We start from the raw sequence: 48,209 nt of genomic DNA on the forward strand, positions 1-48,209 counted from the left end.
CCAGCGACGCCGCTTGGCCGGCCAGCTCGGCTTCGCCTTGCCGCGCCGATTCGAGGCCGGCCGCCAGCTTGCCGCCGGCCCCGGCCGTTTCGGCCGCGCCGCCGTGCAGACTGTCCGCCGCCGCTTGCAGCTGCGCGAGGCCGTCCGAAAGCCCGCCCGTTCCGGCCGATAAACGCTCTGCGCCGGCAGACAGCTCCGATGTGCCGGAAGCCAGCTCCGTTACGCCGCTTTCAAGCTGCAGCGATCCGTCTGCCAGCTTCGCCAGATTTCTTTGCAGCAGCTCGGCGCCGTCCTTCGCCTGTTCGGCTCCGTCATGCAGCTCCGCCGCTCCGCCGCTTGCTTCCCGGAAGCCTTCCGCCGCTTGGCCGAACGAATCGAACACCGATTCGGCATAAGCCTTCGTGACTTCGGCGGACACCTCGTTTTTCAGTTTTTCGATGGCGCTGTCCCCGATTTTCCCCGCCAAATAATTGCTTCCGTCGTTTTTCAAATAGACGAGGGAAGCCGGCTGCGGATTTTCGTCCATTAACGTGGCCGCTTGCTTGGAGAAATTATCCGGCACTTCGACCGCCAAATAATATTCCCCGTTATTCAGTCCGGCTTCCGCGGCTTCCTTGCTGACGAAATCCCATTGAAACTCGTCGTTGTCCTTCAGCCTTTCGACCAAATCGCGGCCGACGCCGATGCTTTTCCCGTCGAGCACCGCCCCCGCATCCTCGTTTACGACCGCCACCGGCAGCTTGCTCAGCTGGCCGTAAGGATCCCAGAAAGCGCCGATCAGCATGCCGCTGTACATAATAGGGATAAGCAAAATGCCGATAAACGAAACAAGCATTTTTTTATTTTTTAGTATAGCCCGCATCTCCGAGCCAAATGACTTTAAAGCCTGCATCTCGCCGTTCCTCCTATCCGTCCTCGCTTAACCGAACTGACCGATTTATTCATTTGGTCACTCCAATCCAAAATAAAAGCCTGCCATCGTAGCCAATGGCACGGCCGTTATTATCTCGCTTCCAGCCCGGAGCGAAACAACTGAGTGAAATATTCCGCAATCCGCTCCCTCGGCAAAGGCTCGAACCTATCGTTCCAGTCCGTCGAAAGCGCCAAATAAAGCTTCAGCATCGAATAGGCGGTGACCATCGTGTTGCCCGGCCGGATCTCGCCCTTGTCCGCAGCGGCCCTCACTTCCCGCTCGATATAATCGACGACGGAATGCTCGAGGCTGTGCAGCCCCTCCTTCGCGACCTGGGTTCCGATATCCCGAACCTCCTGGGAAAGCTTCACGAACAAAGCATGCTGGTCGCGGTACACCAATATGCGGTTCAGCACGTTCGCCAGATTGTCGAAAAACGGCAAATCGCGGTCGATCGCCTCCTCCGCCACGTTTCTAAGCTCCTGCTTGAACGATTCGATGATTGCGCCGAACAGCTCCTCTTTCGTTTCAAAAAAAGTGTATATCGTTCCTTTGCCAACGCCCGCCAGCTTCGCGACGAGCTCCATCGTCGTCGCTTTATAGCCGAACGTGGCGAAAGAGCGGCCGGCGGCTTCAATGATCTGCCGTTTGCGGTCCGTTTCCAGCGATCTCTCCTCCTCATGGAATGACCAGAAATATAATCCGGTCATCTGGTCATATTGACAGTATAACAGCAGCCGCTTGGCAAAGCAACCGGGCGGCCTCCCTGGACTAAAGCCCAATCTTCACAACAAAACGCTCCCCGGTGCGGCGGCTTGCCCGTTACCGGCCCATCTGGCGGCAACGGGCGCGCAACCGCGGCTTTCTACAGCCGGTAATCGGCTCGCAGCACGCGGAGCGTATCGATACTTCGCTCGATCCAGCGTTTGTACCGGTCGTCCGCCCCTTCCAGCGAAGCGGCCAGCTCCTCCGTCTGCTTGTCGAGCGCTTCCGCCAGGGAGGCCGAATAATCCGGCACTTCTCCCCCGAACGGCTCGATGTCCCGAAGAAGAACGGTCGATTTTTCCGTATAGCTTAACGCCCGGCGCTCATGAAACAGCGGAACGTCGGGATCGTACGGATGATGAAGATCGCCTTGCTGCGGATGCCGGACGACCGCCAAAATTTTGACCACGGCGCGCGGTCCGTAAAATTCCGATATTTCGCCTATGTACCTTCCCGTGCGGATATCCGCAAGCACGAGGCTGCCAACGGATAATTGTTGTTTTTCGGGCTCCATACGACTTGTCCCCTTTCCGTCTTTCGATTACAATTTATATTCTAACATCTTTTTCCTCCGCGGAAACGGCTTCGTTCCGTCTTAAGGCTTCCGGCGCCTAAAAAACGTCTTCACACGATAAATGCTTGTATTCGCAGGGCGTCAAGAAGTAATATGGAAATGAGATAACGGTGTGAGCGCTCGGCTGACGCCTCGCTTGAATGGCTAAGATTAGGCTTAACGGAGAAGGATAAGCCATATACATGAGTAACGTACGAAACGAACATAGGCTAACGCCGCAAGCGGCAGCTTGTATCGCCGGTCGGAATTGAGACGGAGAACCTTCTTCTACCGATCCGGCAAGAAAAGTAGGTGATTGAATGCGTAAAAAAAGAGTGATGCTGCTGTCCGAAGGTTTCGGGAGCGGGCATAATCAGGCCGCTTACGCGCTTGCGGCCAGTCTGCGGCGGTTATGTCCCGGCATCTCCACTCGCGTGTTTGAGCTAGGCAAGTTCCTCAACCCGAGAATTGGTCCGTTAATCGTCTCGGCCTATCGCAAGACGGTGAGCAAACAGCCGAAAGTCGTGGGGCTGATGTACCGCAGCAATTATGAGAAGTCACTCAACCGATTCACGCAGCTGGCACTTCACCGAATGTTTTATACCCATACATCGCAGGTTATTTCTCAGCTTAAACCGGACGCCATCATATGCACCCATCCCGTTCCGAACGCGGTCGTAGGCCGCTTGAAGCGGCTTGGATTGAATACGCCGCTCTACACCGTCATTACCGACTACGACGCGCACGGCTCCTGGATCAATCAGGAAGTGAACAAGTTTCTCGTATCGACGACGGTCGTTCGCGACAAGCTCGTTGACCGCGGCGTTGCGCCGTCGCGCATCGAGGTGACGGGCATTCCGGTCCATCCGGACTTCTGGACCCGGGGAGACCGTCAGGAGGGTCTGAGGCATTTCGGCTTGAAGGATATGCCTACCGTTCTTGTAATGGGCGGCGGCTGGGGATTGTTGTATGAAGATGAACTGCTGGAATATATGACGCAATGGCGCGATAAGGTTCAGCTTATTTTTTGCGTCGGCCAGAATGAAAAGGTTCAGGAAGAGATGCAGTCCAATCCGATTTTTAATCATCCGAACATACGGATTATGGGTTTTACCCGGGAGATCAGCAAGCTGATGGATATCGCCGACGTCCTTGTCACGAAGCCGGGGGGCATGACCTGCACGGAAGGCATGAGCAAAGGAATTCCGATGCTGTTCTACCATCCGATTCCGGGGCAGGAGGAAGAGAACTGCGAATATTTCGTCCGGAACGGATTCGGCGAAGTGCTTGATTCGAAGGCGACGATAGACAAATGGTTTACGATGATCCAGGAGCATCAAACGGCGGAGCAGTTCCGCAGCCAGCTTCTGGCGCGACGCAATCAACAATACGATCCGGCAGCATGTACGCAAGCCGTCCTGCGATTTTTGCAGTGACGGTTTTTTTCTGCTTAATTTTCATGTTATTTTTCATGGACCGCAACCTTCGGGTAAGCTTTAGCGTCTAAACAACGAAAGAAGCTGAAATTTAGCATTTTACTTATAACCTGCTAATCTGGGATACTTTTACACATTGTTCCGAATGTTCATTTGGTCTATACTGTCTTGGTTGCCGATCATGATAGAATAACTAGACTTCGGAAAGGAGTTGGTCGTAAGCATGAGCACGGCGATTACTCGCAGAGACAAGATTCCCGAGCTTCAGCTGGTTCGGGCCTTCGCCATTATCGGCGTATTGTCGGTGCATTCGACTTCCTTTGCAACCGTGGAAATGATGAATTACCCGCATGCCAGCTTCCTTTACAATTTTTTTAATATATTCATGAAGTTCGGAACCCCTACTTTTATATTGCTAAGCAGCTTCGTTCTGTTCTATAACTATTACAGCAGACCTTTAGACCGCAGTTTGATAGGCGGGTTTTACAAGAAAAGACTTTTATATATCATTATCCCGTATTTGCTGTTTTCGCTGGTCTATTTCGTCAACTACCGGATCCACAGCAGCACCGCCCTTTCCGCCGGAGAGACGCTGCGTCAGTTATGGCAGGACGTTGCGACCGGAACCGCAAATACGCATCTGTACTTTGTTTTTATAAGCATTCAGTTTTATTTGCTGTTTCCGCTGTTTTTATGGCTGCTGAAACGGTTCCCCGCCCTTGCGGCATGTGCCGTTCCGATCGGGATCGCGATCCAATGGGCGTTCGTGCTGGTGAACAAGTACGGGCTGGCCGAGCCGGTGCCGAATAAAGGCAGCTGGTCGTTATCGTATTTTTCTTATTATTTCATGGGAGCCGCTTTAGGCATTTATTTTCCGAGAATCAAAAACTGGATCGTCATGTCGCGCGAGCATGCAACGCCGGTTAAAATCGCTGCATGGACGCTGCTTTGGGCCGCATGGCTGGCCGCCGGCCTCAGCCACGTTTATATATGGCACCAGACCCGGACGGGAGCCGGAAGCTATAACTCGCTGCTGTACGAAGGGCTTTGGAACCTGCACACGTTTTTGTCCGCCCTGGTGCTCATGCAGCTGGCGTTTGTCATTTACCGTTATGTTTCCGGACCGCTCGCGAGCGTGCTGGGCCATCTCGGCGCCATGTCGTTCGGCATTTACTTGATCCATCCGCTGTTTCTGTATTATTACCGCTTGTTTCATCCGCAAGCCGGTTCGCCGTATATTCATGTCTGGTATTTAGGAGGGTTCGCCGTCGCGCTGATCGCCTCATGGGCCGTCGTAACGTTGACCGCACGGTATGTGCCTTTCAACTGGATTATATTCGGCAGCTTGCCGAAACGCCGTACCGGAGCCGATAAGCCGGCCCATCAAGCCCGGAAGCAGCAAACTCCCAAACAACTCGAGGCATAAGGGGAAGCTATCGTTGAAGATTAGGCATGTTATAACGCTTTTGGCCATGCTGCAGCTTGCGCTGCTGCCCGCGGCGGCGTTCCAGGCGGACGCCGCCGCTTTGGCCCATTACAAGGATAAGGCAATTGTCCTGATGTATCACGACCTGGCTTATGCCGAGAGCAAAACAAGGTCCGCTACCATTACGCCGGCCCGTCTCGGATCGCATCTGAAAACATTGAAGGACAACGGCTACAATGTGATTAGTATCGAGCAATTTTACGATTTTATGCTGAACGGGGGCAAGGTGCCGGAGAACGCGGTCGTTCTGACGTTCGACGACGGCTACGAAAGCTTTTATTCCCTCGCCGCCCCCGTTCTGAAAAAATACGGCATGAAAGCCGCCAATTTCGTCATCGGAAGCTCGACCGACCTGAACGACAAAGAAACGAAGCATATGACGTGGGAGCAGATGAAAAAGCTGAAGAAGGAAGGCTTCAGCTTTTACAGCCATACATACGATTTGCATTATTACGCCCCGCTGAACGAGAAAGGCACCCGGACGGGGCCGGCTTTGATGCACCGAATTTATTCCGCCGCTAGAGGAGGGCAGGAAACGTTAAACGAATATAAGGCGAGAGTCGCATCCGATTTGAATCTGATGGAGAGCAAGCTCGCCGGACAGCTTGGCAACACGTATCAAATGTTGTCTTACCCGTACGGCGAATACAACAACATGTCCAAAAAACTCGCCAAGGAAGCCGGCATCGGCTTATTTTTCACGATTGAACCGGGCATTAACCAAGCCGGCGACGACACCGTCCGCCGAATCAATGCCGGAACGCCCGCCATGAGCGGAGCCAAGCTGCTGGAGACGCTCCGGGCCTACGATCAGCCGCTTTAGCTGACCGGTGCCGCATTGCGCCTGCAGCCGTCGTGCCGCCGCTTGGGGTTTATGAAAACAAAGGGAAGCTTCGACTCACCGCCGAAAGCGACGGGTCGAAGCTTCCCTTTGTTTTGCTACAGCGCGCTGCCGCCGAACAAGAAGCGGTATTCCCAATGCGTGCCTTTAATGCTGCTTATTTTGACTCCGCCGCTTGCGACGGAATACGTGTGCAATATTTTGCCGTCGCCCAAATAAATCCCGTCGTGCGAAATGCGGGCGGTCGATTTGTTGATCCCGGCGTAAGCCGAAGCGGTTGTCCCTTTATAGTCCGTAAAGAACATCAGATCTCCCCGCTTCAGCTTGGTCCAATCCGTTACGGCGTTGCCTTTGCTTTTGACGTATGCCCCTTGCGAAGAGGAATCTGCGGGCAGCTTGATGCCAAGGGCGTCGAGGAACGCCTGGCGGACAAAGTCCGAGCAGTCAAACGTTGACGTGTCGTAACGGCTGGAGCCGTATTCGTACGGCGTACCCAAATATTTCATGCCGGCCGCGATGACGGCTTCGACTTGCTCGCTGGAAGTCGCCGTACCGCTGCCTGAACCGTTGTCGCTGCCGCTTGAGCCGCTTCCGCTCCCCTCGGAGCTTCCGCCGCCGATCGTGCCGTTTACGGTTATGTATTGCGACTGAGAGCTGACGTAACCTGTCGTGCCGCCGCTGTCCTTCACTTGATACCAATAGCTGTTCGGCCGGGACAGGATTTGAACCGTTTCCCCCGCCTTCAAATACCGGATGCGCGAAGCCGAAGTCGACGCCCCGGTCCGGAACGATACCGACTTCAGAATCGTGCCCGCCGCTCCGGACGTTTCGGAAGATTCGGAGCCGGAAGTAATCGTTGTATATTTGGAGGATGCGGACAAATAGCCGGTCGTGCCGTTTTGGTCGGTCGCTTTGTACCACGATGCGTTCACTTTCTCGATAATCGTAACGGTTTCGCCTTTACTCAACATACGAATGACCTTCGACGATGAAGAAGGCTCCGTGCGGAAGTTGACGCCGTAAACGACCTTCGCCGTTTGCGCGGCCGCCTCTGCCGGCACCACGGCCGCAACCGGGCTGGCGAGCAGCGCCGCGGCAAGTCCCAACGTCATGATGCTTCGACTTGTTATGTTTTTCAATCGATGCGCCTCCTTATGCTTGTACCTATGATGGATTCCCACTCATTGTAGAAGCCGTAAGGAATCCCGGGCATCGGACTATGTTCCTATTGGAAACATTTGCATGGCCGATCTTTTCCAGCCTGAATTTGCCGACAAAAAGCAGAAAAAGACGTCCCCGTAACCGGGGACGCCTTGGCGGCGCATTCGCCGTCTGGCAAACATTACTGTCGTATCAAGGATTTGGGGCGGCGATTCCTTCATCTCAATTGCTTATTTCGCTACTATGGTCCTAGATTATGCCCCTTATCCATATTTTCCATCAATTACTATGCCGGCGAATCAACGAACGACAGCCGGGTCTTCGTTGGATAACGGCTCTACATGAACATGCACGCTCATAATGTTATGCTTTCGCTTCATCCGGCGCTCGATATCGTCGCAAATCGTATGGCTTTCGACGAGCGTAAGCTCCGGGTCTACCTGAACGATGACGTCGATCAGCACATGGCTGCCATGCGCGCGCGCTTTAATGTCTTTAATCGCCTTGACGCCTTTCGTTTGCGCAATCGTGCCGCGCAGCGTCGAAAGCTTCCTCTCGTCGAACCCGTCCGTGAGCGCATGGGTCGAGCTGTAAAAGATGTCCCACGCCGTCTTGCAAATAATGAGGCCGACGAACAACGCGGCTACCGGATCCAGCCAAGGCAGGCCAAGCTGGGCTCCGAAAATGCCCGCCGCAGCGCCGACACTGACAAGCGCGTCCGACAGGTTGTCCTTCGCGGCGGCTTGCAGCGCCAAATTGTTAATCCGCTTCGCCAGCCGGCTGTTGAACCAATAGACCCCGACCATGCAAACGGCCGCAAACAATGCGACATAAGCGGTAATTACGTTGGGCGTCTCCTCCGTGCCGGCGAACAGCTTCTGTACGGCCGTAATCAATACTTGAAGGCCTACGGTCGCCATAATGAACGACGCGATCAGGGCGGCGATCGTCTCTGCCCGAAAATGTCCGTACGGATGGTCTTCGTCCGGCGGTTTTTGCGAGATGCGCAGTCCGATCAGCACGGCCACAGATGCGATGATGTCCGTCAAGTTGTTAAAGCCGTCGGCGACAAGGGCGTCGGAAACGAACCAATAGCCCGCTCCAAGCTTCAAAGCGGACAGCGCAAGATAAGCCGAGATGCTGACCCAAGCGCCCTTCTCGCCTTGTTTAATCTCTTCATACTGATTCAGTGTACTTACCTGCCTTCGTCAAAAAAGTATAGCCGTATCATACCGCAGCGCCACCGTGTGGGTCTAGAGAAACAGTGTTGACCAAGTACGAGCTTTTATGCACCTGCGCAACAAATTGGTGACAGGCCATCTTTTACGGAGCAAAGCCCGGACGCTTCGCTTGAACGCGAGTCCGGGCTTTTGTCCCGCTGTGCCGCACGTGATCGGACCTTGCCGGCCGGCTTTCATTTATTCCCGCCAAACGTCTTTGAAATCGATCCAGCCGTGCTGATTGATCGTCACGCCTTTGAACGAAGGATGATAGTTCGTGTAAAACTTCGCGTGCAGCAGGAACGAAATCCTCGCCTCGTCCTTTAAACGGCGTTCAATCTCGCCGTAAAACGCCTGTCGCTCCTGCAATTGTTCAAAGCCAAGCGCAAGGTCGATTTTTTCCGTAATCCAGCTCTGCATCCCGGGATCCTGATACTCCTTGACGAAGCTTCCTTCCTGCACGTAGTTTTCGATCAGGCAAACTTCCTCTTCGGGAAAAACGATGGCATGGAGGATGGCGTCCGCTTCGCCGAGATAACGGTGGATGTTCTCGCTCGTTCCGATCAGCAGCCGCACTTCGATGCCAAACTCGGCGCAGCGCCGCGCAATCCATTCCGCGTCTTTCGCATGCTTGCCGTATGCGGCCAACGCGACCGGCTCTCCGTCGTAGCCCGCTTGTTTCAGAAGCTGGAGCACCTCCTGCCTTCCGCTATCCGTGTGGTCCCTCGGGGAATCCGGATCGAAGAAGAAACCCGACGCCGCACGGTCCCGGTAATCGCCCAGCTCCGCGATCATCGCGTTCCGGTCGATCAGCGCGTCGACCGCACGCCGAAAAGCAAGCGTCCGGTGCGGCCCGTCCTTGTTCATGTTCCAGGTCAACAAGGATGTGCAGCCGTCTTGCGACTCCTTCAGCTCCCAGCCGTTCTCCGGCTTGATTTCCCGTTCTTCCGGCTCGCACAACAGCTGCTGCCAGCTTAAGACGTCCCGATCCCGCCCGAGCAGGCCTTCCTCCGGCATGACGACGATGTCCACGCTGTCCAGATGCGGCCGCCCTTGATAATAATGCGGATTGGCCTGCAGAATGACCCGGTCCTCCGACCAGCTCTCGATCTGGAAGGGGCCCGTTCCGGCCGGACGGCGCCAGTAGTTGTCTTCGGATTGACCGCCCAGGTCGCACGGAAGAACAGACATCGCGACCGAGCATAAAAACCGTAAAAAAAGCCGGTTCGGCTTGTTTAGATATATTTTTACGATACGCGGGGAAATCGCCTCGGCTCGATCCAGCGTACGCACGATCCAGCCGTTTCGCCTTTCTCTCAGCCGTTCCAACGTATATACGACATCGGCGGCATTCAGTTCTTTGCCGTTATGGAAGATGACCCCTTTGCGAAGATGGAACGTCCATTCCATCCCCTCCGCGCCGCACTCCCAATGATGGGCGACGGCCGGTACGATTTTGCCGGTCCTGTCGGATTGAACCAAACGGTCGAACAGCTGCAAAATGAGATGCCCGGACAGCGAAAACATCGCTTCGGCCGGATCGAGCGTAACGATAGGCTGGTAGACCGGGAGACGCAGCACGTCGGTCCCTTCCTTCTGCTCCTTGCCGAAGCCGAATCGGCCGTTCATCCAGTCTACGAATCTTTCGCCCGCTCCCGTATCTCCGCCGTAAGCTCGCAGCAGCTCGTAAGCTTTGTTATATTCGCCCGCTTCGGCGTAGGACTTGGAGGCGCCGAACAACAACTCGCCCTTGTCGGCCAGAAAAACAAGCCTGGACCTGTTCCCCCTGCCCCGACCGGCTTTCCATTCTATAAGTCCTTCTTCCTCCAGCTTGCGCAGCACAAGCTTCGCGTTGCGCTCGGTGCAATAAAGCGCCTCGGCGATTTGCCCGAGCGAAGTTTCGGCCGACGCGCCGGCGCCACCGGCATTCCCGAACCGTTCGTATAATTCCAAATAACGTTCCAGCGCTTGCATGTGTGTCGGACCCGCCTCCCATGCAGAAACTGCTTCATCGTCCTGGAACAAGGACGGTCAGTTTCGGCGTGAAATATAAGACCATTTAAACTTATCAATTGTCAACGGTTAAAAAAAGAGGAAATCCAATAAGCGTATTCTACTCTTTTTACAAATATGCCGCGCCCTCATAATGATCTTAGCAAGGGAATGCAGCAGCTCCTTTGCAAAAGGAGGTCGATTATGATGATGGATAATCATTATACCGTACAGAAACTTCACGAGCTACGGGAGATTGAATTAGAGAAGCGGATTCGCTCGGGAGAATTCGTCGTATCCGAGGCGGAGCTTGACCGGCGGCGGCCTGCCGGCCGTTCGATTCGGGCTGCGGCGCAGGCGATGCTCCGGCTGATGAAGCCGGCGGGACGCCAAGCAAAAGGCCGCCCCGGCCGTTGATGGAACGGCTGGGCGGCCTCGCTATAGAGTCGTCTGCTATTAGTTGACTGCGTACATGCGCTCGCGTAGCGCTTTGATATCTTCGCTTTCCAGATATTCGTCGTACGTCGTCAGACGGTCGATGATGCCGTTAGGCGTAATTTCGATAATGCGGTTCGCGATCGTTTGCACGAACTGATGGTCATGCGACGTGAAGAGCACGGTGCAATCGGTATCGATTAGCCCGTTGTTGAGCGCCGTAATCGATTCGAGATCCAAGTGGTTGGTCGGTTCGTCCATAATAAGGACGTTCGCGCCGCTGAGCATCATTTTGGACAGCATGCAGCGAACTTTTTCGCCGCCGGACAATACGCTTGCTTTCTTGTTGCCGTCGTCGCCGGAGAACAGCATCCGGCCCAGGAACCCGCGGATGAACGTCTCGTCCGGGTCCTTCGAATATTGCCGCAGCCATTCTACGAGCGTCAGGTCGACGCCGTCGAAATAAGCCGAGTTGTCTTTCGGGAAGTACCCTTGGGTAATCGTGACGCCCCATTGGTATTTGCCTGCGTCCGGCTCGAGCTCGCCCATCAGCAGCTGGAACAATACCGTCTTCGGCAGGCCGTTCGGACCGACGAACGCGATTTTGTCGCCTTTATTGATCGTAAGGGTCAAGTTGTCGATAACCTTCTCGCCGTCGATCGATTTCGTCAAGCCTTCGATCAGCAGGATCGATTTGCCGGCCTCGCGCTCGCCTTTAAAGTTGATGAACGGATATTTCCGGTTCGACGGGCGGATGTCGTCGAGCGTAATTTTATCAAGCAGCTTCTTCCGGGAAGTCGCCTGCTTCGACTTGGACTTGTTGGCGCTGAAGCGCTGAATGAACGCCTGCAGCTCCTTGATCTTGTCTTCCTTCTTCTTGTTCGCTTCGCGCTGCAGCTGAAGCGCCAGCTGGCTGGACTCGTACCAGAAGTCGTAGTTGCCGACGTACAATTGAATTTTGCCGAAATCGATGTCCGCGATATGGGTGCAGACCGTATTCAGGAAGTGACGGTCGTGGCTGACGACGATAACCGTGCCTTCGTAATCGGCCAGGAAATCTTCCAGCCATTTGATGGACTCCATGTCCAAATGGTTGGTAGGCTCGTCAAGCAGCAAAATGTTCGGATCGCCGAACAAAGCTTGCGCGAGCAGGACGCGAACCTTCTCGTTGCCGCCGAGCTCGGCCATTTTTTTATCGTGCAGGTCGGGCGTGATTCCTAGTCCGTTAAGCAATTCGGCCGCTTGGGATTCCGCTTCCCACCCGTTCAGTTCGGCGAATTCCGCTTCCAGCTCGCCGGCGCGCATGCCGTCCTCGTCGGTAAAGTCGGCCTTGGCGTACAAGGCGTCCTTCTCCTTCATGACGTCGTACAGATGCTTATGGCCCATAATGACGGTTTCGAGCACTTGGAAATCGTCGTATTCGTAATGGTTCTGCTTCAGCACCGCCATCCGCTCGCCCGGCGTAATATGAACTTCGCCGTTCGTCGGCTCGATTTCGCCGGACAATATTTTCAGAAACGTCGATTTGCCCGCTCCGTTGGCCCCGATCAGGCCGTAACAGTTGCCGGGCGTGAACTTGATATTTACGTCTTCAAAAAGCGCCCGCTTCCCGTAACGAAGCGTGATGCCACTTGTACTGATCATATCGTTATATCCCATCCTTCTTGGCTTGAAATCTTAAGTCTAGCTTGCATCTCGAACCATTATAGCATAGTCTCGCGGCCAAACGGGATGGTATTGTTTATTTTTGCGGATTTCCGCCTCTGGCAACATTTGTCCGGGACACCCCGTGCTTCGACTCGCCGAAGAAACTCGCCAGACAAAAGCAAACGCCCGGCCAACCGCTAAAGGCTTGCCGGGCGTAAGGCTATATCGCCGTTGCCGATGCTTTTCCCCGATCAGTCCCAATGAAGCTTTACTTCGTTGCCGGTGCGGGACGATTCGTAAATCGCGTCGAGAATGCGGTTGTTCGTGTAACCGGTCATCGCCGACGTGATCGGCTCTTTGCCTTCCTTAATACAATCGACGAAATGCTCGCTAAGCAGCACGCGGTCGTTCCGATCGTCGGCGGGGGCGATCTCGGACGTGACGACCTCGTTGTCCTTGTGCGTCACGAACGTGCCGCTGCCGCCGACCATCGAGATGCCGCCCTCCGTTCCCATCAGATGCACGGTCGGCTCCTCGCTGATTGCCGCCGAATGCGCCGCCCAGCTGACGTCCAGCGCGAGAGTGGCCCCGTTGTCCAGCTTGATCAAGGCGGACGCCAAATCCTCTACGTCGAAATAGCCGTCCCAGTTCGGCGTACCCCAATTGCCGATGCCGCGCTTCTGCGGCCCGAATTCCGCATACGTCGAGCCGTAGACGGATACCGGCTTCGGATTGCCCATCAAATACAGCGTCAAATCGAGCATATGAACGCCGATGTCGATAAGCGGGCCGCCTCCGGCCAAGTCTTTGCGGGTAAACCAGGAGCCCCAGCCGGGAATGCCTTTTTTGCGCATGTAGCTTGTTTTGGCATTGTAAATCCGGCCCAGCTCCCCTTGCTCGATCCGCTCTTTGACAGCGCGCGCCAGGCCTCCCCACCGCATCTGATGCGGCAGCATGACGATTTTGCCGGATTTGCGCTGCTCTTCGACGACGGACCATGCCGCCGCGGAATCGATCGCCATCGGCTTCTCGAGCATGACGTGCTTGCCGTGCTTCAACGCTTCGATCGCCAGCTCCGCATGGAACTTGTTCGGAACCGCCACGATCACGGCGTCGATCGTCTTGTCATCGAACAGCTGCTGCGGCGTGGCCGCAACCGAAATGCCGTGCTCTTCCGCACGCTTCCCGGCAAGCTCCGCGCTCATGTCCGTCACGGCAACGACTTCCGCTCCTTGCACTTGCTTAAACGTCTTCATATGCACATCGCCAATGGCGCCTGCGCCGATTACACCGATTCGTACTGGATTCATCTTATGTCTCTCCCGGGCGGGACGCCTATGCCGTCGGCAAAAGCCCCGCATAAATTGTAAACGCTATAACCAGTATACATAAAAAGGCCGCGAACCGTCATTCTGTGAATTTGGCAATGTGTTGTCCGGGTTTGTCATAGGAGGGTCCCGCCTAGTGGTTTAACGCGGCTTTTGCAGCCGGGGAAACGAGGAATCGGCCATTAGCGCCCGCTCCGTTTTTCATGTAAACTAGACTATGAGCTAAACTTCTTATCGAAGTCGTTCGGGGATGCCCGCGCCCTCTTGTCCGCGGACAGACCGTGCCGAATGTGAAATAAGGCCGTTATATGCGAGCCGACGTACCGATTTTTCCCGAGGAGGTCTTAAGAGATGAAGCTATTGAATATTGAACCGACGCCAAGCCCCAACTCGATGAAGCTTAACATAGACGAAGCGCTGCCCCGCGGCGTTCGCCAATCGTTCACGAAGCAAGAAGCGGACAACGCGCCGGAGCCGCTTCGCAGCCTGCTTCGCATCGAAGGCGTGCGGAGCGTGTTCCGCACCGCCGATTTTATTGCGCTGGACCGCGTGTCGAGCGCGGATTGGGCCGTCATTCTGAGCGAAGCCCGGCAGCTGCTTGGCAACGAGACGGAAGCCGGCGGAACGGCGGCCGAGACCGGCGCAGACAGCTTCGGCGAAGCGCATGTGCTCGTGCAGATGTATCGGGGCATTCCGATTCAGGTGCGGGTAAAAGCCGGCGACCGCGAAGTGCGTTCGGCGCTGCCGCAGCCGTTCACGGAAGCCGTAACCGCCGCGGCCGGCTCCACGATGATCCGCGAGCGCAAGCTGGAGGAATTCGGCGTCCGTTACGGCGAGCTGGAGGAAATTGCGGCGGAAGTCGTCAAGGAGCTGGAAGCTTCCTACCCGCCTGAACGGCTGCAGGCGCTTATTGAAGAAGCGAAGGCGCAGGGCGCTAGCGCGGCCGAGCCGGTTCCGCCTTCAAGGCCCGCTCCTCTGTCGGGCGAACAAGTTGCCGAGGCGTTCGAGCTTGACGACTGGAAGCTGCGCTATGCCGCCTTCGACCGCCTGTCGCCGGAGCCGGAACATCTTCCGCTCATTGCCCGCGCGCTGAAGGACGAGAACATGTCGATCCGCCGCCTTGCCGTCGTCTACCTCGGCGACCTGCGCACGCCGGAAGCGATGCCTTATTTGTTCGAAGCGCTGAAGGACCCTTCCGCAGCCGTCCGGAGAACGGCCGGCGACACGCTCTCCGACTGGGGCGATCCGGCGGCGACGGGCCCGATGATCGAAGCGCTTCGCGATCCGAACAAGCTGGTCCGCTGGCGCGCAGCCCGCTTCCTCTACGAGGCCGGCGACGAAACGGCGCTGGAGGCGCTCCGCGTAGCGGCGGAAGATAAAGAATTCGAGATCCGGCTTCAAGCGCAAATGGCGCTGGAGCGGATCGAGCGCGGCGAAGAAGCCGCCGGTTCGGTGTGGCAGCAGATGACCGCCGCGCGCAACCGCGAGAACGGGGAATAATCGCAAGCGGAACGCTAACGAATCGTAATGCTCTTATTTGAGCGAATTGCGAAAATTATCCAAACGAACGAACTCCAGAGGCGTTATTGGGCTGCAATGGGAACGAATAACCGTTCCGAGCCGGAAATAGCGCTTCTGGAGTTCGTTATATTTTCATTCGGTTGTTCGAGGGGCAAATAACGGGTGCCGGGTTCGTCCAAAATGGTCTAACAGGTTTCGAACGGGCCCCTCCGGCTGCTTGCGGATTCATACAAGGCCGGGGCTGGCCAAATCGCAGCTTGGGAACTTCCCGGCTCAAGTCCTCGTCACGGCCGCCAATCATGCAGAGCCGCCTGCTCGCCCGTTCGCGCAAGCGGCTGCGCTCACCCCGCCGTCAGCTCCAGCGTGACGAGCACGGACCCGTCCGTGCCGTACGGCTCGTACGTCGCCTTGTAGCCGGCCGGCCGGCTTAGCCCGTTAACGGCCGCTTTCAGATCCTCGGCGAGCCGCTCCCCCTGCTCGTACCGGAATTGCAAGGCGCCCGCCTTCGCTTGCAGCGCCTGCTCAAGCCTCGCGGTCAACTGCCGTACGCCGTTTACCGTGTACTCCGGCTCCAGCCAGTGAAGGCCGAGCTGCCGCTGCAGCTCCGCGAATACGGCTTGCTGTCCGCTGCCGCCGCTCTTCGCGAGCCGGCGGACCGTGTCCGCATAATCCGTATCGGCCGCCGGATACGCGAGCGTCCAGGAATGGTCCTTTCGAAGCTGCTCGTCGGTCCGCAAATAATACGTGTAGCGGATGCGGCCGTCTTTGGACGCCCCTCCGTCCCTTGCAACCGGATCGTCCCATGTCAGATCGAGATGGTACCACCGGCCGTCGAGCATCACCATGTTCCAGGCATGCTGCTCACCGGTGTTGACCTCCCCTTCGGCGATGCGCGCCGTAATTCCGGCTTCCGTCAGCATGCGGTAGCCGAGCAGCGAATAGCCTTGGCAAACGGCCAATCCTTCCTTCAACGCTTCATAAGCGGTATACCGCTTAAGGCCGGTATCGTAGTCCACGTTCGAAACAACCCAGTCGTGGATCGCTTTCACCCGTTCATGATCGTTCATGCCCGGCTCGATTATCCGACCGAGAATTTGCCGGACCTCGGCCGTCACCGCCTCCGATTGCTCCTTCGTTTCCCGGTAGCGGGCTTCGATATGGATCGTCGAGCGGTCGCCGATGCTGCGGATCGTGTACACATAGGATGCGAGCGAATAACGAACGTAGTCGTCCTGCGCGAGCGCCTCGCGTATGCGGTCCGGCAGTTCCTTCGCCAGCTTGTCGCGGTCCCCTTCGTATACGGCGTCGAAGCGGCTTTCCCGGCTCGCGAAGCCTGCGGCCAAATCCCGAATAAGCCGCTCCTCCGCGCTCATTCCTCTTACGCCGTCCGCCGCCGCTTCCTCGCCTTCCGCCCTCGCGGCCAAAACATGCTCCCTTATTGCGTCCCGCTCGCTCCAAGCGAATGCCGCCGCTATAAGGACGGCAAGAGCCGTCCACCTAATGCCGCCTCGTTTGCGTCTCGGCATTGCGCACCTCCTTTCCTCTGCTTGCGTCTATAAGCCTAGTTATACGTTCATTCATGTCCGATAACGGCCCGATTCAATCCGGAAAGCAAATAAACGCGGACATTTTCGGTATGCCCATGTTTATTCCGAAGGCGCGGCGGGCAGAACAGCTTGCCGAAACGCAAAAAAAACGCGACAGGCGAAAAAAGAGCTCCACCCGATTTCTTCTTCCGAAGCAAGACGGCCTCCTTCGCTTTTGCCGTCAAATCGTGTTAATAAACCGTTCCAGCTCGTTCGCCATCGTGAACAAATTCGCCCGGTTTTCGAATTCCTCGCGCGTTTCCGGAAGCGGCAGGCTTCGATGATAGTCGCGTATTTCGCGCAGCTCGTGGTAGAACCGGTCCGTCGCCGTTCCTTTGCGCAAATTGACGCTAAGCTCTTCGACGAAGTCCCCGATCCGGTTGCTTTGCTCCATCTTGGCCGTGATCCGCGACACCATCGGCAGCATCCGGTCGACGAGCTCGTATTGAAGGCGCTTGTTTTCGAAATACGCGGCGTAGCCGTCGGCTTTGCCGGAGCCTCCGGTTTGGTTCTCCGCATTCAGGGCCGCGAGGCTTCTCCCTTTCGCGATCGTTTCGGACAGCTGCAATACTTCTTTGCCGTCCCATAACGTATAGCCGTTCTTCAAATAAGAGGAGATTTCGTGCAAAATGGCCGCCAGCAGCTGCTCGGAACGTTCCATGTGACGGACAAGCTCCTTATCGATGCTTGGCATGTACCAATTGACCAGCAGCGCAACCCCAAGGCCGATGAGAACGAGCGACAATTCGTTCAGGAAGAAAGCCGCATCCATCTGCTTGTGCAAGAAGACGTGCATCATCATGACGACGCTGCTCGCGATGCCCTCCTGGATTTTAAACTTGACCGTCAAAGGAATAAACAGCAGCAGCACGATAAGAAACGCGTACGGATGATAGCCGAGCAGCTCGAATAAAACCGCCGCGAAAAAAATGCCGATAATGCAGGCGAAAAACCGGCTCACCGCCGCATGCACCGACTTTTTGCGCGACTTCTGAATGCAAAGCAGCGTCAAAATGCCCGCCGCCGTATAGTTTTGAAGCTGGAGCAGCTCGCCGAGCAGCACCGAAATGCTGACGCCGACCGCCGTTTTGATCGTTCGAAATCCGATTTTCATAAATACCGCCCGTCGTATGTAGTGATGTCGTCCCGGTAGTTCTCCATTATAAAGGATCGGTGCGGCCGGTCAATTCCATGTTGATCTTAAATTAAGCTCGTAAGGCGATCGATTCGGCTGTGCATCGGACGGTAAAGCCGCGGCAACGGTTCGCTACCGCAGCTTTCCGAACTCCTTCATTTTATATTCGATCCGGCAATCGACCTTTACGTTCGGCAATTCCTCGTTCCAATCGGGAATGCTTTTCCAAGCCCGGTAGCCAATATGGTTGCGGACATACATGCCGATGCCGATCGCATCCGTTTTGCCCGCTAACATCTTGCTCGTCAATTTTTGCGCCCGGCCCGACAAATATTCGGATATTTCCCGCTCCAGCGCTCTGCGGTCCGGGTCTCTTCCAAGCCTTTTGGACCCGATGTATTCCCGGATAGCGCCATTCATTTTAATGGATATCGTAACGTGAAAGTCGCCGCTCCCCCCTCTCCCTACCCGCACTTGCCGATCGCTGACGATCGATTCGAACATGACGTTCTGTTGCCCGCCGTTCTCGCCCGGAAGCTTCATGCTCATTTCGCCTTTGTTGAACGCCCCTTGCAAAATCGAAAAAAGGATGGCGTCTTTCGGCGAAATCCGCATAACGTAACGGTCGTCCCGGAACAATGCGATGCCGTCGATCTCGATATGGTCTCCCGCATCCTTGATGATCGGCGTGGCGGTGTCGATACCGTCGTCCAGCAGATCGCGCTCGAAATGGTACAGCGTCGTTCTGGGAATGCTGTGTCCCTCCGCTTCTTTTTCCAATAATCCGTCAATGTATTTGTCGGTCGGAGGATGCATTTTATAGTTTTTTTCCTGAAGGCTTTGCGCTTTGCCGTTTACGACGACGATTTTCACTTGCGGCGATATCGTCGGATCGCGCAGCAGCGTATCGATATGCCCCTGAACCCCCTGGCGCGCGAAATCGCTTGAAAACAGCACGATTCGCAATTGACCGTTCACGAGCAGCAGATTCGTTTGTCTGCTCATGGAGATTCTCGCGTCTTTCGAGCTTGTTCCTTGGGCGCTTAACACTTCGCGCTGTACCGGCTTGTCCGGATCCGCCCTCGGAAAGCCGATCGTAATTTGAAGCCGGCCTTCCGGCAGCAGATCGTAACCCGTCGTATATACGAAAGCGACCCGATCCAGAATCCGCTGATCCCCGCATCCGGCGAGTATCGCAAGCAAGACAAGCATCGCAAGCGTCTTGACGGATTTACTTTGGGGGATCATGGGCAGCCCCCTCTCCCGAGCGCTGTGCTAACAGAACAACGAGCAAAACGAGCGGGAGGCACAAGGCGATTCCGGTTTCGACGACGCTCAGAACCTCCAGCCAATCGCCCACCTCCTCTATCCCTTCGGGAATAAAGGCAAGCCCGTAGGAGACGTATGTCAAGACGACGCTGACCGCTTGCTTCTTCATTCTCGGCACGATGCGTCCGACCATCTCCCCCGCCGCCCAGACGAACATCAGCACCGAAAACAAAACCGGAAAAATAAAAAAACCGAAAAACAGATTATCGACCCGTTCGATGAACGGCAGCCGGACATAGGCCAAAATATCGATGATCGGGAACATTTTCGATTTAAGCTGCTGCAGACTGTAGATGCCGAACGCCATCAGAGCGGCGTACAAATAATTCCACGTTAAGATTCCGTTCGCCCATATCGCTCCGCCGATCAGCTTCGTTTGCCGGTCGACGTATCCGAAAAGCAGCAGGCACAGCTCGAAGCCGAGAAACGACGAATACATGTCAAATTGCTCGCTTAGCGAAAATTCGCCGCCCTTGAACAAAAAAGGCGTTAAACGGCCCCATTCGAATTCGCCCCAGAAGAAAAAAAGCAAAAATATCATCCAAATGAACATGCCGAAAAATAGAGTAGCGGCTTTGGCGATATTGTAAATGCCTTTGGTGAGCAGCCAGGCGACGAGCGTAACCAAAGCGAAATAGAACAGCATCGAATGTGTCGTCGGAAACGAAAACATTTGGAAAATAAGGATGTACTCCTTGCCCGCCATGCTGCCGAGCATCATCCATATGACCGCGATGGCCGCGTAAAACGGAAACAAGATCGGCTTCGGGATGGATTGCTCCAATATTTCAAAAATCGTCCTTCCGCCGCCAAGCTTATAAACAAGCCCGATCAGGGCAATATTCAGCGTGACGATCAGCCCGAATCCGGCAACCGCAATCCAGCCGTTCGTGCCGAACGTTTGAGCCAGGCGCTGAGGAAGTACAAAGACCATGACACCGGATTGAATCATGTAAATCAGGATCGCGCTATGGATCGGCGCCAATTTTTCATGTGCTGCCACGCATTGCTCACCGCCTTGATTTATTGCGTTGCATGTTGGGGCTCACGCTTTGCGTCGGTCTGAGCCGAAGCGCATGAAACGGAGCGCGAATGAATATGTCCTTCCAGTCCTTCGGCTCAAAAGGCGCGACCGGCGTCAAATACGAGGTGCCGAGACTCGTCAGGCCGCTTAAATGAATGACGATCGCCGCCAATCCGATGACCAGGCCGAAATTGCCCCACAAACCGGCCAGCAGAATAAGACCGAACCGGATCAAGCGGATGGAAGCGCTCATGACGTAGCTCGGAATGACGAACGACGCAATGGCGGAGGACGCGACCGCGATAATAAGCACGTTGCTCGTCAGTCCCGCCTGAACCGCGGCTTGGCCGATGACGATACCGCCGACGATACCGATCGTTTGCCCGATTTTGGTCGGCAGCCGGGCGCCGGCCTCGCGGAGCAGCTCGATCGTCACTTCCATCACAAGCGCTTCGTAAACGGGCGGGAAGGGCACCCGGCTGCGCGATTCCGTCAACGTCACCAGCAAATTCATCGGTATCATCTCGTAATGGTACGTCGTAGCGGAAACGTACAGCGCCGTAAAGCTGGTCGTAATGATAAACGCCAGGAAGCGCAGCAGACGGGTCGCGCTGCCGAGTATCCACCGCTGATAATAGTCGTCCGACGACGAAAAAAACTCAAAGAAGGAAGTCGGCACCGTAAAGACCGACGGGCTGCCGTCCACCAAGCCGACCACCCGCCCCGCAACCAGCTTGGAGACGATGGCGTCCGGCCTTTCGGAAGTCAAATATTGCGGAAAAATCGAATTTTTGTTGTCGTCGATATATTGAATGAGCATGTTCGTGTCCAGCATGGAATCGACCTCGATCTGTTCGATCCGCCTCTTCGCTTCCCGGACGAAGTCCATGTTGGCGATGTCTTTAATGTAAAGCAGATATACGTCGGTTTTGGTGATTTCGCCCACGCTGAGCTTGATGGTCTTCAGATGGGAGCTTTTGAGGCGAGATCGGATCAAGGACAAGCCGATGCCGGCCTGCTCGGTGAACGCGTCATGCGGGCCGGTAATGACCGTTTCCGTCTCGGATTGCGATACGGCCCGCCCCTCGGCGCCATACGCGCTCACCACATACGCGCCCGCGCGCGTAAAAATGGCTACCCCGCCCGCAAGCACCCCGACGATCAGCTCCTTGGAATCGAAGACGGCATAAGGAAGCAGCTGCTCCACCAGCTTGTCCGCTTCCTCGTCCCCCTTCATAATGGGGATCAGCAGCTGTTGGTTCAGCTTATTCTGATCGACCATATGCTCGAAATAAATCAAATCGATCCCGCGGTCGGGAAAACGGCGATGCGTAAGATCGTCGCAATCCCGAAACTCCTCGAGCGTCAGCGCCAGCGACGGAGCTTTCGTCTCTTCCGGAAGAGCTTCCGGCTCCGCCTTATCCTGAAAGGCATCCTCCGCCGTATCGTTCAACATCCATTTTTTTAACCGATCGGAGAACTTCATGCGCACCTCGCCGTGAACAAATGACTTTTGCATCCTTATTTTGCATACTACTTTGGAAAACATACGCAAATTCGAAGACGGCTCCATTAGACTGGAATCGGCAGCCCCCGTTCAAAGGGAATGGATTGGCATCATTTTTTTCAAACAGCAAAAAAACCGGCCTCGCGGCCGGGTTCAATAAGATGGAGCGTAATTCGATTAATGCGGCGACGGAGTTTCCGCGGCGGATGCGGACGGAACGAAACGCGAGCCGCCCCATGCCATCAGCGCCGCCAGGCACAATATGGCCGCCAGCGCGATCCCGAGAAGCCGGAAGCCATGTTGATGTTGCATCAAGGCGGAAGAAAGAAGGGGGCCGATGCTCGCCCCGGCGAATATAAAGCAGCCGTAAAGCGCGGCCGCGCTTCCCCTCGCTCGGCCGCCGAACAGGTTCACGAGCACGATGACGCCCGGCACGGCGGTCGCGATGCCCGCCACGAAAGCGACGCTCGAGACGACGAGCGGCAGCAACGCCGTGGACATGCCCTCGGAGACGATGCCGGCGGCAGCTATTAACAAGCCGGCGATAAGAACTTTGGAAGCGCCGAACCGTTCGATCGATCGGCCGGCAAGCGGCGACACCAGGATGCCGGGTATGCCGGCAAGGCGAATCCACATGAGGCCCCGTTCCCCGATGCCGAACGTTTCTTCGATGTGCGAGCCAAGCCCCGCGTACATTGCGACGAAGCAGAGCAGCAGCGTCACGGCTACCGCATAGGCGAAGAGCAGCGGAGCGCTGCCGAGCAAGCCGAACAGCCGGGCGACCGCCGTTCGCACCGGAATTTTAACGTTTGGCGCCGTTCCGGGGGGAAGCCGAAGCGCGCACAAGGCAAGGACGAGAAAGCCGGCCGCCGAAAGGCCGAATGCGCCCCGCCAGCCGATCATCGGCTCCATCTCGCTTGCATAGATTTGCCCGAGCACGCCCGCAAGCAGGAAGCCGCAGCTGATCGTCGAGATCGCGACGGGCCGCAGCCTCGGAGCAAAAACGTCTCCTACATAAGCGAGCGCCGCAGGCGGAAAGGACGCGGCGAAAAACCCTTGAACGGCCCGCAGCGCAATGAGCCATTCCAGCGTGGGGCTGAAAGCGACGGCGATGCTGGACAATACTAGCGCAAACAAGCCGCCCGCAAGCACGTTGCGGCGCCTCGTCCGGTCCGACCAGGTGCCGAACACGAGATTGCCGAGCGCATACGCAAAGCCAAACGCGCTGCCTGCCCACACCGCCTTGATCGCGGGAGCGTCAAACGCATCGGACAACACGGGAAGCAAAGGGATCGTCATATACAGCAGCGATACGACCAGCACCGCCCCGGTCGCCAGCACGGACATAATCCCGAGGAACACCTTGGTTCCGCTAACCTCATTCAGGTCCATCATTCTCCCATTCTCCGTTTTAGTAGACCGCTGTGTTATTATTAAAGGAATTGAAAAATGAACAACGGCGGTCAAGATTTGTATTACCCTATGATCTTTCCGCTTGTTCGCATGCCCATTATCGATTATGGAGAGATGCAAGATGCTGGTGCATAAAGGGGAAATCGTGTTCCGCCAAGGAGATTCCGGACCGCTGTACCGCCTGAATAGCGGGCTTCTCAAAATCGTTCGCCTTCACGAAAACGGCCACTCGCTGCTTATCAACTTGATTACGCCGGGGGAAATCATCCCGCATCATTCGTTAGTGACGCCCAAGCCCTATCACGGAACGGCTATCGCGCTGACCACCTGCGATATCGAGCCTATTCCGGCGGGACGATGGTATGCCGATCTGGCCAACGATCCAGCCAGGTACCGGGAAATCGCGCTGCTGCTGCAGGACAAGCTCCGCATGATGCAGCAGCGGATCGATCACTTGTCTCAGATTAAGCCCGCGGATAAGCTGAGCAAGCTGCAGCAATGGTTCGCGGCTTATATTTCCCCCGACGCGCTGACGGACGTTCTGACCCAAGACGAGATCGGCCAGCTGATCGGCTTGCGCCGCGAGACGGTGAACCGGCTGCTGAGGGCGCAAGCTTCGGCCGGACACAAGACCGATTAATCCAAAGAACCTTTCGGTCCAAAAAATTCATAATGGATATCGGAAGGCGCGGCCCCCGCTTCCTTCAGTACCCGGTTTATATGCTTCATGAACGGAACCGGTCCGCAGAAGTAGAACCCGGCATCCATCGTCGGTACGACGCTTTTCAGCCAAGGCAGATCGATCAAGCCCTCCTTGTCAAAGCGCCCCAGCTCCCGGTCGCGGTCCGTCGGACTGCTGTAGCAGTAGAACGCCGACAGCTGCGGACGGCTGCGGACAAGCTCCGCCACATGCTCCCGCATGGCATGGACTTCGCCGTTTCTCGCCTGATGGATGAACGTAACTTGCCGCTCCGGCTGCTGTTCCGCGAGCGCGTTCAGCATGGCGATCATCGGCGTCAGACCTACTCCGCCGCTTATGAACACGACGGGGCGGGTATCCTCCATATCCAGCGTGAAATCCCCGGCCGGCGCCGACAGCAGCAGCGCGTCGCCTTCCTTGACCTTTTCGTGCAAATAAGCGGACACGATGCCGGCCGGACGTCCTTCGCAGGCTTCCTCCCGCTTGACCGAAATACGGTAATACGGTTTGCCCGGCGCATCGGATAAGCTGTATTGGCGCATATGGGTATATTTTTCGCCCGGAATTTCCGCTTTTAACGTCACATATTGACCGGGCTTAAACCCGGATATCGCCTTCCCGTCTTGCGGCACCAAATAAAACGATGTGATCGTTTCGCTCTCCTTCGTCTTCCGTTCCACCGTAAACGGCCGGAACCCTTTCCAGCCGCCTTCGGCTTGCTCGGCCGAAGCGTACATATCGCGCTCAACCCCGATGAATGCGTCTGCAATGACGCCGTAAGCTTCCGCCCATGCCTGCAAAATATCGTCTGTCGCCGCATCCCCGAGAACATCCTTGATCGCGGCCAGCAAATTTTCGCCGACGATCGGGTAATGCTCCGCCTTGATGCCCAAGCTGCGGTGCTTGTGGGCGATTTGCACGACGGCGGGAAGGATCTCCTCCAATCGGTCAATATGGGCCGCTGCGGCATAAACCGCATTGGCGAGCGCCGTCTGCTGCCTGCCTTGCCTCTGGTTGGCATGATTGAATAGGTTCAGCAATTCGGGATGGTTCGAGAACAGCATTTGATAAAACCGCTTCGTAATTTCGACGCCGTGGACTTCCAATACGGGCACGGTCGATTTAATGATGTCGATCGTTTTTTGACTCAGCATCTTTATCCCTCGTTTCTCGATTCATAGGACTTCTTATGTTTTTCCATAACTCAAGTATAGTAAACGAGTCCGGATGCCGTTGTGATTGCAATCACGTTAAAAAGGAACGATCTGTGAAGATGCTCGGCGGTCATGCCGGCGGCTTGCCGGCGCAGTCGAATGAATGAAATCGGCGCAAAAAAACGGCATCGTCCCATCCTAAGGACCGATGCCGTTTGCTTGCAGTATGGCGGTATAAGCTATTTTGCCGAAATCGGCTCCAGCGGCTTCGCGTTGCCGTAAACCGGGTACGCGCGGTTGGCCGGCTGCGCCCATTTCACCGCGTTGACAATGACGCGCTGAATCTCTTTGTTATGATACGTCGGGTACGTTTCGTGTCCCGGCCGGAAATAAAAGATTTTGCCGTTGCCGCGCGAATACGTGCAGCCGCTCCGGAACACTTCGCCGCCTTCGAACCAGCTGATGAACACCAGCTCGTCGGGAGCCGGGATGTCGAAATGCTCGCCGTACATTTCTTCCTTCTCGAGCTCGATATATTCGCCGATTCCTTCGGCGATCGGATGGCCCGGAGCCGCTACCCACAAGCGCTCGCGATCGTCCGCCTCCCGCCATTTCAGATCGCAGCTCGTTCCCATCAGCGATTTGAATATTTTCGAGAAATGGCCGGAATGAAGAACGATGAGCCCCATCCCGTTCAATACCCGGCGCTTCACCTTCTCGACGATCTCGTCCTTAACGTCTCCGTGCGCCAGATGGCCCCACCAGACAAGCACATCCGTACGGTTCAATACCTCGTCCGTCAAGCCATGCTCCGGTTCGTCCAGCGTAGCGGTTCCGGCTTGAAAGCCGGCCTCCGCCAGGAACCCCGCGATCGTCCCGTGGATGCCGTTCGGATATATTTCGCTCACTTTCGGATTGCGCTTCTCATGGCGATTCTCGTTCCATACCGTTACGTTCAACATGCGCGATGCACCCCTCATCGTTTATCTGAAGTTCAGTATAAGGAATCTATGGGATGAAAAACAGGCCCGATTTTGTCCGCTTATTATTCAAATATGTCCAGAATTGCGAACTCCGCCATGGAGGAAAGAGATCAACTATAGTTTTTCGGGAAAGCGCTTTAATTTGTTAAGCGTCCATTGTGGTAAGATGAAACAAACATGCAGGAATGGGGGCTGACGCTTTTATGTCGGTTATTCAACGAGATGGCGCTTTTTATACCGGGGAATACAGAAATCTGTTCAAGGAGCACGGCTATTCCGAGGAAGAGATCCGCACAAGGCTCGAACAGGCATGGGCCGACTTGTTCTACGGAAATCCGGATGTGCGGATCTATTATCCGATGGGCGACGATAAAGGCTATATCCTCGATACCGGCAATCTGGACGTCCGGACGGAAGGGATGTCTTACGGAATGATGATGGCCGTCCAAATGAACAAGAAAGAAGAATTCGACCGGCTGTGGAATTTCTCGAAAACTTATATGCAGCACAAGGAAGGCCGTTACAAGGATTACTTCGCATGGCATTGCAGGCCCGACGGCACCCGCATATCCCAGGGACCGGCCCCGGACGGGGAAGAATATTACGCCATGGCCTTATTGTTCGCCTCCAATCGGTGGGGAGACGGCCCCGAGCCTTACAATTATTCCGAGCAAGCGCGAACGATCTTGCGCGCCTGCGTGCATCAAGGCGACAACGGCGAGGGCGATCCGATGTGGGATCCGGAAACGAAGCTGATTAAATTTGTACCGGAAGCTCCGTTCAGCGATCCGTCTTACCATCTCCCTCATTTCTACGAGTTGTTTGCGCTGCAGGCGGACGAGCGGGATCGAGCGTTCTGGAAAGAAGCCGCCGAGGCCAGCCGCGCTTACCTGCATGCCGCATGCCATCCGGAAACCGGCCTTTCGCCCGAATATGCGAATTACGACGGAACGCCGGCGGAGCCGCAGCGTCACGGGGATTTCCGGCATTTCTTCAGCGACGCTTACCGGGTGGCCGCCAATATCGGACTGGATTGGGAATGGTTCCGCAAGGATCCTTGGCAGGTTGAGCAATCGAATCGCATTCAAGCCTTTTTCCGGGATATTGACGTTGCCGATTACCGCCGTTATACGATTGACGGGAAGCCTTTCGACGAGCCGGCGCTGCATCCGATTGGACTTCTTGCAACCAATGCGATGGCTTCGCTAGCCGCGGACGGCCCGGATGCAAGCCATTTCGTCCGTTTGCTTTGGAATACGCCTTTGCGCACCGGCGTGCGGCGTTACTACGATAATTGCTTGTATTTCTTTTGCCTGCTGGCGTTAAGCGGCAATTACCGGATTTATCGATGATCGGGGAATGCCGATAGGATAATGCAAGAAAACTTGAGGCGGGCGAGTATAGGAAACGGCTGGAGGATACAGGGTTAAAGGGTTACTTCTCTTTTTTCCGGAATTTGCTCAGCCGGCTTTCTCTTAAGGCACGGCGCTCGTCTATGAGTTCTTTTTGGGATTTATCTTTCAGCGGTACCGGTTTGGGATTAAACGGCACGATTTTTTTGCCTTTCATCTTATTCTTCTTCATCCTTTGCAAGAGAATAGTAGAAAGTGTGCCCCAAAATGTCCGCCGCTAAACAGAAAAGCTTCCCGGTTAGCACCGGGAAGCTTCTTGGTCTTATTTATCGGGTTAATTCGGCAAGCCGTTCGATTTTCCGCTCGATGATCGAAGTCCGTTGACTGACTTGCTTCAGCATTTGCTCGCGCAATTGCCGGCGCTTGCGAATAATATTCCGTTGAGATATGTCCTCGATGACATGAACGGCGATTGTTTTATTAGTTTGCGTCTGCACTCCGGTCAACCTCCTTCCGAGCCATCCCGCTTTGCTGCAGAATTAAACAAAACGCATGAACAACTCTGCGAATCTGTCTCGTTTCTATGATACCATCTCCCAGTAGAAGAGACAAGCTGCGCTCATCGTCGTCATCGAAGTGAAAGCACCACACCCACGTCTCCCCTTCCAGCATGGCCATTCGAAAAGCGACAAGATGGCGGCCGGGATACGGATTGTGATAATGAGCTTGCTCCATTTCGTCCTGAGCCGCAACGACAGCCGCAAAATGAGCGTGTTCTTCAAAATCCAGAGTCCGGTACTTGCCGGAAGTTCCCCTGTCCATAATAAGCTCAAGGGAACGGTCTCCTTTGCGGTATAAGGAGAAGCCGGAAATAAAGTCCATATCGGTAAAGTCAAGCCGTCCGTTCACGTATCTGTACAAATTCTCGTTAATTTTCTTAATGATCCCGACGAGGTAAGTAATCGCATTCTCGGACTTCACCAGCTCGTCCTCCAGCAGTTCAATGACGGACTCGTTCTCGTCAATGGTGTTCTGCAGATCGACGATGCTGTTCTGTAAAAAATCGTGCTGGCTTTGCGAATAGGCAACGACATAAGCGATGCTCGAAGGATCGTGATTATTTTGACTGAATACGGTATTCACAATGTCGTAGAGCCCTTCGAACGTAAAGTCGTTTTTGTTCAGAAACTGCGCCCATATCGCAAACTCTTGCGGGCGCTTCGCCTTAAAGGCTTCCACATGGAAACGGCTATGCCCTATCGTTGCCATCTTGTTTTCATAGGAACGAACCAATAGATAATAAATAACGGGAACGAGCAATGCGGCTCCGCAACAGCTGATCCAGACGGGCCAAGGACCGTATGTACCGGCGGCAATCCCGGCGATAACGGGACCGATGATCGGAAGCGCGGACCATTGGACGGCTTGCAACAGTTTAAAGTGCTTCAAGTAGCCGCCAAAATCCTTTAACGGACCCAGCCATGCTTGTTTTCTCCAAGGTTCGCCTAACTGGGCTCTCATTTGAATAATAACCGGATCTACTGTCGCTTTAAGCTCATTGAGATAGCTATGATAATTGGCTTTAATCTCTTTGACTACCATCCTGAATGATCACCCCCCGTCCAATATACAACAAATCTCGATTTTCTGGAAAATTTTATTGGAGCGGCGGAGTGCTCCCGTTGAAGCGTTAAGCCGATTAAATGAGAGATCAAAGGAGACGCAACAAAGCGCACGAATAAACGGCTTTCGCACATGCTGCGGTTTAAAGCCGTATCGTGCGCCTGTTATTACGCAGGGATATATTGCAAATTTACTTCTCGGCGGAACGAAGGCCGACTACTTCGCGGAACGCGCCTTTGGGCTGCCGATTCGTATCGAATAGCAGCGGCCAGTTTTTCCGGCCTCTGACCGGGAAGTCGTCCAGCCACGTATAGTCGTCCGCGGCGCCCCAGAACGTGACGCTTGTCAGCACGCCGCGGTATTCGCGGAACAGCCGGAAAAACTGCCCGTACCGTTCCTCCTGCAGCCGCATCATTTCGGCCGTCGGCGCCGCGAGGTCGGTGCGCCTGTCGTTGAACTCGAATACGGACACGTCCATCTCCGTAATTTGCAGCTTCAGGCCAAGCGACGCATAACGCTCGATTGCGGCCCGGATATCGTCAAGAGCCGGGTCTTTCAAGTTCCAGTGCGCCTGAAGGCCGATGCCGTGGATCGGCGCCCCCTGCTCCAACAGCGATTTGACGAGACCGTAAATTTTGTCGCGCTTGATCGGATTGCATTCGTTATAGTCGTTATAAAACAGGAGCGCGTCGGGATCGGCTTCATGGGCGAAGCGGAACGCTTGCGCGATATAATCGTCGCCGATGCCGAGCAGCCATTTCGACGGGCGCAGCAGCTCCTCCCCTTCGTCGGCCACCGCTTCGTTCACGACGTCCCAGCAGTATATCGCGTCGCGATACCGCTTAACGACGGTATCGATATGCGACTTCATCCGAGCGAGGAGCAGCTCGCGGTTCGCCGCTCCGCCGCCCTCGTCCTCGAACACCCAGTCCGGCGTCTGGTTATGCCATACGAGCGTATGCCCGCGCAGCTTCATCCCGTTGTCGCGGGAGAACCGGGCTATCCGGTCCGCCTTCTCGAACGTATACGTATCTTCCGCGGGATGAACGCTTTCGAATTTCATCTCGTTCTCCGCCGTCAAGCTATTGTAATGTTCAAGGAGCAGGTCGCGCTGGCTTAGAACGGTATGCGCGTTAACCGCGGCGCCGATCAGGAAGTCGTCCTTGAACGCGCCGGCGAGCGATTGGTTCATTACGGTATTGTCCGCTTCCGCCATACGGCAGTCACCTCTTTCATCGTATATCGAAAATAGGTTGAATCCTTAATGATAGCTAATAATTCCGAAAGGGATTCCCTTGCGTGTTCAAATCCAATCGGGACTACTCCTCCACCAGCTGCAGCAAGCCGTAGCCGGACGTGTTCCGGTAGGACTGCCCGGACCTGTCGTTCCAGATCGCGACGCTGTCGCGTTTGCCGTCTCCGTCCTCGTCGTTGTTGACCTGGACGTCGAAGCCGATGAAGTCGCCGGCCTTAGGCGGCGTGCCGGTCCAAGCGACGGACGCTTCCACGATATAGCCGTCCGCTGTCCGCTGCGCGGCGGACACCAGATTGGCGCTCAGCGATACCGGATTGACGGACTGCTCGTTATCGAAATTAATCCGGTACTGACCGTCGTCCGCTTCGAAAGAAGCCGTCGCGCCGTTGTTCTGGTCGATGAAAATTTCCACCGAATCCTGCTCGTAGACGTTGGCGCTTTGCTTCGACAGCAGCGAGTCGGTCACTTCGGCGAGCACGTACAGGCGGCCTTCGTCCCAAAGCGTGCGGACCTTGGCGGTCGACCCGCTTGATCCGGCGACCCAGCGTTCGGTCGATATTTCGTTGGCGCCCTCCCATACATCGTCAATGCTGCCGTCGACAACCGGCGTTCCTTTCGCGGCCGCCGTCAGCTGCGGTCCTTCGACAAACGCGAGGACGCCGAATTTGGACGTGTCGGTATCCTGCGCCCCGGTCGTGTCGTTCCACGACGTCATCGTTTCCGTCGAGCCGGACTTGTCGACGATTCGCACATCGAACCCGATCTCTTGCCCAAGCTCCGCTTGGCCGAGCGGAATCGCGGCTTCCAAGGCGTATCCGCCGGCGGTATTAACCGCCTTGTAATCTACCGGCTTGTGCGGATTTGCGCCGCTCCGCCGAAGCGTATACTTCGCGTCATCCGCCTCGTAAGCGGAAGTTTTGCCGTTGTTGCCGTCGACGAATATTTCGACCGCATCGTTCCCGTTCGTTGTCCGGTCGAACACGTCGATGGATACGTACAAGTTGCTTTCGTCCCATAACGTTTTGATTTCGGCCGCCGCCTCCCCGTCCTTCACGATGGATACGGCCGGCGCCCGGTTCCAGGCATCTTCCTTCACCCCGTCGATAACGGCGCTTCCGGAAGGCGACGTCGCCCGCTTGATTTCAACCGGCACCTTGCTCGGATCGACAAGCGCCCAATACGCGTATTTCGCTTGCAGCCGCTCGTCGAACAGCAACGGCCAGTTGTTGCGTACGACCGGGAAAGTGCGAAGCCATGAGTTCGCGTCGTCCTTGCCCCAGAAAATGACGGCCGTAATTAGATCGTTGTATTTCCGGAACACATCAAAAATTTCTTTATATCGGTAGGCCTGCCTGATCTGCTGCTCAAGAGGGAACGACTCCCACGAATCCGTGTCGTTCGTATAGCTGCTCATATCGAGCTCCGTAATCTGCTGCTCGATGCCCAAGTCGGCAAACGCGGCGATCGTCTCGTCGATTTCCTGCGCCGACGGATACTGAATATTGATATGCATCTGGTGGCCGACGCCGTCCACGGGGATGCCTTTCGCCTGCAGCCGTTTAATCAGGTCGTGCAAAAATTGCCGTTTCTCCGGCTGATGCGTATTGTAATCGTTAATGAACAGCTTCGCGTCCGGATCCGCCGCATGAGCGAATTCGAACGCCTTCTCGATGTATTCCTCGCCCGCGATTTGGTACCATAAGCTGTTGCGCAAGCCGTTCGGCCGGTTGTCGCCCGGCTCGATCACTTCGTTCACGACGTCCCAAGCGTATATCTGGCCCTTGTACCGTCCCATCACCGTTTCGATATGCCGCTTCATCCGCTCGTATAGCAGCTCTTTGCTTGCCAAGTTGCCCTTCTCGTCGTAGAACACCCAATCCGGCGTCTGGCTGTGCCACACGAGCGTATGTCCGCGGAAGGCGATGCCGCTCGCTTGAGCGAAATGAAATGCCCGATCCGCGCGCGTAAAGTCGAATTGCCCTTCCTGCGGTTCGGTTGCGTCCCACTTCAGCTCGTTGCCTGCCGTCAAGGCGTTGAAGTGCTTCTCCAGCAGCTGCGCATGGGGACCGTCCGGATCGGCGATCTCGGATACGAGGAAGGACGAACCGAGCATAAAGTCGCCGGCAAATACGTCCTTAAGCGACGGGATGTCCTTCTCGATCTCGATCGGCGGCTCGTCCGCGGTTGCCTCCATCCGAAAATCGTCCATATAAAAAACAAGCGTCGGATTGGAAAACGACTCGAAATAGACGGCTATCGACTCGGGCGTTCCGTTCAGCTTGTATTCGCCCGCAAGCTTCGTCCAGCCCCCGGCGGTTGCCGTGACGGAGCCGACGTTCTCGTAATAGGTCGTACCGCCAGCCGTCCGCTGAATCGTCATCGAAACGGGAGCATCCGGCGTTCCTTCGGGCAGACGAACCCAAGATGAAAGCGCATACGTTTTGCCGGAAGGCATTGCCTGCGTAACGTCGAGCATCGGACCGTGCCAGCCTTGCGTCCTTCCATCGACTTGAAGGCCATAAGCGCCCGAATGTGCGGCATCGGCCGTCGCCGTCAACGCTTCCGTCCCTCCGCGTCCGAACCAGCCCTGAACCGTGCCGTCTTCAAAGTCTGAGGTTACGGCTGCGGGTTCCGGCTCCGCTTTCGTCTCCCGCGGGCCGACCGTGACAGTCGTCAGCACAAGAACCAATGCCAGCAGGAGCGAAATTTTCCTGTTCAATCTCTTACTGTTCATGAATACACCTCGCTTTAGCCTATTTATTCCACAAAAAGTGTAGCGCTTACATGTAGTGGAAACAACCCGCCAATTATAGATTGTTACCTTGAAAATTATAGATTTTGGTGCAACCTCTTAAATGAAAAAAGCCATCGAATCTTGTGTTCGATGGCATACCCGTTATTCCGATTGCTTCGGAAATCTATAAATTGTATTGCGGTTAATCATTCTCCACGACGACTTTCCCGATGGTCCGGCCGGATTCCAGCATCGCATGGGCTTTTCTCAACGTTGCCGCGTCGATCGGCGCAAGCTTTTCCTTGATCGTTGTTCGGATAACCCCTTGATCCACCAAGCGCGACAGCTCGTTCAGCAGATGATGCTGCCGGATCATGTCTTCCGTCTGGAACATCGGGCGGGTAAACATGAATTCCCATACGAACGTTGCGCTTTTGTTTTTGATCAGCGTTATGTTCAAAGGCTCCGCCGTCTCCACGATCGAGCAGATTTTGCCTTGCGGCGCAATGGCGTCCGCCATGCTCTTCCAATGCTTCTCCGTGCTGTTCAAGCAAAAAATATAGTCGACCTGCTCGAGGTTAAACGGCTTCAGCTGAGGAACAAACTCCTCGTTATGATTGATAATATAATCCGCGCCCAAAGCCTTCGCCCACTCGGCCGATTCGGAACGAGACGCCGTGCCGATTACCGTCAGGCCAACGTATTTGGCCAGCTGCACGGCGATGGAACCGACGCCTCCGGCCGCTCCGATCATAAGGATCGATTTGCCTTCGTTGTCCTCCCGACGCTGCGATACGCCGAGACGGTCGAACAACCCTTCCCATGCGGTTATGGACGTAAGCGGCAGCGCCGCGGCTTGCGCAAAATCCAGCGTCGCCGGTTTCGCTCCGACGATGCGCTCGTCGACGAGGTGAAATTCGCTGTTTCCGCCGGGGCGGGTAATGCTGCCGGCATAATAGACCTCGTCTCCGGGCTTAAACAAGGTGCAGTCCGGCCCCGTTTGCTCAACGACGCCCGCAACGTCCCAACCCAGCACCTTCGGCGAATCTTCCGTTTTATTTTTCGGCGCTCTCACCTTGACATCCACCGGATTGACGGATATCGCCTTCACCTTCACAAGCAGATCTCTCCCGCCCGGCGCCGGTTTTTCCAGTTCTACGTCGATCAAACTTTCCGGATGATCGATAGGCAAATATTTATACAGTCCGACCGCTTTCATCGTTTGTGCAGACATTTTCGCTCTTCCTCCTATACATTTTGTATAATGGTTTCGGTTGTTAATTTAGCACAATTCCGATATGATGGTAAGTACACACATTTATGTTATATAGTATCAATCTGTATACCGTTAAGGAGTGGAATAAAGATGCGAGATCGCGTAAGCGGGTATGGCCATTGCCCAAACGATGAAGGGTGTCCAGTGGAATATACATTGGACGTGATCGGCGGAAAGTGGAAAGGAGTGCTGCTGTACCACTTGATCGAAGGGCCCAAACGCTTCAACGAATTTCGTAGAATATGTCCGACGATTACTCAAAGGATGCTGACGCTGCAGCTTCGAGAGCTGGAGGAGGACGGCGTCGTTCACCGCGAAGTGTACCACCAGGTGCCGCCCAAGGTCGAATATTCGCTGACGGATTTCGGACAGACGCTGGTGCCGATCATTTTGAAAATGAAAGAATGGGGCGAGACGTACAAAAACAAAACGTCGCCGGCCGACGGCATACCGATAACGAACGAATTGTCTACCTGACGGATGGCTTTAGCCGGATCATGCGCCTTTCTCATATTATGAATCTGGTGCCCATCACCAGGTTTGCGATATTGGCTATACAAGGACATGCCATTACCCCGATTGAGCTTATAGGCACGGGCATAACGATCACCGCATTAATTATGAACAATTTAGACCAGCGGTTTCGCCTTGTTCATCATCAGCCGAAGACCGTTGCGAAATAACATCACGGCAAAGCCCGAAGCATAGTCGTTATGCCTCGGGCTTTTTTCCTTGCGCCATGTCGGGCTATACGCCGCCTCATCCGAGTTCTCATCCCAGCTTAACCGTAAAGTAAAAAACAACACCCTCTCCGGCATTGAACGCGCCGTACCGTCCGCCGTGAAGCCGGACGATCTGCCGCACGACGGCAAGCCCGATGCCGGTCCCTCCGCTTTCCCGGCTGCGCGATTGGTCCGTGCGGTAGAAGTGGCCCCAAATACGGGAAAGCTCGTCTTCCGGTATAGGATCTCCTTCGTTGTACACCGATATTTCCGCTTCGGCGTCCGCCGCTCGAACGCTCAATATGACGCTTCCGCCCGGGGAAGAGTGGCGAACCGCGTTCGACAGCAAATTGGTCAGCACCTGGCCGATCCGCATCCGGTCCCCGCGAACGGGCGGCGTCCCCTCCCCGCTTTCCGGCCGGACGACGACGATCCGAATGTTTTTGTCCTTGCCCATAATTTCCGCGCGTTCCGCCGACTCCGTCAGCAGCGGCCACAGGTCGAACGTTTCCCATTGCAGCGCGTATTGGCCGCTTTCCAAATAGGACAAGTCCAGCATGTCGGCCACGATGGCGGACATCCGCCTCGTCTCGTCGAGAATGATCTCGGCGTAGCGTTCCCGCTTCGCTCCGTTTGCGACGTTGTCCCGAAGCCCTTCCGCATAGCCGCCGATCAGGCTGATCGGGGTTTTGAGCTCGTGCGACACCCCGGCCACAAAGCGGCGCCGCATCCTCTCCAGCCTTCTTTCTCGCTCGATATCCTCTTTCAGCTTGTCGTTCGCTTCGTGAAGCTCCGCCAGCGTCCTCTGCAAGTTATCCGCGAGGGAATCGAAGCTCCTTCCCAATTCGCCGATTTCGTCCCGCCGGTTCAGGCGCGTCCTGCCGGAAAAATCCAGGTCCGCAAGCTTCCTGGCCGACTCGTTCAGATTGCGGAGCGGCTTGGTGACGATTCCGGCGTAAAGAAAAGCCAGGATAAGAGCAAAAACAAGCCCGATGCAAAACACATAATACGAGAAATCCCGGATGACGCTTGCCGCGCTCGTGACCGGCTGCAAGGAAGAGACGGCAAACAATACTTTGCCGTTTCCGGCTCCGTCCCCGCTTATGCGGGTAACGGCAATAAGCTGGTTAGCCCCTCTTTCGTCTTCGCCGACGCCCTTGGTCCGGAAAACAAGCGTTTTCCCTTCGAGCAGCACATCGTTCACCGCTTCTTGGTCGTTGCGCCACTCCATTGCGGCCCATCTCAGCTTATCCAGCTGCTCGACGGAAGCCGGCTTCGACATAAACAAGGCGAACTTGTCCGGCACCGGAAGCGGAAACGGCAGCGCCGCCGAATCTGCGGCCCCCTGTTCCAGGCCATTCTCGAAACCGCCTCCGACGACGACGCGGAATTTGTTGCCTTCGATCGTCAGCAGCGAGGTGAGCGCGTAATATTCCTTTTCAAAATCGAAGAAATAGTCCGGGATCCGGTCGAAGCCGTCTATGCCCGGCTCCGCTTCCTGAACGTACCGGTCGCGAATCCGGTTCAAATCATAGGCGATGTCATGCGCTTGACGCCGTTCGTAGAACGACGAGAACGTGCCGGCCAATACGGCAAGCACTCCCCCGAGCAGCAGCATAATGACGGCGAAAGTAACGGCGAACAGCTTGAACGTGACGGAATGTCTCCATTTCATCATGGCGCCACCATAAGCCGGTAGCCGTTGCCGCGGAACGTGACGATCCAGCCGGAACGTTTGCCAAGCTTTTGCCGAAGCCGCTTGACGTGGGTATCCACCGTCCGGAGATCGCCGTCGTAGTCAAAGCCCCATACGTGGTCAAGCAGCATATCCCGGGTGAGCACCCGGTTCCGGTTCTGCATGAAATACAGCAGCAGGTCGAACTCCTTCGGAGCGAGCGGCAGCGGCTCGCCGTCGGCTTCCGCTTCCCGGGCGTCGGGATCGATGGCCAGACCGTCCAGCTCGATCCGGTTCCCGTTCCCCGCCGTGCGCACAGCCTCCGTCCGCTTCAGGAGCGCCTTTACCTTGGCCGTGAGCACCTTCGGGCTGAACGGCTTGGTCATATAATCGTCGGCTCCGAGATCGTAGCCGAGCAGCTTATCGTCCTCTTCGCCTTTGGCCGTCAAAAAAATAATGGGAACGCCGGATTCCTTGCGGATCGCTTCGCATACGTCATAGCCGTCCACTCCGGGCATCAGAATGTCGAGAATGACCAGATCCGGCCGCTCCTCGCGAAACCGTACCAGCGCGGCGTCGCCATGCTCCGCTTCGCACCAGTCCATGCCGGCTTCCTCCAAATAATCCGCGATCAGCTCCCGAATGCGCCGCTCGTCTTCGGCAATGAGCACCTTCGGCTTCATCCGCAATCTTCCTTTCCCCTGTTAATTCCTTCATACAGCCTCATTGTAGCCGAGCAAGCGCCGATAGTCACGCCGACTGTTGTCACACGGCTGTCACATAGCCGCACTATGCTGTGGACGTCAACCGCGATTGACGTTTGAAAGGAGGGTTATCCGAAAACATGAAGCGGCTTCGGCACCGGTACCGGCGCGAGGCGCCGGTCGCGCTATTGTTCCTCGCTCCGAGCCTTGCCGGATTCCTCTTGTTCTTTCTGGTACCGTTCGGCGCCGTGTTGTACTACTCGCTCACCGACGGCCCGGTCGGCGGAAATTACGTCGGCCTCGACAACTATCGGACGCTCTGGGAGAGCGGCTCCTTCCGCAAAGCGCTGTTCAACTCCCTGACGTTCGCCGCCGTCGGCGTGCCGGCCGTATTTGCGGCCTCGCTGGGACTGGCGCTGCTTCTCCAAGGGAAGCTGCCGCTGCGGCAATCGTTCCGGACGGTATTTCTGCTGCCGCTTGTCGTCCCTGTCGCTTCCGTCACTTTGGTCTGGCAAGCGCTTTTTCATTGGAACGGCGCCATGAACGGCCTCCTCTCCGATTGGGGGCTCGCGCCGGTCGACTGGATGAATACGAGATGGGCGTTTGCGGTTATGCTGGCGGTTTACGTTTGGAAAAACGCCGGGTACAACCTTGTCGTTTTTCTGGCCGGACTCTCCAACATTCCGGCGGAGCTGTACGAAGCGGCGTCCCTCGACGGCGCGGGCGTCTGGCGGCGCTTTCGGCATATCACGTGGCCGGGGCTGATGCCCACCTCCTTTTTCGTCGTCGTCATGAGCATGGTCTCGTCGTTCAAAGTGTTTCGCGAAACGTATTTGGTCGCCGGTCCTTATCCGCATGACGCCGTCTATACGCTGCAGCATTTTATGAACAACATGTTTCAGTCGCTGGATTACCCGAAACTGACCGCGGCCGCGGTTCTGCTTTCGCTCGGAATCGGGCTCGCGGTGTACGGGCTGCTGCGTCTGGAAAGAAGGTCGAGGGAGGCGATGGAAGCGTGATGACGATCTTGAAGGCTACCGTCGTCCGCGGCTGCAAGCTGTTATTTCTCGCTCTGCTGGCCGCGGCGGTGTTGTACCCCGTATGCCTGACGGTAACCAATTCCTTCATGTCGGAGGACGAAATCGGACGCCACTACGAAGCTCTTGAAGGCGGAGAGACAACGGTTCGCGAGCATGCCGCCGTTCGCTTTATACCGGAGCGGGTCACATTCGAACAGTTCGGAGAAGCGCTGCTCCGGCGGCCCACCTTTTTGCTGCTGTTTTGGAACTCGGTGAACTTGACCGTTCCGATTATGGCCGGGCAAGCGATGCTCGGCACGCTCGCGGGCTACGCCTTCGCCAAGCTTGCTTTCCCGGGAAGAGACAAGCTGTTCTTCGTCTACCTGCTGACGATGCTGATGCCCTTCCAGGTGACGCTCGTTCCGAACTATTTGGTGGCGGAGAAGCTGGATTTGCTGAACAGCTACGGAGCCATTATATGGCCGGGCGTCTTTGCGTCCTTCGGCGTATTTCTGATGCGCCAGTTTATGGACGGCATTCCGGACGATTACATGGAGGCGGCCAAAATCGACGGGGCGGGCCATCTTCATATGTTTCTCCACATCGCTCTGCCTTTGGCCAAACCGGGAATTGCCGCGCTGCTGCTGCTGGCGTTCGCGGACAACTGGAATATGGTCGAGCAGCCGCTTCTGTTTCTGACCGAGCCGCTGCGCCAGCCGTTGTCCGTCTATCTGGCGCATATCGCCGAAGGAGCAAGGGGCGTCGCTTTCGCCGCGTCCGTTCTGTACATGACGCCGATGGTGCTGCTGTTTCTGTACGGCGAAGAAGATTTGGTCGAGGGCATTCAAATGTCGGGGATTAAAGGCTAGTTGTCTGTCCGATGAAGTATTCCGGGTAAGGGGTTAGCTCCAAACTTCGGTTGAACCGACAAGACTTCTAGCCGAATAGGGGGTGAAGAAGAACAAGTGCAACGCCGCAAACGAATGCTGCGCCTCGCGATAGCGCTTTTCTTCGCCGCGCTGCTCCTGCTGACGTTCCTGTCCAATACGATTCAAGGCTTGTCGTTTCCGAAGGTCGCGGTAGAGCGGCCCGAGATGGGCGCGCTTGAGAAGAACGTGTCGGGCGAAGGCTTTCTGGAGCCTTCGCAAACGGTAAAGCTTTACTCCGAAGGGGATTGGAAGGTGGAGCATATCGCCAAAAAGAAAGGCGACCGCGTCCGCAAGGGCGAAACGATTATGTCCTTCGATACGGAATCGACGCAGCGGAGCCTGGAGGACGAACGAACGCGCCGGGAGCAGCAGCTGCTGCAGTTGGAAAAGATCGAGGAAGAAATGAAGATCGCGCTGCGGGACGGGGACCCGTCCGTCTCGGACAATCTGATGCGCGAGCTCGAATCGCTTCGGCTCGAGATGGAGCTGCAGCAAAGGAAAATCGAAGATTTGGAAAAAAAGCTGCGGAACGGTACGAGGCTCACAGCGCCGGTCGACGGCGTGCTCACTTCGCTTAACGCCGCAGAAGGAGCGGCCGTCGGACCCGGGCAGCCGGTGGCTGAGCTGGCCGACGACGCGTCCGGCTACAGCTTCGGCTTCACGGCGGACAGAGACAATGCTTCGACTCTTCGGATCGGAGACGAAGTGAAGGTCTGGATCGAGGATACGCCCGAGCGGAGCGTCCAAGGCGTTATCTCCGAGATCGAAGACGGATCGGAGGACGGCAGTCTCAAGTCGATCACGGTAGAAATGACGGATCGCGGGCTCGAGCCGGGCATGCGGGCGTCCGTCTCCATCTCCCGCATGAGCGAATCGATGGGAGCACAAATTCCGAAGTCGGCCGTTCACGGCGACAACAACGGCGATTATGTGTTTACCGTTTCCGAAGCGGACGGACCGCTCGGCACCGCTTACTATGTCGACAAAACGTATATCACCATCAAAGACGAAAACGAGGAAACGGTCATAGCGGAAGGGCTTATGCCGACCGACCGGGTGGTGACGGAAACAAGCGAACCGATCGACGACGGAGACCGCGTCCGGTTCTAATCTATTTGAATACGGGAGGAAACGAAAAATGGCAATGGATCGAAGCAAAGGCTGGAAAGCGGGCTTTATCGGCATCGTATGCGCCGCCTTGACCGCCTGCGGCTTGGGAGAGAATTCGGGCGGGCCGCAAGCCGGCTCGGAGGCGGCGGACGGCGGCATAACCGTCGTCTCCATGACGGTCATGACCAAGGACCGCTTTCTCGCGGAGGCGGAGCAGAAGTTCGAGGCGGCGCATCCCGATATCGATATTCGGATCGAGGAAACGGTGCCTCAGGATCCGCAAAGCGAAGGCAAAATGATGATCTCCAAGCAAGAAGCGGGCCGGCCGGCCGGACCGACGGCCGAGCAGGTGGACAAATACGTAAACGCCGTCAATACCGCGATCATGTCCGGGAAAGCGGCGGACATTATCTCTGTCGACAGGCTTCCTTCCGAGAAATATGCCGGTAAAGGGCTGCTGGCCGATTGGAGCGGGCTGGCCGATCAAGACAAGGCGTTTCAACAATCCGATTACTATGAGAACGTATTGAGCGGCGTATCGTTCGACGGCGGCTGGTACGGCATTCCCGTCTCGCTGTCGCTTAATGTCATGGTTGGAGATAAGTCCGTTCTGGAGCAAAGCGGTCTCGACGACAAAACGTGGACGTGGGACCAGTTCGTACAGCTGCTCGAAGAGCAGGGCAAAATCGGAGACGGCCAATACGGAATCGCGATGGTCCGGCCGGAAGAGCTGCTCGCTTATTTAACCGAGACGGTCTATGAACAGCTTGTTGCGGCCGACGGGAAATCCGTCTCGTTTGACGAGGAAACGTTCCGGGGCTATATGGAGAAAGTAAAGCGGCTTTACGATAGCGGGCTCGCGACAGCCGAAATGCCCGGGGCCGGCGCCTCGATGTTCCGCCAGGTCGAGATGCAGCATCCGGTCGAATTGGCCATGATCCCGAAATTGAAAGGCGGAGAAAACGAAACGATGCTTCGCCCGCCGGGGACCGGCCGCGACGAAGGAATTCCGTTCAAGTCGGATCAGGTGCTGGCGCTGAACGCGAACTCGGATGTGAAAGAGTCGGCTTGGGAATTCGTCAAGTTTCTGCTGTCCGAAGAAATGCAATCCTCCAGCTCGCTGATGGGCTTCCCGGTTCACCGGGCCGCGCTCGAAACGAAGCTGAAGGATATGCAGGAGAAAATGGCCGGCGGCGAAGCCAAAATGACGATTAAAGGCCCGAACGGCGAAGGAGGCTCCGTACAGCTGACGGATGAAGATATCGAACAAATTGTTTCCGTCATGCCGTCCGTCGGCAAATACGGCAACCGCGACGCGAAAGTGCTTAACATGATTCGCGAAGAGTCCGCCGCCTATTTTTCGGGCAGTAAAACGTCAGAAGCGGTAGCCGGCTTGCTGGACAACCGCATCGAAACTTATTTGAACGAGTAACGGGATGCCGCAAGCAACGTTTTCACAGGAGACCAGATTCGGTATTTATTGAACTATTCCCGAGGCAGATCAAACGTTGCGGTTCTGCCTTTGAAGGCATCTTTGCCGTCTTCGGCGATTGAACATCCGCCGTCCCAATAACAAAAAGCATTTAACGTTCGGCAACGGCCCGCACTTCTGCTTGGGCGCTCCGCTGGCCCGGCTGGAAGCCAACATCGGCATCGGCGCCTTTATGGATCGTTTCGCGAAAATCGAGCCCGTTCCCGAGTTTAAGCTTGAGGGTAACCTAACCCCGTCCGCAGCCGGACAAACGCTGATTCAACTGCCTGTCCGGGTTCACCGGTAAAAGCCGGCGCGTAGGCGCCGTTGATTTAACCTGATCGATCCAAAAATATGAAAACGATATAGGTTATGGCCGCATCAGCGGACCTAACCTATATCGTTCCCATTGAATACATTGGCTCCCGACCAAAACTCTCGAAGCTATCTTTCCCGAGGATGCCGTCTTCTCAGCTCCGCCGCCGCATGCCCCCGTCCCGACTCGATCAGTCTTTCCTCGTACACCTTGAGATAACCTTTCGCATGGTAAGGCCCCCCCTCCTTCATCACCGTCCACAACGGATCGACGTCGTGCTCCATCGACATCATCATCTCGTCATGCCACTCGAGCAGACGATAGGCAGCTTCCCTGCAGATTTCCGGCCGTTTCGCCGCCACGTTATACTGCTCATGGACATCGCTCTTGATGTTGAACAGCATCTCTTTATCGAACAAATGAAAGCCGTCGTGATAGGTACGAATATAAAGCCAGTCGCCGAATCTTACGCTTCGCTGGCAGACATGGGCGCATTGCGAGATGATCAGGCTGTCGCGGCCCGTATCTTCGGCGTTCGTAACCGATCCTGCATAGCTGCGTCCGTCCCAGCTTGAAGGCGGCTCTATTCCCATTAGCTCCGCCATCGTTGGCGGCAAATCGAGGTGATAATGCAGGCCGTAGTCGACATGCCCGTTCGTTCGGCCCGGCCAGCGTATGATCATCGGAATCCGGCAAGTTCCTTGGTCGGCCGTTCCGTGTTCGCCGTAAATGCCGAGCTCGCCCATGTTTTCGCCATGGTCGGCGGTAATCATAATGACGGCGTCGTCCAGTATTCCTTTTTTCTTCATCAGGTCTAATATCATGCCGATATTATCGTCCATGTAGCGCACGCCGCAATCGTATCCGTCAATCATGCGCCGCAGATCGTCCCGGTCCTTCAACTCGCCCGGATAGCGAGGATATTCCGGATAAGTCCGGTTGTTGTACATATTGATTTCGTGCGCGCTGTGCGGCCCGACCTTCTCCCGATGCTTTTCGAATACGCTGTCCGTAATCCAATCCGGCAACGGGTCGTTCGCGAACGGATTTCCGAATGACTCCGGCGCTCGGTATGGCGTATGCGGATCCCAGTAGTTCACATAGAGCATCCAATCGTCTCGCTCCGCGTTGCGTTCGAGCCAATCCAGAACGACCGGAGTCACTTCCTCCGCCGACTCCATCCCTCCCTTGCCCGTATTGTATATTTCATTGAAACCCGCATAGAAGGTCCAAGCCGTATGTCTTTCGCCAAACGGACTAACCAGAACGGTTTTCATGCCCGCTTTGCGGAATAAAGCGGGAAAGCTTTCGCTGGCCAGCTTGCTGCGGAATTGACGGGACTCCCCTTCGTGGCGGACGTCCGCCGCCGTTCCGCCGTGGCCGACTACGCCGTTATGTATGCCGAACCGCCCGGTCATAAGCGCTGTCCTGGAAGGAAAACACGGCGCGTCCGAGGTGTAGTAGTTTTCGAATCTTACGCCTTCCGCCGCGATGCGGTCAATGTTCGGAGAAGTGTTGCGGTGATATCCGTAACAACCGAGATGATCCGGCCTGGTGGAATCCAAATCGAGCAGCAATACGCGCATGGGCTTCAATCTCCTTTTTTCCAAATGTTCGAATGAACCGTTCTATCCCTTGACGGCTCCTGCAATGCCATTGACAAAGTAACTTTGCAAACAGATAAAAACGACAATAATGGGGGCGAGCGCAATGGTCCCTCCGGCAGCGATGCCGGTCCAGTCGACGATGTTCTCTCCGCGAAGCGCGTACAGCCCGACCGCAAGCGTACGCAATTCGGGACTGCTGAGCGTGAGGACAAGCGGCAGCAGGAACGAATTCCATGTCCAAATGAATTGCATGATCACTACGCTGCCGATAATCGGTTTGGACAGGGGCAAAATTACGCTTACGTACGTTCGGACGAAACCGCTGCCGTCCATAACGGCGGCCTCCTCCAGCTCTTTGGGCACCTGCGCGAAAAAACTCGCGAACAAAAGGACGAAAAGAACATGACCGCCGCCGGATTCGGCTAATATGACGCCGGACAACGTATTCATCAAGCCCATATCCTTAATCAGCTGAAAGATCGGAATAACCGAAAATTCCAAAGGAACGAACATGCTCGCCCCCAATATCGCCAAGACGAACCGCTTGCCCGGAAACGAATAGCGGCCTAACGCATAGCCGCATGCCGAGGTGATCAGCAGAACGATGACGATGACCGCCAGCGTGACCGCTACCGAATTGAAGAAGTAGCTTTCAAATCTCCCGGCATGCCAAGCGCGTTCAAAGTTCTCGGTACTCCAAGCGGAAGGAAGCAAATTCAACCCTTTCTCGAAAAATTCGTTCTGCGATTTGAACGAGGCCGACACCATCCATAGAAACGGGTATATCCAAACGAAGCAGACTCCCGCGAGCGCGGCGTGAACCAGCGCGTTCGGCAACTTGCGCAGTTTCATTTTTTCACCCCCTGCCCGCTTTAAAATAGCCGCGAATCAGCGCTTGGCCCGACGGTTCGAGAGCATACGGGAAAATAACTATCATTCGCAAGAGAGGAGGAAGGAGCCCCTTGCTGACGATTCATTCGGCGTATTTTGACGATTTTATTCCCAAATGGAGAACCCATGACGACGAGTTGATGGTGAATGTGCTTATTCTCGTTACCGAGGGTAAAGTCTCCTACCTGATCAATAACGAACATTATGTCGGCGAACGGGGGGATTTCATTTTTATTCCGCGATCATCGCGGCGGACCGGAGACAACCATCCGTCCGGCCCTCATCAGAAGCATACGGTCTTGTTCCAATACGACGATACAGCAGCCGCTTCCATTCCGTTTCTGCTTGATAGAAAAGTGATCCGGTTCAAGCTCCGAAACTTTCAATACGTACTGCGAAGATTTCAGCGGTTATATGAAGAACTGCGCAACGGAGGAACCTATCGGGGCTTGATCTGTCAGGGCATTCTGCTGGAACTGGTCGCCGTGCTTGCCCGAGAGCTCGAGAAGCCCGAGGTTGCGCCGATGAAAATGAAATACGCTCAAATCGTAAAAAGGTATCTGATCGAGCATTACCGGGAACCGATCGAAATCGAACAATTGGCCCGGCTTATTCATCGGTCGCCTAACTATACCATTTCCGTATTCAGCGAGGTTTTCGGACATTCGCCGATCAAATACGTCCATCAGCTGCGCGTAATGGAAGCTTGCAATTTGCTGCTCCATTCGGATATGACGATTGCGAATATTTCCGAGTATTTAGGCTACTATGACGCGTCCTATTTTTTTCGGGTATTTAAAAAATACACGTCGATGTCTCCGACAGACTTTAAACTGTACGGGAATCCGAACCATACTTTTCAAGTTCTCGCCTAATCGCCGGGTTGCGTGCCGTCATGAAGAAACCCGCAGCGGAAGCTGCGGGTGGATAGATAAGTTTATTCCATATCGGCAACGACTCGAAACCCGGCATTGCCGGTCGAGCTGTCCGGCGTATTGCCGCTTCTCGCCGCGATCCGATAACGATTGCAGTATGAACGGTGGCACAAGTAGGAGCCTCCCCGCATCGAACGTTTTCCCGTAGGCTTGTTATAATAAGGGTTCATTGTTGATGTCGTTTGATGATATAGAGGCGAAAACCAATCCGCGCACCACTCCCATACATTGCCGGACATGTTGTAAAGCCCGTATCCGTTCGGTTCGTAAGCATTCACGGGAGCCGTACCGACATACCCGTCGCTCGCGTTGTTCTTATCGGGGAACTTCCCCTGCCATATATTGCACATATGCTTACCGTCGGGCTTCAGAAGATCCCCCCACGGGTAAGTTTTGCCTGCCAAGCCGCCGCGCGCCGCATATTCCCATTCCGCTTCCGTGGGCAGGCGCGTGCCGGACCATTCGCAATACGCGTTCGCATCATTCCAGGATATATGAACGACCGGATGATCCAATCGTTCGTCGATCGTTGAATCCGGTCCTTCGGGCTTGGCCCAATATGCCCCTTCGACGACAAGCCACCAGGGCACCTGCCGGGGGACGTTTTTCACTTTTTGCAATGTGGATGGAGAAACGAGCAAATGAAACACATAAGACCAGCCGAAACGCTCGGCTTCCGTCACGTAACCCGTTTCCCGGACGAAAGCTCCGAATTCGGCATTCGTCACCGCATACGGACTAATCCGAAACGAACGGACGGTCACCTTTCGCACCGGCCCTTCGCCGTCGGACGGAAATCCGTCGGGCGCGTCGGTTCCCATTTCGAATTCCCCTCCATGTACGACAATAAGGCGCTCCTTATGAAGTCCGCCAACGGCCTTGGCGGAATCCGGGAACTCCGCTTTTTCCGGTTTCGGGACCGATATCCGCCCCCTGCTTGCCGAGCAGCACTCGTTGTTCTCTTTCACGAAACGCATCTCTCCTTCTCTATGGATAGTTCGTTCCTATTTATATCAAAGTATTATACTTTGTTTGATAAGAATAGCAAGAACGATATAATCACGATCGAAGACGAGGGGACGCAATGCGAGATCGGCATCGCCATGAAGCGGGACGGGGATGTTCGCCGGCGGCAAAACGATTCGTGCAGCATGTTCATGATAAATTAAAAAACGCGATGTCGTTATGACATCGCGTTTTTGAGAGGCTGGATTCCTATACGCTTACGCTTGTTTCAACGGATTGGGTTGGAGCCGAAGCAGGGACGGGCTCGTTCGCCGCATCGGCAAGCTTGACCGCCGCTCTTCTATCCTTAAGCACAAGCAGGTAGACGACCGCCATCATTCCGGCTAAAAGCAAAATCGCGCTTCCAAGCTGCGGAAGAAAATAATGCAGCTCTCCTCCCCGGAAGCCGATACCTCTCAAAAATAGAAGCAGCCAAGTTAACGGCAATATGTTGGTGACATATTGCAAAGGCTCCGGCAGCATCATGACGGGAAGCATCGCCCCGCTTAGCAGGAAGGCGGGCAGGATCAGAATGATGCTCCGGGCGCCGACCTTGTCCGGACTGGCGGCGGTCCAGCCGATAATCATGGCAAAAAAGCTGAGCAGCAGCGTGTAAATGAAAAACGGGATCAGCATTTCAAACGGGTTCGCTTCCAATCGAAGGCCGCCTGCCTGTTTTAAGACGCCGTAAGTCAGGTACAAGGACACGCAGCCGGCCAATGAATAAGGAAGAACTCGAAGCAGCAGCTGCAGCGGGCTCGCCAATGCTTCTCCAAGCCGGCCGTCAGCGCGCAGCCGGGGCACGATGGACATCGTAGCGTTACCTAACAGAATAATCAAAATGACACTTACAAACCCGAGCACGGTCGACATCATCATGCTGCTCGTCGGGTTGTAAAGCAGCCGCTGCTGCAGATTCATGTTTGTCGCGATGCCTGCGATCGCGCCGTCCGTAAGCCCCCTCGCCTTCAGGCCTCCTGTATAGACCGCAGCGTTTTCCGCCGCGATCACCTCGCTGACGCCGTTTCGAATCGAACCTACCGCGGCCGGAATCGTGTTGTCGACATAAAACCCGATGTTCGTCTGCGCGCCCTTCAGCCGGTTCCGCTCCAGTCCGGCCGGCAGGTACAAAGCCGCAACATAATGCTGATTATAAAACAGCATGTCGGGCTCGATGACATTATCGTATACCCCTTCGACGGAAATGTACTGGGAAGCGTCGAGCTTCTCCACCAGCTCGCGGCTGTACTTGCTGTGGTCCAGATCGACGACGGCCAGCGGCGCTTCGTTAATCTGGCTGTTTTTGAACGAATACCCGAACACCGCGGCCATCACAAGGGGCATCACGATAAAGACAATGACGGACTTGCCGCTTATGAGCAGCCTCCATTCCTCGATAAAAGCCTTCATCACGCTTTAACCTCTACCGTCATTCCCGGCAGCAGCTCCGGCGTGC

Annotated in this window: 41 protein-coding genes and 1 pseudogene; 14 read left to right on the top strand and 28 right to left on the bottom strand. The window is 55.6% G+C overall.

The window, feature by feature from the left end:
• The 3 genes from ACFSW5_RS18795 to kapB all read right to left on the bottom strand — a co-directional run.
• Positions 1-892: YhgE/Pip domain-containing protein (locus ACFSW5_RS18795; protein WP_379276402.1), on the bottom strand; the 892-nt coding region annotated here is incomplete at its 3' end.
• Positions 893-1,002: 110 nt separating this feature from the next.
• Positions 1,003-1,623 carry a TetR/AcrR family transcriptional regulator gene (locus tag ACFSW5_RS18800; RefSeq protein ID WP_379276404.1) on the bottom strand — a complete coding sequence of 207 codons (621 nt, stop codon included), beginning with the start codon at positions 1,621-1,623 and terminating at the stop codon, positions 1,003-1,005.
• A 155-nt stretch (positions 1,624-1,778) separates the two neighbouring features.
• Positions 1,779-2,192, bottom strand: a complete 414-nt coding sequence (gene kapB / locus ACFSW5_RS18805; protein ID WP_379276406.1) for a sporulation phosphorelay system protein KapB — start codon at positions 2,190-2,192, stop codon at positions 1,779-1,781.
• A gap of 359 nt (positions 2,193-2,551) precedes the next feature.
• Between kapB and ACFSW5_RS18810 the strand changes: the two genes are divergently transcribed.
• The 3 genes from ACFSW5_RS18810 to ACFSW5_RS18820 all read left to right on the top strand — a co-directional run bounded on the left by ACFSW5_RS18810 (position 2,552) and on the right by ACFSW5_RS18820 (position 5,976).
• Positions 2,552-3,667: an MGDG synthase family glycosyltransferase gene (locus tag ACFSW5_RS18810; protein WP_379276408.1), complete on the top strand. Its 1,116-nt coding sequence runs from the start codon at positions 2,552-2,554 to the stop codon at positions 3,665-3,667.
• Between the two features lie 223 nt (positions 3,668-3,890).
• Complete coding sequence (locus tag ACFSW5_RS18815; protein ID WP_379276410.1) at positions 3,891-5,093, top strand: acyltransferase; 1,203 nt, start codon at positions 3,891-3,893, stop codon at positions 5,091-5,093.
• A gap of 13 nt (positions 5,094-5,106) precedes the next feature.
• A complete protein-coding gene (locus ACFSW5_RS18820) occupies positions 5,107-5,976 on the top strand; it encodes a polysaccharide deacetylase family protein (RefSeq protein ID WP_379276412.1) in 870 nt (289 codons plus the stop codon).
• A 116-nt stretch (positions 5,977-6,092) separates the two neighbouring features.
• On the opposite strand, the gene ACFSW5_RS18825 is transcribed toward ACFSW5_RS18820, so the two are convergent.
• From ACFSW5_RS18825 to ACFSW5_RS18835, 3 genes are all read right to left on the bottom strand, one after another.
• Positions 6,093-7,133 carry a C40 family peptidase gene (locus ACFSW5_RS18825; RefSeq protein ID WP_379276414.1) on the bottom strand — a complete coding sequence of 347 codons (1,041 nt, stop codon included), beginning with the start codon at positions 7,131-7,133 and terminating at the stop codon, positions 6,093-6,095.
• 321 nt (positions 7,134-7,454) lie between these two features.
• Positions 7,455-8,345 (bottom strand): cation diffusion facilitator family transporter, encoded by an 891-nt coding sequence (locus ACFSW5_RS18830; protein WP_379276488.1) that lies wholly within the window; start codon positions 8,343-8,345, stop codon positions 7,455-7,457.
• A gap of 228 nt (positions 8,346-8,573) precedes the next feature.
• On the bottom strand, positions 8,574-10,349 hold the full coding sequence (locus ACFSW5_RS18835) for an ABC transporter substrate-binding protein (RefSeq protein WP_379276416.1): 1,776 nt from the start codon (positions 10,347-10,349) through the stop codon (positions 8,574-8,576).
• A gap of 225 nt (positions 10,350-10,574) precedes the next feature.
• Here ACFSW5_RS18835 and ACFSW5_RS18840 point away from each other — a divergent pair, with 225 nt between their 5' ends.
• Positions 10,575-10,784 (top strand): hypothetical protein, encoded by a 210-nt coding sequence (locus ACFSW5_RS18840; protein WP_379276418.1) that lies wholly within the window; start codon positions 10,575-10,577, stop codon positions 10,782-10,784.
• 39 nt (positions 10,785-10,823) lie between these two features.
• Here ACFSW5_RS18840 and ACFSW5_RS18845 read toward each other — a convergent pair whose 3' ends face one another.
• Both ACFSW5_RS18845 and ACFSW5_RS18850 read right to left on the bottom strand, forming a co-directional pair.
• Positions 10,824-12,446 carry an ABC-F family ATP-binding cassette domain-containing protein gene (locus tag ACFSW5_RS18845; RefSeq protein WP_379276420.1) on the bottom strand — a complete coding sequence of 541 codons (1,623 nt, stop codon included), beginning with the start codon at positions 12,444-12,446 and terminating at the stop codon, positions 10,824-10,826.
• A gap of 254 nt (positions 12,447-12,700) precedes the next feature.
• Positions 12,701-13,759, bottom strand: a complete 1,059-nt coding sequence (locus tag ACFSW5_RS18850; protein ID WP_379276424.1) for a Gfo/Idh/MocA family protein — start codon at positions 13,757-13,759, stop codon at positions 12,701-12,703.
• Between the two features lie 369 nt (positions 13,760-14,128).
• Between ACFSW5_RS18850 and ACFSW5_RS18855 the strand changes: the two genes are divergently transcribed.
• Positions 14,129-15,277 carry a conserved virulence factor C family protein gene (locus ACFSW5_RS18855; protein WP_379276428.1) on the top strand — a complete coding sequence of 383 codons (1,149 nt, stop codon included), beginning with the start codon at positions 14,129-14,131 and terminating at the stop codon, positions 15,275-15,277.
• A gap of 362 nt (positions 15,278-15,639) precedes the next feature.
• Here ACFSW5_RS18855 and ACFSW5_RS18860 read toward each other — a convergent pair whose 3' ends face one another.
• The 6 genes from ACFSW5_RS18860 to ACFSW5_RS18885 form a co-directional block, all read right to left on the bottom strand.
• A complete protein-coding gene (locus tag ACFSW5_RS18860; protein WP_379276430.1) occupies positions 15,640-16,824 on the bottom strand; it encodes a transglutaminase domain-containing protein in 1,185 nt (394 codons plus the stop codon).
• Positions 16,825-17,065: 241 nt separating this feature from the next.
• A complete protein-coding gene (locus ACFSW5_RS18865; RefSeq protein WP_379276432.1) occupies positions 17,066-17,998 on the bottom strand; it encodes an aromatic acid exporter family protein in 933 nt (310 codons plus the stop codon).
• A gap of 153 nt (positions 17,999-18,151) precedes the next feature.
• Positions 18,152-19,267 carry a Ger(x)C family spore germination protein gene (locus tag ACFSW5_RS18870; protein ID WP_379276434.1) on the bottom strand — a complete coding sequence of 372 codons (1,116 nt, stop codon included), beginning with the start codon at positions 19,265-19,267 and terminating at the stop codon, positions 18,152-18,154.
• Positions 19,251-20,351 (bottom strand): GerAB/ArcD/ProY family transporter, encoded by a 1,101-nt coding sequence (locus ACFSW5_RS18875; protein WP_379276436.1) that lies wholly within the window; start codon positions 20,349-20,351, stop codon positions 19,251-19,253. The genes ACFSW5_RS18870 and ACFSW5_RS18875 overlap by 17 nt, the downstream gene beginning before the upstream one ends.
• 7 nt (positions 20,352-20,358) lie before the next feature.
• A complete protein-coding gene (locus ACFSW5_RS18880; RefSeq protein ID WP_379276438.1) occupies positions 20,359-21,858 on the bottom strand; it encodes a spore germination protein in 1,500 nt (499 codons plus the stop codon).
• Between the two features lie 198 nt (positions 21,859-22,056).
• Complete coding sequence (locus ACFSW5_RS18885) at positions 22,057-23,274, bottom strand: MFS transporter (protein ID WP_379276440.1); 1,218 nt, start codon at positions 23,272-23,274, stop codon at positions 22,057-22,059.
• Between the two features lie 139 nt (positions 23,275-23,413).
• Here ACFSW5_RS18885 and ACFSW5_RS18890 point away from each other — a divergent pair, with 139 nt between their 5' ends.
• Positions 23,414-23,932, top strand: a complete 519-nt coding sequence (locus ACFSW5_RS18890; RefSeq protein ID WP_379276442.1) for a Crp/Fnr family transcriptional regulator — start codon at positions 23,414-23,416, stop codon at positions 23,930-23,932.
• Here the strand turns inward: ACFSW5_RS18890 and hmpA are convergent.
• Positions 23,929-25,146 carry an NO-inducible flavohemoprotein gene (hmpA, locus tag ACFSW5_RS18895; protein WP_379276445.1) on the bottom strand — a complete coding sequence of 406 codons (1,218 nt, stop codon included), beginning with the start codon at positions 25,144-25,146 and terminating at the stop codon, positions 23,929-23,931. The two genes, ACFSW5_RS18890 and hmpA, sit on opposite strands and share 4 nt — an antisense overlap.
• Positions 25,147-25,385: 239 nt before the next feature.
• Positions 25,386-26,108: a ThuA domain-containing protein gene (locus ACFSW5_RS18900; protein ID WP_379276448.1), complete on the bottom strand. Its 723-nt coding sequence runs from the start codon at positions 26,106-26,108 to the stop codon at positions 25,386-25,388.
• A 224-nt stretch (positions 26,109-26,332) separates the two neighbouring features.
• Between ACFSW5_RS18900 and ACFSW5_RS18905 the strand changes: the two genes are divergently transcribed.
• Positions 26,333-27,481, top strand: a complete 1,149-nt coding sequence (locus ACFSW5_RS18905) for a glycosyl hydrolase family 8 (protein WP_379276450.1) — start codon at positions 26,333-26,335, stop codon at positions 27,479-27,481.
• A gap of 82 nt (positions 27,482-27,563) precedes the next feature.
• Here the strand turns inward: ACFSW5_RS18905 and ACFSW5_RS18910 are convergent, their stop codons facing one another.
• The 6 genes from ACFSW5_RS18910 to ACFSW5_RS18935 form a co-directional block, all read right to left on the bottom strand.
• Positions 27,564-27,698, bottom strand: a complete 135-nt coding sequence (locus ACFSW5_RS18910) for a hypothetical protein (protein ID WP_379276452.1) — start codon at positions 27,696-27,698, stop codon at positions 27,564-27,566.
• Between the two features lie 109 nt (positions 27,699-27,807).
• Positions 27,808-27,978, bottom strand: a complete 171-nt coding sequence (locus ACFSW5_RS18915) for a hypothetical protein (protein ID WP_379276454.1) — start codon at positions 27,976-27,978, stop codon at positions 27,808-27,810.
• On the bottom strand, positions 27,962-29,083 hold the full coding sequence (locus ACFSW5_RS18920) for a hypothetical protein (RefSeq protein WP_379276456.1): 1,122 nt from the start codon (positions 29,081-29,083) through the stop codon (positions 27,962-27,964). The genes ACFSW5_RS18915 and ACFSW5_RS18920 overlap by 17 nt, the downstream gene beginning before the upstream one ends.
• A 211-nt stretch (positions 29,084-29,294) precedes the next feature.
• Positions 29,295-30,320: an endo-1,4-beta-xylanase gene (locus tag ACFSW5_RS18925; protein ID WP_379276458.1), complete on the bottom strand. Its 1,026-nt coding sequence runs from the start codon at positions 30,318-30,320 to the stop codon at positions 29,295-29,297.
• Positions 30,321-30,423: 103 nt separating this feature from the next.
• The gene (locus ACFSW5_RS18930) at positions 30,424-33,093 is read right to left on the bottom strand and encodes an endo-1,4-beta-xylanase (RefSeq protein ID WP_379276460.1); all 2,670 of its coding nucleotides are present in this window, start codon (positions 33,091-33,093) and stop codon (positions 30,424-30,426) included.
• A gap of 202 nt (positions 33,094-33,295) precedes the next feature.
• Complete coding sequence (locus ACFSW5_RS18935) at positions 33,296-34,327, bottom strand: zinc-binding alcohol dehydrogenase family protein (protein WP_379276462.1); 1,032 nt, start codon at positions 34,325-34,327, stop codon at positions 33,296-33,298.
• A 132-nt stretch (positions 34,328-34,459) separates the two neighbouring features.
• Between ACFSW5_RS18935 and ACFSW5_RS18940 the strand changes: the two genes are divergently transcribed.
• Positions 34,460-34,846 carry a winged helix-turn-helix transcriptional regulator gene (locus ACFSW5_RS18940; RefSeq protein ID WP_379276464.1) on the top strand — a complete coding sequence of 129 codons (387 nt, stop codon included), beginning with the start codon at positions 34,460-34,462 and terminating at the stop codon, positions 34,844-34,846.
• Positions 34,847-35,140: 294 nt separating this feature from the next.
• On the opposite strand, the gene ACFSW5_RS18945 is transcribed toward ACFSW5_RS18940, so the two are convergent.
• Both ACFSW5_RS18945 and ACFSW5_RS18950 read right to left on the bottom strand, forming a co-directional pair.
• A complete protein-coding gene (locus ACFSW5_RS18945) occupies positions 35,141-36,766 on the bottom strand; it encodes a sensor histidine kinase (protein ID WP_379276466.1) in 1,626 nt (541 codons plus the stop codon).
• Positions 36,766-37,449 (bottom strand): response regulator transcription factor, encoded by a 684-nt coding sequence (locus ACFSW5_RS18950; protein WP_379276470.1) that lies wholly within the window; start codon positions 37,447-37,449, stop codon positions 36,766-36,768. The genes ACFSW5_RS18945 and ACFSW5_RS18950 overlap by 1 nt, the downstream gene beginning before the upstream one ends.
• A gap of 161 nt (positions 37,450-37,610) precedes the next feature.
• On the opposite strand from ACFSW5_RS18950, the gene ACFSW5_RS18955 reads away from it, so the two are divergent.
• From ACFSW5_RS18955 to ACFSW5_RS18975, 5 genes and pseudogenes are all read left to right on the top strand, one after another.
• Positions 37,611-38,489 (top strand): carbohydrate ABC transporter permease, encoded by an 879-nt coding sequence (locus ACFSW5_RS18955; protein WP_379276472.1) that lies wholly within the window; start codon positions 37,611-37,613, stop codon positions 38,487-38,489.
• Positions 38,489-39,358 (top strand): carbohydrate ABC transporter permease, encoded by an 870-nt coding sequence (locus ACFSW5_RS18960; RefSeq protein WP_379276491.1) that lies wholly within the window; start codon positions 38,489-38,491, stop codon positions 39,356-39,358. The genes ACFSW5_RS18955 and ACFSW5_RS18960 overlap by 1 nt, the downstream gene beginning before the upstream one ends.
• A 96-nt stretch (positions 39,359-39,454) precedes the next feature.
• Positions 39,455-40,528: an efflux RND transporter periplasmic adaptor subunit gene (locus ACFSW5_RS18965; protein WP_379276475.1), complete on the top strand. Its 1,074-nt coding sequence runs from the start codon at positions 39,455-39,457 to the stop codon at positions 40,526-40,528.
• A 28-nt stretch (positions 40,529-40,556) separates the two neighbouring features.
• Positions 40,557-41,960 (top strand): ABC transporter substrate-binding protein, encoded by a 1,404-nt coding sequence (locus ACFSW5_RS18970; protein ID WP_379276477.1) that lies wholly within the window; start codon positions 40,557-40,559, stop codon positions 41,958-41,960.
• Between the two features lie 118 nt (positions 41,961-42,078).
• Positions 42,079-42,306 (top strand): annotated as a pseudogene (locus tag ACFSW5_RS18975) (cytochrome P450); the annotation flags it as partial.
• 137 nt (positions 42,307-42,443) lie between these two features.
• On the opposite strand, the gene ACFSW5_RS18980 reads toward ACFSW5_RS18975, so the two are convergent.
• Positions 42,444-43,901, bottom strand: coding sequence for a sulfatase family protein (locus tag ACFSW5_RS18980; RefSeq protein ID WP_379276479.1), 1,458 nt, complete (start codon positions 43,899-43,901; stop codon positions 42,444-42,446).
• A 42-nt stretch (positions 43,902-43,943) separates the two neighbouring features.
• On the bottom strand, positions 43,944-44,774 hold the full coding sequence (locus tag ACFSW5_RS18985; protein ID WP_379276481.1) for a carbohydrate ABC transporter permease: 831 nt from the start codon (positions 44,772-44,774) through the stop codon (positions 43,944-43,946).
• Between the two features lie 110 nt (positions 44,775-44,884).
• Between ACFSW5_RS18985 and ACFSW5_RS18990 the strand changes: the two genes are divergently transcribed.
• Positions 44,885-45,688, top strand: coding sequence for a helix-turn-helix domain-containing protein (locus tag ACFSW5_RS18990; RefSeq protein WP_379276484.1), 804 nt, complete (start codon positions 44,885-44,887; stop codon positions 45,686-45,688).
• Between the two features lie 62 nt (positions 45,689-45,750).
• On the opposite strand, the gene ACFSW5_RS18995 is transcribed toward ACFSW5_RS18990, so the two are convergent.
• Together ACFSW5_RS18995 and ACFSW5_RS19000 are read right to left on the bottom strand one after the other, a co-directional pair.
• Entirely contained in the window at positions 45,751-46,716 is a 966-nt protein-coding gene (locus tag ACFSW5_RS18995) for a formylglycine-generating enzyme family protein (RefSeq protein ID WP_449290235.1), read from the bottom strand.
• 247 nt (positions 46,717-46,963) lie between these two features.
• Positions 46,964-48,163 carry an ABC transporter permease gene (locus tag ACFSW5_RS19000; protein ID WP_379276494.1) on the bottom strand — a complete coding sequence of 400 codons (1,200 nt, stop codon included), beginning with the start codon at positions 48,161-48,163 and terminating at the stop codon, positions 46,964-46,966.
• Positions 48,164-48,209 lie beyond the last annotated feature (46 nt).

The organism is Paenibacillus thailandensis (assembly GCF_042685365.1).
Taxonomy (GTDB): Bacteria; Bacillota; Bacilli; order Paenibacillales; family Paenibacillaceae; genus Paenibacillus_AP; species Paenibacillus_AP thailandensis.

Bases quoted from the DNA above. Each gene is read 5' to 3' on its own strand.
- ACFSW5_RS18985 (WP_379276481.1), bottom strand. From the start codon at position 44,774: ATGAAACTGCGCAAGTTGCCGAACGCGCTGGTTCACGCCGCGCTCGCG.
- ACFSW5_RS18950 (WP_379276470.1), bottom strand. From the start codon at position 37,449: ATGAAGCCGAAGGTGCTCATTGCCGAAGACGAGCGGCGCATTCGGGAG.
- ACFSW5_RS18920 (WP_379276456.1), bottom strand. From the start codon at position 29,083: ATGGTAGTCAAAGAGATTAAAGCCAATTATCATAGCTATCTCAATGAG.
- ACFSW5_RS18845 (WP_379276420.1), bottom strand. From the start codon at position 12,446: ATGATCAGTACAAGTGGCATCACGCTTCGTTACGGGAAGCGGGCGCTT.
- ACFSW5_RS18855 (WP_379276428.1), top strand. From the start codon at position 14,129: ATGAAGCTATTGAATATTGAACCGACGCCAAGCCCCAACTCGATGAAG.
- ACFSW5_RS18900 (WP_379276448.1), bottom strand. From the start codon at position 26,108: ATGTTGAACGTAACGGTATGGAACGAGAATCGCCATGAGAAGCGCAAT.
- ACFSW5_RS18980 (WP_379276479.1), bottom strand. From the start codon at position 43,901: ATGCGCGTATTGCTGCTCGATTTGGATTCCACCAGGCCGGATCATCTC.
- ACFSW5_RS18885 (WP_379276440.1), bottom strand. From the start codon at position 23,274: ATGATGGACCTGAATGAGGTTAGCGGAACCAAGGTGTTCCTCGGGATT.
- ACFSW5_RS18865 (WP_379276432.1), bottom strand. From the start codon at position 17,998: ATGAAAATCGGATTTCGAACGATCAAAACGGCGGTCGGCGTCAGCATT.
- ACFSW5_RS18905 (WP_379276450.1), top strand. From the start codon at position 26,333: ATGTCGGTTATTCAACGAGATGGCGCTTTTTATACCGGGGAATACAGA.
- ACFSW5_RS18925 (WP_379276458.1), bottom strand. From the start codon at position 30,320: ATGGCGGAAGCGGACAATACCGTAATGAACCAATCGCTCGCCGGCGCG.
- ACFSW5_RS18940 (WP_379276464.1), top strand. From the start codon at position 34,460: ATGCGAGATCGCGTAAGCGGGTATGGCCATTGCCCAAACGATGAAGGG.
- ACFSW5_RS18960 (WP_379276491.1), top strand. From the start codon at position 38,489: ATGACGATCTTGAAGGCTACCGTCGTCCGCGGCTGCAAGCTGTTATTT.
- ACFSW5_RS18810 (WP_379276408.1), top strand. From the start codon at position 2,552: ATGCGTAAAAAAAGAGTGATGCTGCTGTCCGAAGGTTTCGGGAGCGGG.
- hmpA (WP_379276445.1), bottom strand. From the start codon at position 25,146: ATGCTGAGTCAAAAAACGATCGACATCATTAAATCGACCGTGCCCGTA.
- ACFSW5_RS18955 (WP_379276472.1), top strand. From the start codon at position 37,611: ATGAAGCGGCTTCGGCACCGGTACCGGCGCGAGGCGCCGGTCGCGCTA.
- ACFSW5_RS19000 (WP_379276494.1), bottom strand. From the start codon at position 48,163: ATGAAGGCTTTTATCGAGGAATGGAGGCTGCTCATAAGCGGCAAGTCC.
- ACFSW5_RS18890 (WP_379276442.1), top strand. From the start codon at position 23,414: ATGCTGGTGCATAAAGGGGAAATCGTGTTCCGCCAAGGAGATTCCGGA.
- ACFSW5_RS18800 (WP_379276404.1), bottom strand. From the start codon at position 1,623: ATGACCGGATTATATTTCTGGTCATTCCATGAGGAGGAGAGATCGCTG.
- ACFSW5_RS18850 (WP_379276424.1), bottom strand. From the start codon at position 13,759: ATGAATCCAGTACGAATCGGTGTAATCGGCGCAGGCGCCATTGGCGAT.
- ACFSW5_RS18970 (WP_379276477.1), top strand. From the start codon at position 40,557: ATGGCAATGGATCGAAGCAAAGGCTGGAAAGCGGGCTTTATCGGCATC.
- ACFSW5_RS18860 (WP_379276430.1), bottom strand. From the start codon at position 16,824: ATGCCGAGACGCAAACGAGGCGGCATTAGGTGGACGGCTCTTGCCGTC.
- ACFSW5_RS18815 (WP_379276410.1), top strand. From the start codon at position 3,891: ATGAGCACGGCGATTACTCGCAGAGACAAGATTCCCGAGCTTCAGCTG.
- ACFSW5_RS18945 (WP_379276466.1), bottom strand. From the start codon at position 36,766: ATGAAATGGAGACATTCCGTCACGTTCAAGCTGTTCGCCGTTACTTTC.
- kapB (WP_379276406.1), bottom strand. From the start codon at position 2,192: ATGGAGCCCGAAAAACAACAATTATCCGTTGGCAGCCTCGTGCTTGCG.
- ACFSW5_RS18870 (WP_379276434.1), bottom strand. From the start codon at position 19,267: ATGATCCCCCAAAGTAAATCCGTCAAGACGCTTGCGATGCTTGTCTTG.
- ACFSW5_RS18880 (WP_379276438.1), bottom strand. From the start codon at position 21,858: ATGAAGTTCTCCGATCGGTTAAAAAAATGGATGTTGAACGATACGGCG.
- ACFSW5_RS18935 (WP_379276462.1), bottom strand. From the start codon at position 34,327: ATGTCTGCACAAACGATGAAAGCGGTCGGACTGTATAAATATTTGCCT.
- ACFSW5_RS18930 (WP_379276460.1), bottom strand. From the start codon at position 33,093: ATGAACAGTAAGAGATTGAACAGGAAAATTTCGCTCCTGCTGGCATTG.
- ACFSW5_RS18840 (WP_379276418.1), top strand. From the start codon at position 10,575: ATGATGGATAATCATTATACCGTACAGAAACTTCACGAGCTACGGGAG.
- ACFSW5_RS18910 (WP_379276452.1), bottom strand. From the start codon at position 27,698: ATGAAAGGCAAAAAAATCGTGCCGTTTAATCCCAAACCGGTACCGCTG.
- ACFSW5_RS18835 (WP_379276416.1), bottom strand. From the start codon at position 10,349: ATGCAAGCGCTGGAACGTTATTTGGAATTATACGAACGGTTCGGGAAT.